The organism is Nocardioides sp. NPDC000445, assembly GCF_040300245.1.
Classification (GTDB): domain Bacteria; phylum Actinomycetota; class Actinomycetes; order Propionibacteriales; family Nocardioidaceae; genus Nocardioides.
In genome coordinates this window covers 200,976-258,423 of the sequence record NZ_JBEPDH010000006.1, presented here as the reverse complement: position 1 = coordinate 258,423, position 57,448 = coordinate 200,976, and the positions used below count along the sequence as shown (strand labels likewise).

The window sequence follows — 57,448 nt, the reverse complement described above, 5'->3', positions numbered from 1 at the left end:
CGCGCGGCACCGTCGCGATCGGCTTCATCGCGGCGCGTACGCGCAGGATCTCGCCGGTCGACATGCCGCCCTCGGTGCCGCCGGAGCGCCCGGAGGCGCGGCGGATGCCGTCGGCGGAGGGAACGATCTCGTCGTGGGCCTTGGAGCCCGGGGTCGCGGCGAGTTCGAAGCCGTCGCCGACCTCGACACCCTTGATCGCCTGGATGCCCATCAGCGCACCGGCCAGCCGGGCGTCGAGGCGCCGGTCCCAGTGCACGTGGGAGCCGAGGCCCGGCGGGAGGCCGTGGACGACGACCTCGACGACGCCGCCGAGGGTGTCACCGTCCTTGTGGGCCTCGTCGATCCGGGCGACCATCTGCTTGGAGCCGTCGGGGTCGAGCACCCGCACCGGGTCCTCGTCCAGGCGCGCCACGTCCTCGGGAGCGGGGACCTCGCGGCCGGGCGTACGGACCCCGCCGATCTCCAGGACGTGCGACACCAGGCGGACACCGAGGGCCTGCTCGAGGAAGGCCGAGGCGACCGCGCCGAGCGCGACGCGGGCCGCGGTCTCACGGGCCGAGGCACGCTCCAGGATCGGGCGGGCGTCGTCGAAGTCGTACTTCTGCATCCCGACCAGGTCGGCGTGGCCGGGCCGCGGACGGGTCAGCGGCGCATTGCGCGCCTGGCCGGCCAGCACGTCGGGGTCGACCGGGTCGGAGGCCATCACGGTCTCCCACTTGGGCCACTCGGTGTTGCCGACCTCGATCGCGACCGGACCGCCCTGGCTCTCCCCGTGGCGTACGCCGCCGGTGATCCGCACCTGGTCCTTCTCGAACTTCATCCGGGCACCGCGGCCATAGCCCAGCCGCCGCCGGGCCAGGGCATCAGAGATGTCGTCAGAGGTGATCCGGACGTGGGCGGGCAGACCCTCCATCACGGCCGTCAAGGACGGACCATGGGACTCGCCCGCAGTGAGCCAACGCAACATGACGCCAGTCTTTCATCCCGGCCGCGCAACCCCGTGCACCCGGCCTCAAAGCGAGACGGCGAGCACACCGACGAGCATGCCCAGAATCATGAACGGCCCGTACGCCAGGGGCTCGCGCATCGCCGTACGCGAGCGCTGCGCGACGGCGCGCCCGATGCCCCAGACGCCGAAGATCGCCAGACCGGCCCACAGCCCGACCGCCAGCTGCTCCCAGCCGAGCCGACCGAGGACCAGGCCGACGAGTGCCGCCAGCCGTACGTCGCCGAAGCCCATCGCGTGCGGCACCATCCGCCACAGCAGCCAGAACGCCGATCGCGCGATCACCAGGCCAGCAAGGGCGCCAAGTGCCGCCGCAGTGTCACGCGTCCAGAGCCACTCGGCACAGAGCAGGCCGAGCGCGACCGCAGTCGCCACCAGGATCGGCACCTTCGGCAGCCGCTGGACGCGCCAGTCGACATAGGCGAGCAGCACCCAGACAGGGGTGAGGGGCACCAGGGCCACCATCAGTCTCGACGGCTCCACCTGCCAGGCGAGCAGCCCGGCGAGCGCCGCGGAGACACCCACCGCGAGAGGAAGCAGCGGCGGCCATCCGGCCACGGTGGCATAGGAGACCGCCGGCGGATCGTCGACCGGCTCAGGGAGCCGGCGGAGCAGCGTCGGCACCCCGAGAGCGAGCAGACCGGCGACGGCCGCACTCACCAGCACGACCGCCCCGGGACTCATGCCGGTGTCGGCTCCATGATGCCAAGCGCCTTCTCCCCCGCCGCCCGCATCGCAGCGAGCGGCGCGGTCCGGCCGGTGAAGAGCTCGAACTGCAGCACCGCCTGGTGCACGAGCAGATCCAGGCCGCTCACCGCCACCCCAGGGGTCACCGACAGCAGGGGCGAGGGCCACGGGTCGTAGACGACGTCGAAGACGACCGGCGTCGAGGCCCAGCGGTCGATCAGCTCCGGGGTCTGCGCCTTCGCCGGAACAGTGGAGACGACCACGTCGACACCGTCGGCCGCCGAGTCGAGCGGCAGCACCGAGACGACGGGCTTGCTCCGGTGACGCGAGATCATCTCGATCGTCTCCCCTGCCGCCCCTGGGTTGCGCGCCAGCAGCGTGATCCGGGAGGCACCCAGCTCGGCCAGCGCGAGACCCGTGGAGGCCGCGGTCGCGCCGGCGCCCAGGATCGCACCGGACGTACAGGAGAACCCCTCGCCCGCGCGCTCCCGGATCGCCGCGACGGCGCCTGGCAGATCGGTGTTGTCCCCCACCCAGCCGTGCGAGGAGCGCACCAGCGTGTTGACCGCCCCCACGAGCCGCGCTCGCGGCGACATCGAGCGCGCCAGCTCGTACGCCTCCCGCTTGAGCGGCATCGTCACCGACAGCCCACGCCATCGGCTCGGCGGCCAGTCACCGCCGAGGTCCGCGACGTACTTGGCCAGGCCACCGGCCTGCACGCGCGTGGACGTGTAGGACCAGTCGGACATCTCCAGCTCGGCGTACGCCGCCTGGTGGAGGACCGGGGAGAGCGAGTGATCGATCGGATCACCCAGGACAGCACACTTCACTCAGGTCTTCTCCTCAGCAGCTCTTGGACTCGGTTGCGCAGTAGTCCTTGTACTCGGCCTTGAACTTCAGGAACTGGTCGTAGTTCTTGGCGAACTTCGTCTCACCGGTCTTCAGGTTGACGGTCACGTAGTAGTACCAGTCACCGTCCGCCGGATTGAGCGCGGCCTGGATCGCGTTGTCACCCGGGGCGCCGATCGGCCCCGGAGGCAGGCCCTTGTTGGTGTAGGTGTTGTAGGACGAGTCGACGGACTGCACGTCGACGCCACCGAGCTCGGTGCTTCCAGACTTCCCGAGCGCGTAGTTGACCGTCGCGTCGATCTGCAGGAAGCCCGCCTGGCCGGCCGTGCCGGGATTCTCGACTCGGTTGTAGATGACCCGGGCGATCTTGGCCATGTCATCGCCGCGACCCTCCGCCTCAACAAGCGATGCCACGGTCATGATCTGCTCGGGTGTACATGCCTTGCCGCCACCGCACTTGAGCTGTTTGGCGCGCGCCTCGATGTCGTTGTCGCCGAGCGCCTGCTCCCACCGGTCGACCATCATCGTGAGCATCTCGGTCGGCGTCGCGTCCGGCGGGAAGGCGTACGTCGCCGGGAACAGGTAACCCTCGACGTTGCCCTCGGCGTAGTCGGGCAGACCGATCGCCTCGGTGTCCTGGGCGGCCTTCTTGAACTCGGCCGGCTTCTTCCCGGTCTTCTCGGCGAGCACCTTGTAGATCGCCTTGGCTCGCGATCCCTCGGTGATGGTGACGTTGACCGTGTCGATGTTCTCCGGGTTGGCGAGGATCTCGACGGCGTCGGCGGCCTTCATCTGCTTCTTCAGCGGGTAGAAGCCGACCTGGACGGTCAGCCCCTCGGCGTTGGCCGCCTCGATGAAGGCGTCGACCGACTCCACCACGCCGACCTCCTTCAGGTTGCGGCCGACGGCTGAGACGGAGTCACCCTCGTGCACCTCGAAGGAGACGGGGTCGGTGCCGGGTCCCGGGTAGTCGGCCGGCGGCGCGACCATGTCCTTGACGTAGTCGATGGCCCGGTCGCCCACGAAGTAGAACCCACCGACGACCACCGCCATCGCCACCAGCACGGCCAGACAGCCACCGAAGCGTCGTTTGCGCTTGGGCGGCTCCTCGTCGAAGTAGGGATCGTGGTCGGCGGGACCGCCCTCGAAGAAGGCAGGCTGCTGCTGGTAGGTCGGACCGCCGTAGCCGCCCGGCCGCTGCGGCGGCTCCTGCCGGCCGTAGCCCGGCGGGGGCGTGCCGGCACCGGGCACCGGACGGGGCCCCGGGCGCCGGCCCGGCTGACCCTGCTGCGGAGGCATCTGCCCCGGCATCTGCGGCGGCATCCGGCGTGGGTCGCGGGGATCCTGCGGAGGCTGCTGCCGTGGCGGATGGCCACCGCGCGGATCGCGACCATATGACCCCTGGCCAGGGCGACGCGGGTCGCGCGGGTCCGGGGGGTAGTAGCGCTCACTCAATGACCGACCTCAACGATCTCTCCAGGCGCGGTCCCCGAAGCGCGCTCACTGTCCAATGCGTGTTGCAGGATCACAACCGCCGCGGCCATGTCCACCACGGCTCGGCGGTCCTGACCCTTGCGCCCCCGGTCTCGGAGCATAGCCTCCGCGGAAACTGTGGTGAGTCGTTCGTCGACGAGGCGAACCGGGACCGGGGCCACTCGTCGCGCCAAGGACGCGGCGAAGTCCCGGACCTTAGCAGTCGCCGGGTTCTCCCCTCCCTTGAGGGACCGGGGCAGCCCGACGACCACCTCGAGCATCGTCGACTCCTCAGCGATCTCGGCGACGATCGCCTGCAGACGGGCGAGGTCTCCGCGACCCTTCTTGACCGTCTCGAGCGGCGTCGCCAGGAACCCCGTGGGGTCACTCCTGGCGACGCCGATCCGGGCGTCGCCAGGATCGAGACCGAGGCGCACGCCGTGCCGCATCAGGCTTGCGCGACCAGCGTCGCGACCATTCCGAGCGCGGTGTCGATCTTGGAGACGTCGGTGCCGCCGCCCTGGGCGAAGTCCGGCTTGCCGCCGCCACGACCACCCACGACCGGCGCGAGCTCCTTGATCAGGTCACCCGCCTTGACGCCCTTGGCGATGCCGGCCGGGTTGACCGCGGCCACCACCGCGACCTTGTCGTCGGCGTCACCGATGAGCACCACAGCCGCCGGCGCGTCACCGAGCCGGGCGCGTACGTCCTGGGCGAGCGTGCGCGCGTCGCCGCCGCCGACCCCGGGGACCCGCTGGGCGACGAGCTGGACGCCGTTGACGTCGACCGCGGAGTCCGCGATCGAGCCACCGGAGGCGAGCAGCTGTGCCGTACGCGCCCGGGCGATCTCCTTCTCGGCGGCCTTGAGCCGCTCCATCAGATCGGAGACCCGGCCGACGACGTCGTCGGACTTCGTCTTGAGCAGCAGGTTGAGCTCGGAGACCACGTCACGCTCGCGGGCGAGGTAGTTGAAGCCCTCGACGCCCGTGTAGGCCTCGATGCGCCGGTTGCCGGAGCCGACCGAGGCCTCCGAGGTGACCACGACGGTGCCGATCTGGGCGGAGTGGTCCACGTGGGTGCCACCGCACAGCTCACGCGACCAGGGGCCGCCGATCTCGACGACGCGCACCTTGGAGTCGTCGTAGGTCTCGCCGAAGAGCGCGATCGCGCCCCACTCCTTGGCCTGCGGGAGCGTCATGTAGTCCCAGGAGACCGGCAGGTCCGCCCGCAGCGCGTTGTTGGAGACCTCCTCGATCTCGTGCATCTGCTCAGGCGTCAGACCCTTGGTCCAGCCGTAGTCGAGACGCAGGTAGCCCGGGCGGTTGTAGGAACCCGACTGCAGCGCGGTCGGGCCGAGCACCTCGCGCAGCGCCGCGTGCACCACGTGGGTGCCGGAGTGGGCCTGGCGGGCGCCGAGACGCCACTCGGGGTCGACCTGCGCGTGCACGAGGGACTCGCCGCCGTGGAACTCGCCGTCGACGACCCGGACCTGGTGCACCACGAGGCCCTTGACCGGCCGCTGCACGTCGACGACCTCGAGCCGGCCGCCGTCGAACTCGATGATGCCCGCGTCGGCGGACTGGCCACCGGACTCGGCGTAGAACGGGGTGCGGTCCAGGACGATCTCACCGATCTCCTCGGGACCGAGCACGTCGACCCGCTTGCCCTCCTTGAGGAGGGCGATCGGCTTCGACTCGGTGTCGAGGGTCGTGTACGCCTGCCAGTCGGTCGGCCCGTTGCTGTCGAGGATGCCGCGGTAGACCGACACGTCGGCGTGCTGGCCCTTCTTCGCGCGCGCGTCGGCCTTGGCCCGCTCGCGCTGCTCGGTCATCAGACCGCGGAAGCCCGGCTCGTCGACCTCGAGGCCCGCCTCGGCGGCCATCTCGAGGGTCAGGTCGATCGGGAAGCCGTACGTGTCGTGGAGCTGGAACGCCTTGGCCCCCGTGAACGTGGTGGATCCGCTCGACTTCACCTCGGTCGCGGCCAGGTCGAAGATCTGGGTGCCGGCCGCGAGGGTCTTGCGGAAGGCCTCCTCCTCGGCATCGGCGACCCGCTTGATCCGGTCCCAGCCGGTGTGCAGGTCGGTGTAGGTCTCCCCCATCTTGTCGCGGGAGATCGGCAGCAGCTCCGGCATCGCCGGGTCCTCGTAGCCAAGCAGGCGCATGTTGCGGATCGCGCGGCGCATGAGGCGGCGCAGGACGTAGCCGCGGCCCTCGTTGCCGGGGGTGACACCGTCGCCGATCAGCATCAGCGAGGAGCGCACGTGGTCGGCGACGACCCGGAAGCGGACGTCGTCCTCGTAGGAGGCGCCGTACTTCTTCCCGGTCAGCTCCATCGCCTTCTCGATGACCGGGAAGACGACGTCGGTCTCATACATGTTGGACTTGCCCTGCATGAGGTAGGCGACGCGCTCGAGACCGAGACCGGTGTCGATGCCGGTCTGCGCGAGCGGGCCGTCGATGTCGACGTCGTACTTGGACCGCGCCGCGACGACGTTGTCCTGCATGAAGACGAGGTTCCAGAACTCCAGGTAGCGGTCGCCGGCGTCCCAGTCACGGTCGGCGCCGAACTCCGGGCCACGGTCGATCAGGATCTCCGAGCACGGACCGCCCGGCCCGGGCACGCCCATGGACCAGTAGTTCTCGCTCGGGGGCAGCCGCACGATGCGGTCGTCGGGAAGGCCGGAGATCTTCTTCCAGAGCGCGACCGCCTCCTCGTCGCCGTTGAGCACCGAGGGGTAGAGGACCGCCTCGTCGAAGCCGAAGCCACCGTCGGCGACCGACTTGGTGACCAGCTCCCAGGCGAGCGTGATCGCGCCCTCCTTGAAGTAGTCACCGAAGGAGAAGTTGCCGCACATCTCGAAGAAGGTGCCGTGACGGGTGGTCTTGCCGACCTCCTCGATGTCGGGCGTACGGATGCACTTCTGCACCGAGGTCGCCCGGTCGTAGGGCGGGGTGGCCTGGCCCAGGAAGTAGGGCTTGAAGGGCACCATGCCTGCGTTGACGAAGAGCAGGTTGGGGTCGTCGAGCAGGAGCGATGCCGACGGCACCACCGTGTGCTCGCCGACACTCGTGTTCTCGGCGAAATGCGCCGTGAAACGGCGGCGGATCTCCGCCGTGCTCAACCACTCCATCAGGGGTTACTGCCTTCCGTGTTCTGCTGGGCCTCGTTCTCGGGCCCTGTGCTGTGCCCAATCTCTGGGGCAAGTCTCTGCTGACCGACACCCGCGGCGCCAATCTGTTTCGGCCCCGCAGTGCGGGCCTCGATCCACTCGCGCAGCTCGAGCTCCTTCTCGGCCTTGCCGGTGGCCAGCTCGTCGCGGAAGATCCGCGCGCCGACGCCGAGCGCCTGGGCCCGGTCGCGCAGGCCGTCGGCGGTGAAGGCCTCCGCGGCCCGTCGCCCCTTGACCATCGCGTACACGCCCGCGCCCGCACCGACCACGAACCAGATCGCGCCCCTCATCGGGAGTCCTCCATACGTATGTCCTCGTCAACTGCCGCGCGCTGGCGCGCACGGTATTCGCGCAGCGCCTCGCGCATCTCGCTCTTCCGGTCCTTGCGTGCCCGCTTGACCTCGCGGTGCATCTCGTAGCGGATCTTGAACCGCACCTCGGGCGAGAGCGCCCGGCGCACCCCGTGGACCAGCGCGGCACCGTGCACCACGGTCTCCCGGAACACGGCGTCCGCGAAGGCGGGTGCGGTCAACGTACGCTGCACCACCTGCTCCACCTCGGCAGGCTCGCCGTCCTCCCCGAGGGAGGTGATCACATACTCTCTCTCGGCAGCCTCCCGGCGCCGCCGCCGGCCGACCGGCTCGGCCGGGGTCAACCGCTTCTCCAGCGCCTCGAGCCGCTCGCGCAGCTCGGCCTCGCTGGCCTCGGCCTCCTCGAGCCGGCGCCGTGCGGCGCGGCGCGCCCGGAGCGCGAGCAGCACGGCCACCAGCGAGATGAGGACCAGGACCCCCACCGCGGTCAGCGTCGCCACCAGCGCCCACCCGGGCATGCTCGAGTTCGTCATCGTGCGCCTACCCTATCCATCCTGTCCGCGCACGATTTTCCGGACACGCTCCCAACGTTCCTTCACTCCGGCCTCGGCTCCGTGGGTGGTCGGCTGGTAGTACTCCGCGTCGGCCACGGCGTCGGGTGCGTACTGCTGTGTCGCGATGCCGAACGGCTCGTCGTGGGCGTACTTGTACGCCTCCCCGTGCCCGATCTTCTTCGCGCCCTCGTAGTGGGCATCGCGCAGATGTGGCGGGACATTGCCGATCTTCCCAGCCGTGACGTCGGCGCGCGCGGCGAAGATGGCGTTGGTGACCGCGTTGGACTTCGGTGCGACGGCGAGCGCGATCGTCGCGTGCGCCAAGGTGAGCTGGGCCTCGGGCATCCCGATCAGCTGCACCGTCTGGGCCGCGGCCACCGCGGTCTGCAGCGCCGTCGAGTCGGCCAGGCCGATGTCCTCGGAGGCGAGGATCATCAGCCGACGGGCGATGAACCGAGGGTCCTCCCCCGCCTCGATCATCCGCGCCAGGTAGTGCAGCGCCGCGTCGGCGTCCGAGCCGCGCACCGACTTGATGAAGGCACTGACCACGTCGTAGTGCTGGTCGCCCTGCCGGTCGTAGCGCACCGCCGCCTGGTCGACCGCCCGCTCGGCGGCCTCGAGGGTGATCTTCCCACCGGACGCAGCCCCCGCGGCGGCCTCCAGGTACGTCAGCGACCGCCGTGCGTCGCCGCCGGCGAGGCGTACGAGATGGTCGAGCGCCTCGTCCGTCAGCGTCACCGAGCCGCCGAGGCCGCGTTCGTCCTCGACCGCCTTCAGCAGTACGCCACGGATGTCGTCGTCGGTGAGCGACTCGAGCCGGAGCAGCAGCGAGCGCGACAGCAGCGGCGAGATCACCGAGAAGAAGGGGTTCTCCGTGGTGGCGGCGACCAGCGTGACCCAGCGGTTCTCCACGCCCGGCAGCAGCGCGTCCTGCTGCGCCTTGCTGAACCGGTGGACCTCGTCGACGAAGAGCACCGTCTCCTTGCCGGTCGCGACCAGCTCGGCCCGGGCCGCGTCGATCGCCGCGCGGACCTCCTTGACCCCGGCCGAGACCGCGGAGACCTCGACGAAGCGGCGGTCGGTGGAGCGGCTCACGATCGAGGCGATGGTCGTCTTCCCGGTCCCCGGCGGCCCCCACAGCAGCAGCGAGAGCGACTGTCCGCCCTCGACCACCTGGTGCAACGGTGACCCGGACGCCTTGAGCGAGCTCTGGCCCACGAGCTCCTCGAGCGTACGCGGCCGCATCCGAACCGCCAGCGGCGCGGCCGCATGGTCGCTGTGGCTCAGCGACCCGCCGCGCGAGGCGCCGGCAGCAGCCCCCATCTCAAACAACCCGTCCACACGCCAACCCTAGTGGTCGGCACCGACAGACCCAGCCGACAGGGGCGGGGGTCAGGTGAGCCGTACGCGTGGGTCGAGCACGCTGTAGAAGAGGTCGACCAGGAGGTTGGTGACCACGATGATGAAGGCGGAGATCAGCGTGGTCGCCTCGATGACCGGCAGGTCGCTCTGGCTGACCGCGTTGAGCGCCCGCAGACCGAGGCCGGGGATGCCGAAGATGAGCTCGGTGAAGATGGTGCCTGTCAGCAGCGATCCGAAGTCGATGCCGAAGATCGTCACGATCGGCACGACGGCCGCGCGCAGCGCGTGCTTGTTGACGATCCTGCGCTCCGGAAGGCCCTTGGCACGCGCCGTCCGGACGTAGTCCTGGTTGAAGGCCTCGATCATCGAGCCGCGGGTGAACCGGGCGTACTTGGAGGAGTTCACCAGGCCGAGCGCGAGCCAGGGCAGCATCAGGCCCCATGCCCACTTCAGCGGTGAGTCGGTCAGCGGGTGGTAGCCCTCCTGCGGGAAGATCCCGGCGCTGACCGCGAGATAGAGGAACGCGAGCAGGACAAACAGATAGTAGGGAATCGACTCGATCACCAGGGTCGCGCCGATCACGGCCTTGTCCGCCGAGGTCCCCCGACGCCCGGCCGCGAACATTCCGATGGGCACACCGATGAGCAGGATCGTGACGCCGGCGCCGACCGCCACCGAGACCGTCGGCCCGATCCGGTCCTTGATGTCGTCCCAGACATTGACCCGGTAGATGAAGCTGACCCCGAAGCACGGAGCCTCGCAGTCGTACGACTCGGAGCCGAACGCGATCTCGCGACCCTGGAAGATGCCGGTCATGTACTCGGTGTACTGAACATGGAGCGGCGCATCCAGGTTGAGCGCCTCCCGGATCGCGTCCTGACGCTCGGCGGTGCACTTGGGCTCGGGGCACATCGCGTCCGCCGGGTCGCTCGGGCCGTAGGTGAAGAGCGCGACGACCGCCACCGAGATCACGAACAGCACGAGCACTGCTGAGATCAACCGGCGTACGACAAAACCGATCATGGGACGGAGGTCTCGCTTCCTAGAAAGATTTCCACCGGGCGCTGGCCCGGAGCTGCTGTGTCCGACTTGCTGGGTCCGACGTGCTGGGTCCGACGTGCTGGGTCCGACGTGCTGGGTCCGGCCGGCGTGGGTCTCCCACGCCGGCCGGATCAGCTCACTTCAGGTACATGATGGAGAAGCTCGGCATGCCCTTGACCGGGTCGTTGACGACTCCGCCGACCTGCGAGCCCTTGATGAAGGCGTTCGCGTCGTATCCGGCGTTGATCTCGACCATGTAGGTCTCCTGCATCCACTTGTCGAACTCGCCCCAGGCCGCGGGAACCTCGTCGGCGTCCATCTTCAGGATCTCGGCCTGCTTCGCGTCAGCGTCGGCCTCCTTGAAGTTGGTCGGGTTCGGCATGCCCGCCTTGTTGGCGTTCGAGCCGATCCACTGCGCCGGGAACCACGAGCCGCCCGAGGGCCAGTCGGAGCACCAGCCGCCGTAGCGGAGGTTGACCGGAGCGTCGAGGTTGCTCTCGTCGTCGCGGTAGGTCTCGTCGGTCGAGGCCACCGGGGTCGCCTTGAAGCCGGCCGCCTCGAAGCCCTTGACCATCTGGTCCTTCTTGGCCACCGAGTTCTCGTCGTCACGCTGGTAGTGCCACTTCAGCTCGAAGCCCTCGGCCCCGGCTTCCTTCAGCAGCGCCTTGGCCTTCTCCGGGTCGGTGGTCTGACCGTCCTGGCCCTTCGGGTACTGGTACTCGACCCGGCCCGCGGTGCCCGGGGGCAGGAGCGAGGTGCCGGGCTGGATGGTGACGCCGACGATCTCGCCGGAGGCCTTCCAGGCAGCCTGGTAGGGGTAGGCCCAGCTGATGGCCTCGCGGATCTTCTTGTCCTTGATCTTGGTCTGGTCCGGACGGTACATGTAGGTGCACGGCGAGGTGCCCTCGATGAGGTTGTCCGGCGCGCTCTCCTTGATCGACTTGTAGGTCGGCGGCGTGACGTCGTCGTACGTCATCATCGTCTGCGCCGCACCCTTGTCGCCGAGGATCTGGTTCTCGAGCTTGGCGGTGTCCTGGGCGAACTTGAAGTCGAACGCGTCGGCGGCCTGGAAGCGGCCGGGGTCGGTGTCGGGGTCCCAGTGCTCGTTCTTGACCAGCATCAACGAGGTGCCGGGCTTGTAGGACTCGAACTTGTAGGGCCCGGTCGCCATCGGGTGGCTCTCGTAGGCCAGCGGGTCCTTGTCCTTGGCCTTGGGGATCGGGGAGAAGACCGGGAACGAGGCGTAGTAGTCGAGCTCGGGGAACGGCTGGGCCAGGTGGATGATCACCTTGTTGCCGTCGGCCTCGACGCCGTCGTAGTCCTCGCCGCCGTACCAGCCGGCGCTGGCGTCGTAGTCGGGGAGCTTCTTCAGCTCCGCGTCGGTGTCCGCGAACGGGCCCTTGTACTTGTCGCCGTCCTTGAAGAACGTCGTCTGGTACGTCGGACCGTCGGTCAGGGTGTCGATGGCGAAGGAGCGCTTGATGCCGTAGACGACGTCCTCGGCGGTGACGTCGGTGCCGTCCTCGTACTTGATCCCGTCCTTCAGCGTGAAGGTCCAGGTCAGGCCGTCCTCGGAGACCTGACCGAGGTCGGTGGCGAGGTCGGGGACGAGAACGGAGTCGCCGCTCTCCTCGTCGTAGACGTACTGCGTCAGCGAGCGGGTCACCAGGCCGGACATGATCGCACCGGAGTCGGTGTAGTAGGTCCGGGTCGGATCCAGGGTGTGGGGGGCGTTGTTGGACAGCACGGTGATCGTGCCGCCCTTCTTGGCGTCAGACGGGATCTCCAGCGGCCCCTCGGCCGTGGCGTCCTTGCCCGCGCCGGCGCCGCCGCCGGCCTTGAACTCGCCGGCCGGGTCCTCGCCGCCGCCGTCCCCGCCACCACACGCAGCGGTGAGCGTCAGCGCAGCGATCGCACTGGCGGCGATCACTGTTCTCTTCAATCGCATCGTAGGTCTCCACCTTCCATGGTTGATGCCTCTCTCCGACGACGTGCTCACCGGAAAGACTTGGGGTCGAAGGCGTCGCGAATGGCGTCTCCGAGCAGGTTGAGCGCGAAAACCAGGACCACGATCCCGACAATCGGCGCGTAGAGGTACAGGGGGTACTCGTCGAACCAGTTCTGCGCGCGCAGGATCGTCTGTCCCCAGGACGGGCGTCCGGTGACACCGACGCCGAGGTAGGCAAGCGTCGCCTCCGCGGCGATCGTGGCCGGCAGGCTCAGCGAGAACGAGACGACGATCGGAGCGATCAGGTTGGGGAGCAGCTCCTTGAACAGGATCCGATGGGTCGGCATCCCGAGGACGTGCGCGGCCTCGATGAACTCGCGCTCACGCAGCGAGATCACCTCGCCGCGGATCAGCCGGGCCAGGCCCATCCATCCGAAGATCGAGAGGATCACGATGAGCGCGATCAGCGAGGCGTTGTCGAGCATCGTCGGGTTCTCCCGCCAGCGCTCCACGAGCATCGGCGAGATCGCGATCGCGACCAGCAGGAACGGCAGCGTGAGGAAGAGGTCGATCACGAAGGTGATCACCCGGTCACCCCAGCCGCGGCTGTAGCCCGCGATCAGGCCGAGCACCACACCGACGACGGTCGAGACGACCGTGGCGATCGTGGCGACCAGCAGGGACGTACGCGCGCCGTAGAACCACTCCGCGAGCAGGTCGTTGCCGGAGTTGGGCTCCAGGCCGAGCGGCGCCTCCCAGGTGAACCCGTAGTTGGGCGGGCCGATGACGGGGTAGTTGAACGAGTCCGTGTCGGTGACCGGGTCCCCGGCTCGCACCTCGACGCCGAACAGCTTGCACAGCAGCGGCGCGAAGATCGCGATCAGGACGAAGAGCAGCACGATCCCGGCGCAGATCATCGCGACCCTGTCCGAGAGGAGGCGGTCCATGGCGATCCGCATCGGCGAACGGCCGGCGACATCGCCCGACCTCGGTTCCGGATCGATCTCGGGATCAGGACCCTGGATCAACACTTCGGACACAGTCATACGCTCGGATCTCCGTTCGATGCCAAGGCTCGGTACGCCCAAGAACAGACCACTTCGCGCCGTCCCGAGCCGGTGCGCTGCATCAAGGTATGCCAAGATCCAGCGGTTCGGTCGGGGCTACAGGTAACGGTTCGATACCGACAGTGACGTGTGACACATGCGTAACAAAGACGGCCCGCAGCCAAAGGCTGCGGACCGTCTTTCGTAATCTCGGCGATACGCCGGAGATTCTCAGGAGCGACCCCGCGAATTGTTCGCCAGGTCGTACCAGGTGTCGGCGTAGCCCGGACCGTCGCCCGGGACCTCCGCCGGGCTCGCGCCCGGGTCCGGCGCACCGAACTCGTCGACGCCCAGGAGCGGCGCGGTGACCGGCTTCTCCGGGTGCTGGTGGATCTCACCCGGGAAGTGGCAGGCGACCTTGTGCTTCTTGCCGATCTGCAGCAGCGGCGGCTCGACCACGGAGCAGATGTCCTTGGCGATGGAGCAGCGGGTGCGGAAGTGGCAGCCCGAGGGCGGGTTGATCGGCGAAGGTACGTCGCCCTCCAGCCGGATCCGCTCACGGCGGCCGCCGATCGCGGCCTGCTTCACGTCGGGCACGGCGGAGAGCAGCGCCTGGGTGTAGGGGTGGTGAGCGTGCTCGTAGATCGACTCGCGGTCACCGATCTCCACGATCTTGCCGAGGTACATCACCGCGACCTCGGGGCAGAAGTGACGGACGATGGCGAGGTCGTGCGCGATGAACAGGTAGGAGATGTCGAACTCCTTCTGCAGGTCCTGCAGAAGGTTGATCACCTGGGCCTGGATGGACACGTCCAGCGCGGAGACCGGCTCGTCGGCGACGAGCAGCTTCGGCTGCAGGGTCATGGCCCGGGCGATGCCGATGCGCTGGCGCTGGCCGCCGGAGAACTCGTGCGGGTAGCGGTTGTAGTGCTCGGGGTTGAGACCGACGAGCTCGAGCAGTTCCTGGACCCGGCTGAGCACCTTGTCCTTGGGCACCATGTTGTGGATCCGCAGCGGCGCGCCGATGATCGACCCGACCGTGTGACGCGGGTTCAGCGAGGTCGACGGGTCCTGGAAGATCATCTGGATCTCCCGGCGCATCGGGTGCAGCTTCCTACCCGAGTAGTTGGCGATGTCGGTGCCCTCGAAGTTGATCTTCCCCTCGGTGGGCTGGTAGAGCCGCGTCACCATCCGTCCGGTGGTGGACTTGCCACAGCCCGACTCGCCGACGAGGCCCAGGGCGCTGCCCTTGGCCACCTCGAAGGAGACCCCGTCGACGGCCTTGACGTGCCCGACCGTACGCCGGATCACGCCGCTGCCCTTGACCGGGAAGTGCATCTTCAAGTTCTCGACCGAGAGCACCGTCTCGGTGCTCGCCGGCGCGACCGAGGCCGCGGTGGTAGTCGTGGTGTCGCTCATCAGTCCTCCACCAGGTCAGGTGCGATCTCGGGCAGGATCTCTGCCTCGTAGACCTCGTCGGCGTTCTTGATGTGGCAACGCTTGGTGTGGTTGCCACCACTGCTGGCCGGGGTGAGGTCGGGAAGGGTCGTCCGGCACAGGTCGCCGCCCACCTTCGCAACGTGGTCACAGCGCGGTTCGAACGCGCATCCAGGCGGCGGGTTGAGCAGCGAGGGCGGGTTGCCCCGGATCGGGATCAGCTTGGCCTCGGTCGACGCGGTCAGATCCGGCACGCTGGAGAGCAGACCCCAGGTGTAGGGCATCTGCGGGTGGGTGAGGATCTCCTTGCACGGGCCGTACTCGACCGCGCGCCCGGCGTACATCACGAGTACGTCATCGGCCATCTCAGCCACGACACCCAGGTCGTGGGTGATGATGATGACCGCGGCGTCGAAGTCGCGCTGCAGGTCCTGGAGCAGGTCGAGGATCTGCGCCTGGACCGTCACGTCGAGAGCCGTGGTCGGCTCGTCGGCGATGAGCAGGCTCGGGTTGTTGATCAGCCCCATCGCGATCATCGCGCGCTGACGCATTCCGCCGGAGAACTGGTGCGGGTAGTCGTCCACGCGACGGTCGGGCTGCGGGATGCCGACACGGTCGAGCATCTCGATGGCGCGCTTGCGCGCCTCCCTCTTGGACACGTCGTTGTGAACCAGGTAGGCCTCCATGATCTGGTTGCCCACCGAGTAGTAGGGGTGCATCGCGGAGAGCGGGTCCTGGAAGATCATCGCCACGTCGCGGCCGCGACGCTTGCGCATTTCTTCGTTGCTCACCTTGAGCAGGTCGACGCCGTCGAGCATGATCTCGCCGCTCAGGATGGCGTTGGTGCCGCGGTGCAGCCCCATGATCGCCGAGCTGGAGACCGACTTGCCGGAGCCGGATTCGCCCACGATGCCGAGCGTCTTGCCGCGCTCGAGCTCGAAGGAGAGACCGTCGGTCGCCTTGACGATGCCGTCGGAGGTGGAGAAGTGAACCTTCAGGTCCCGCACCGAGAGGAACGCGCCATCGTTGGCCGGCCTCGTCTCGGGCGTGGTGGAAAGGTCAGTCATGAATCAGATCCTCCTCAGGCGACGCGCACGCGCGGGTCGATGAAGGCGTACAGGACGTCGACGATGATGTTGGCGAGGATCACCAGAGCCCCGAGGAGCAGCACCAGGCCCACGATGGTGGGAAGGTCGTAGGTCTCGTTCGCGGTCACCGCGAGCTTTCCGAGACCGTAGTAGTTGAAGACGTCCTCGGTGATGATCGCACCGCCGAGGACGGCTGCGAAGTCGAGACCGAACATGGTCACCAGCGGGGTCAGTGCCGCGCGCAGCGCGTGCTTGAAGAGCACCTTGTTGCTCTTGACGCCCTTGGACTTCGCGGTGCGGATGTAGTCCTCGCTCATCGACTCGAGTACGAACGCCCGGGTCATGCGTACGTAGCCCGCCATGTAGACCGCCGCTAGGGTGAACCCGGGGAGCATGAGCTGGACCAGCCATTGCCCGACACCACCCTCGGCGATCGGTACGTATCCCGGCGCGGGGAAGATCCCCCACTTGATGGCTACGAAGTTGATCAGCAAAGCGCCCACGAAGAACGTCGGAAAAGCGTAGAGGGACAGCGTGGCTCCGACGACCCCGCGGTCCACGAGGGTTCCCTTGAAGACCGCTGCGAGCACTCCGAACAGCACTCCGAAGACGACCCAGATGGTGACCGCGACCAGGGCGATCGAGATCGAGACCGGCGCTGCCTCCGCGATCTCATCGTTGACGGTCATCTGCAGCTGCTGGGAGTAGCCCAGGCAGGGCGCGGCGCACTCAGTCACCAGCTCGGGGTTCGCCTCGCGCATCGCCTCGTCGGCGGGATACTCGCGGCCGACGACGACGCCCTTCGCGAAGTTGCCCCACTGGACCAACAGCGGCTGGTCGTAGCCGAGGGCCTGACGGGTCTCCTCGATGCGCTCAGGGGGGCAGTTCTTGCCGCAGGAGAACTGTGCCGGGTCGACCGGGTTCTTCAAGAACAGTGCGAAGACGATGAAGCTCATCGCCACCAGCATGAGCAAGCCGACGATCACGCGCCGGATGATGTAGGCGACCATCGGTGGGTCTCACCTTCATTGGGATCGGCCGGACCACCGTCGTGGGGTGTCGTCCGGGGGGAATCGTGTCCAGGTACATGGGAGAGGCGGGGCTCTGGCGAGCCCCGCCTCCATGTTCGGATCAGCTCAGGGCCGTCCGAACGGTGTTGCGGAGCTGAAGGATCAGTCCTCGACGTCGATGGTCGCCAGGTCCGGGTAGGACGAGGAGGCATCGGTGGTGATGAAGTCCTTCACCTTGGAGCCGTGGACCCAGTTGAAGGTCGCGATCTCCAGCGGGATGTAGGCGACGTCCTCGCCCAGGGTCGCGTCGGCCTCCTGGAGGAACTTGTTCTGCTCCTCGATGGTCGCCGAGTTGGCGGCGTCGTCGAACAGCTTGTCGACGGCCGGGTTCTTGTAGTTACCGTAGTTCTGACCGTTGGTGGTCTTCTCGATCTGACGGCTGTCGAACAGCGCCGCGGTGACAGTCATCGCGGAGCCCCAGTCGGCGCCCCAACCGCCCCACATCACGTCAGCCTTGTTGGACGGCTTCTGGATGTTGGAGTAGTAGACGTCACCCAGCGGGTCGAGCGTGACCTTGAAGCCGGCGGCCTCCCAGCCTTCGACCAGCGCGGAGGCCTGCTTGTCAGCGGTGTCGCTCTGCGGGTAGGTGAAGGTGATCGGGTACGGCATCTCGACGCCGGCCTCGGTGAGGAGCTTCTTGGCTGCGGCCGGGTCACCCTTGAGGTTGCGGTCCTTGTAGGCCGGGTTGGGCACGTAGCCCGGAACGGCCGGGTTCACGATGGAGTCGGCCGGGGTGTAGGCCTTCTCGCCACCGCCGGCGGCGATCCACGACTCGACGTTGGTCGCGAGGGCCAGGGCCTTACGAACCTTCGGGTCCTTCATCTGGTTCTGGTTCGGAACCAGGTAGTCGACGTAGGGCGACTGGACCTGGACGTAGCGGTCCTTGACGCCGGCCTCGGTGAGGCGGGGGAAGAACTCCGGCGGGACGCGCGAACCGCTGACGATGGTCGTCTGCGAGTCGGGGCTGTCGGAGAAGAGCTTCTCGTAGGTCGTCGCGGCCTTCTCACCGAACTGCACGGTGATGGTGTCCGGCTTCGCCTCACGGAGCGACTTGTCGTCGGTCTCCGGGTCGTACTCGTCGTTACGCACCAGGGTGCCGCCCTTCTGGGCGTTCCAGGTGTCGACCTTGTACGGGCCGTTGGAGAAGATGACGTCGTCGTTCTTGGCGCCCTTGTCCTCGGACTTCTTGTACGGGTCCATCATGTGCAGCGACGAGATCGCCAGCGGGAAGTCCGGCCACGGGGACTTGAACTTGTAGGTGATGGTCTTGCCATCGCAAGTCACCGCCTGGTCGAAGTCAGCCTGCTGCTCCGGGGTCGCGGTGTACGGGCCCGGGTACTCGCCCTTGAGGGCCAGCTTGGCGGTCAGGTAGAAGCCCGGGCCACCGGTGAGCTCGTCGGCCGCGAAGTTGCGCGAGGCACCGTAGGCGAAGTCCTCACACGTGATCTCGGAGCCGTCTTCCCACTTCACGCCGTCCTTGATGGTGAACGACCAGGTCTTCGCGCCCTCGGTCGAGGTGCCCTCGTCGGTCGCCAGGTCCGGGATCGGCTTCTGCGAGACCTTGGGGTCGGTCGACGCCGGGTTCGAGAGCAGCTTGCGGTAGACCAGACGCGTCGTGTGGGAGATCGTCTCGCCCACGTAGATCCGCTGCGGGTCCAGGTGGTCCCACGGGTCCTCGGTGACGATGGTCAAGCCCTTGGCGCTCGAGTCACCGCCGCCGTCCCCGCCGCCACAGGCAGCCAGGCCCAGCGAAAGCCCGAGCACGCCAGCGGCACTCACCGCTACGTACTTAGCTCGCTTCTTGAGCATTCGTTTCTCCTTGGTGTGGTCGCCGTCAGCCTCTGACAACTGACGCCGTAACGGTGTCCCGGGCGGGTCACCTGTGTGTGTACGGAGCCCCGAGGCTCACCTGTCACCCTTGGGATCAAGGGCGTCTCGCAACCCGTCCCCGAGAAGGTTGAACGAGATCACGATCGTCGCGATGATGATCGCGGGCATGAAGAAGTAGAACGGATCGACCTGCGCGTACTTCAAGGAGTCCGCGAGGACGTTGCCGAGCGTGGGCGTCGGCGGCTTCACGCTGACCTGGAGGTAGCTCAGGGCCGCCTCGGCCGAGATGTAGGCCGGCATCATCAAGGTGACCAGCACCAGCAACGGCGCCCAGAGGTTGGGGAGGATCTCTTTGAAGTAGATCCTCGACCTGGAGGCACCCAGCACGATCGCGGCCTCGACGAACTCGCGTTGCTTGATCGACAAGACCTGTCCTCTGACCACACGGGCGGTGCTGGTCCAACCGAAGATCGCGAGCACCACGGTGCAGTAGATCCCCTGGGCCAATGGTCCGTTGGGCAGTCCCGTCACCTGCTGCACGAGCTCGAGGCCGAGGGCCGAGAGCGCCAGCAGCATCAGCGTCGACGGGAAGGACAGGGTCAGGTCGGTGAAGCGGCTCAGGCCCGCGTCCACCCAGCCGCCGCTGAACCCGGCGACGATCCCGATGATCGCCCCGATGACCACCGAGAGGATCGCCGCGGTCAGCGCGATCGCCAACGAGAAAGTGATGCCATACCAGAACCGGGACAGGGCGTCGCGGCCCGTTCCAGGCTCCACGCCGAGCGGGTGCGAGAGGCTCGCGCCGCTGAACCTGCCCTCGGGGATGGTGTTGGCGTCGAGCAGGTCCTGGTTGTAGCTGAACGGGTCCAGCACGCCCATCTTGACAAGAAGGGGGGCCAGGACGGCAGCCAGGACCACCAAGACGACCACGGTCAGCGACACCATCGTCAGCTTGTCCTTGCGAAGCCGCATCCACGCCAGCTTCATCGGTGACTTGCCGGCGAACTTCTTCGCCTCCTCAGGCGAAGACGAAGGTGTCGATCCACCCGAGAGTTCTTCACCTTCGAACACGGTGGCCGATTCGCTCATGGTTCCTCTGTCTAGTCGTATTTGTGGGTGCCGCCGTCGCACGGCAGCGTCCGACCCACGAGGTCGACGGATGGAACTCTATGTGATCCCTTTGCTCGGATGCGCCCCGTACCGGTAACGATCCGATTTCAACCAGTGATACGGCAGATCGGGAGGGATTCTTGCCATTCACCGCTGAACGACGAGAGTCTCCGGGACCGGCGGACCGGTCCCGGAGACTCTGTTGGCTCTGCGCGAAGGGCGCTCAGTTCGCCTATTCGCCCTCAGCGGGCGCCGCAGGAGCCGGCTTGGCGTCGACGCCGGCCTCCTTGCGCTGCTCGGGGGTGATCGGCGCCGGGGCCGCGGTGAGCGGGTCGTAACCGGCACCCGTCTTCGGGAAGGCGATGACGTCGCGGATCGAGTCGGTGCCGGCGAGCAGCGCGACGACGCGGTCCCAGCCGAAGGCGATGCCGCCGTGCGGCGGGGCACCGAACTTGAATGCCTCGAGCAGGAAGCCGAACTTCTCCTCGGCCGCCTCCTCGCCGATTCCCATCAGGTCGAAGACCCGCTTCTGCACGTCCTCGCGGTGAATACGGATCGAGCCACCGCCGATCTCGTTGCCGTTGCAGACGATGTCGTAGGCCCAGGCGATGGCGTTGCCTGGGTCCTTGTCGAAGCTCTCGACGTCCTGCGGGCTGGTGAAGGCGTGGTGGACCGCGGTCCACTCCCCCGCGCCGACCGCGACGTCACCGGACTCGACGGCCTCGGAGGCCGGCTCGAGCAGCGGCGCGTCGACGACCCACAGGAAGCTCCACTCGCCGTCCTTGCGGAGGTCGAGACGGTTGCCGATCTCGAGCCGGGCGGCACCCAGCAGGGAGCGGCTCGACTTGGGCGCACCGGCGGCGAAGAAGATGCAGTCGCCGGGGTTGGCGCCGACGTGAGCGGCCAGTCCGGCGGCCTCGGTCTCGGAGAGGTTCTTGGCGACCGGACCGGTCAGCGAGCCGTCCTCCTGGACCAGGACGTACGCCAGGCCCTTGGCGCCACGCTGCTTGGCCCAGTCCTGCCAGCCGTCGAGCTGACGCCGCGGCTGGCTCGCGCCGCCCGGCATCACCACGGCGCCGACGTAGGGCGCCTGGAAGACGCGGAACGTCGTCTCGGAGAAGTAGTCGGTGCACTCGGTGATCTCGATGCCGAAGCGCAGGTCGGGCTTGTCGGAGCCGTACTTGGCCATCGCGTCGGCGTAGGTCATCCGCGGCAGCGGGAGCGGCACGTCGTAGCCGATCAGCTTCCACAGCGCCGCCACGATCTCCTCGCCGAGGGCGATCACGTCGTCCTGCTCGACGAAGCTCATCTCGATGTCGAGCTGGGTGAACTCCGGCTGCCGGTCGGCGCGGAAGTCCTCGTCACGGTAGGCGCGGGCGAGCTGGTAGTAGCGCTCCATGCCGCCGACCATGAGCAGCTGCTTGAACAGCTGCGGGGACTGCGGCAGTGCGTACCACGAGCCCGGCTGCAGTCGGGCCGGGACCAGGAAGTCACGGGCGCCCTCGGGAGTGCTGCGGGTCAGCGTCGGGGTCTCGATCTCGACGAAGTCGTGGCCGGCCAGCACGTCGCGGGCGGCCTTGTTGGCCTTCGAGCGCAGGCGGATGGCGTTGCCGGGCGCGGTGCGGCGCAGGTCGAGGTAGCGGTGCTTGAAACGTACGTCCTCGCCGACCTCGACGTGGTCGTCGATCGGGAACGGGAGGGCCGCGGCGGCGCTGAGGACCTCGAGGTCCTTGGCGACGACCTCGATCTCACCGGTGGCGAGGTTGGGGTTGCGGTTCTCGTCGGTGCGCGCGACGACCTCGCCGGTGACCTTGATGCAGTATTCGTTGCGCAGGTGGTGGGCGATCTCCTCGTCGCGGACGACGACCTGGACCACGCCGCTTGACTCACGCAGATCGAGGAACGCGACCCCGCCGTGATCGCGCCGACGGCCTACCCAGCCGGCGAGGGTCACGGTCTGGCCGACGTGCTCGGCACGCAGGGTGCCGGCGTCGTGGGTGCGGATCACTTCTTCTCCTCGTTGTTCGCGACGACCTGGGGCTTCAGGTCGCTCTCGTTCTGCGGCGTCCAGGTGGCCGGGTCGGCCGGGACCTGGTCGCCGGTGCGGATGTCCTTGATCTCGTAGCCGCCTTCGGTGGCGAAGAGGACGTACGGGATGCCGCGGCGCTCCGCGAAGCGGATCTGCTTGCCGAACTTGGCGGCGTTGGGCGAGACCTCGCAGGCAACATTGTGAGCGCGCAGCTGCTGGGCCGCCGAATCGGCCTCGGCCCTGCTCTCCTCGTCGGAGACGGCGACCAGCACGGTGCTCGGGACCTTGCGGTCGCCGTCGAGCACACCCTTCTGCACGAGGGGCACCAGGACGCGGCTCACGCCGAGCGAGATCCCGACGCCCGGGTAGGTGGTCTTGCCGTCGCTGGCGAGCGCGTCGTAGCGGCCACCGGAGCAGATGCTGCCCAGCGACTCGTAGCCGTCCAGGCGGGTCTCGAAGACGGTGCCGGTGTAGTAGTCCAGGCCCCTGGCGATGCTCAGGTCGGCCACGACGCGTACGGAATCGGTGTTGAGCGGCGCGGTGGCGGTGATCAGCGTGGCCAGCTCGGTCAGGCCCTCCTCGAGCAGCTCGCTCTCGACCCCGAGCGCACGGACCTTCTCCACGAAGGAGTCGTCGGTGGCGGTGATCGTGGCGAGCTCGAGGCACTTGGCCGCCTGCTCGTCACTCAGCCCCGCCTCGGAGACCAGCAGCTTGCCGACCTCCTCGGCCGGCATCTTGTCGAGCTTGTCGATGAGCCGCATGGTCTCCTCGACGTCGGGGGCGCCGAGACCGGCGTAGAAGCCCTGGATCAGCTTGCGGTTGTTGACCTGCAGCGTGAAGCCGGGCAGGAAGGTCAGCTTGCCGAGGGCCTCGAGCATGACCCGGGCGACCTCGACGTCGTGGTGGAACGGCAGCGTGTCGCGTCCGACGATGTCGATGTCGGCCTGCGCGAACTCGCGGAAGCGGCCCTCCTGCGGGCGCTCACCTCGCCAGACCTTCTGGATCTGGTAGCGGCGGAAGGGGAACTCCAGCTTGCCGGCGTTCTCGAGCACGTAGCGCGCGAAGGGGACGGTGAGGTCGAAGTGGAGCCCCATCCCCTTGTCCCTGGCGTTGTCTTCCTCCTGCAACCGGCGCAGGACGTAGACCTCCTTGGAGGTGTCGCCCTTGCGCAGCAGTTGGTCCATCGGCTCGACGGCGCGGGTCTCGATGTTGCCGAAACCGTGGAGCTCGAAGGTGCGGCTCAGGGTCGCGATGACCTCGCGCTCGACGGTGCGTTGGCTCGGCAGGAACTCCGGGAAGCCGGAGAGCGGTGTTGGCTTGTTCATGGTGTGGTGATCAGGTCCTGAAGAAACGGGTTGGTGGCGCGCTCGCGCCCGATCGAGGTCTGTTCGCCATGGCCGGGGAGCACCACGATGTCGTCGGCGAGGGGCAGCACCTTGGTGGTCAGGGACTGCAGCATCGTGGCGTGGTCACCGCCGGGGAGATCCGTACGCCCGATGCTGCCCGCGAAGAGCAGGTCGCCGGAGAACATCACGTCACTGACCTCGGCGTGGTCGGGATAGGGAGTCCGGAAGGTGACCGACCCCTCGGTATGCCCGGGCGTATGGTCGATCAGGAAGCTCATCCCGGCCAGGTCGATGGCCTGGCCGTCAGCGAGCTCGCGGACGTTGTCGGGCTCCACGAAGTCGTAGGTCCCCTGCGGCATGCCGAGCAGCATCTGCGCCGACTCCGGCGAGATGCCCTGGAGCGGGTCGGCCAGGAGGTGACGGTCGTTGGGATGGATCCAGGCCGTCGAGTCGTACGTCCTGCTCACCGGGGTCACGGACCACATGTGGTCGACGTGGCCGTGGGTGAGGAGCACGGCGACCGGCTTGAGGCGCTGCTCCCGGACGATCTCCTCGATGCCCTTGGCGGCGTCCTTCCCGGGGTCGATCACGACACACTCGGTGCCCGGCCCGGTGGCGGCGACGTAGCAGTTGGTGCCCCACGGACCGGCGGGAAAGCCTGCGATCAACACGAGAAACACCCTATCCAGCGGTACAGTGCAGCGCCGCATCGTGGCGTCTGACTACGATGGGCATCCCGAGGTGTGCCGGGACACCACGGGGACCTGCAAGTTGAGCCGACCGGGACTGTGACGAGCACGGTGTCCGGCGGGGGAGATTTCATAAGAGGTTAGCGCCTCATGCGAAGAGTAGGGACATTGTGACCAGCGAGCAGTGGGGTCGGGTCGAGGAAGACGGAACGGTCTACGTGAAGACCGCTGAGGGCGAGCGTTCCGTGGGGCAATACCCGGAAGGCACGCCAGAGGAGGCACTTGCCTTCTTCACCAACCGGTTCGACCAGCTCGCCTTCGAGGTCGAGCAGCTCGAGCGGCGCGTGCATGCCGGCAAGACGTCGCCCGACGAGGCGACCGCGGCGGTCAAGACCGTCGTGGAGAAGGTGACCGACGCCAACGCGGTCGGTGATCTGGCCTCGCTGGTGGCCCGGCTGGAGGCACTCGCTCCGGTCATCGCCACCCAGCGCGAGGCCCGCAAGGCCGAGCGGGCCGCGAAGGCGGCCGAGGCGAAGGTCGCCAAGGAGGCTCTTGTCGACGAGGCCGAGAAGCTGGCCCAGAGCAACGACTGGCGCAACGGTGCCAACCGGCTGCGTGAGCTGCTCGACCAGTGGAAGGCGCTCCCCCGCATCGACCGCGGGTCCGACGATGCACTGTGGCGGCGCTTCTCGACGGCGCGCACCGCTTACACGCGTCGCCGCAAGGCCCACTTCGCCGAGCTCAACGCTCGGCGCGAGGACGCCAAGGTGATCAAGGAGCGGATCATCGTCGAGGCCGAGCAGCTCTCCACCTCCACCGACTGGGGCCCCACCGCCGGGCGCTACCGCGACCTGATGCGCGACTGGAAGGCCGCCGGGCCGGCTCCGAAGGACGTCGACGACAAGCTCTGGAAGCAGTTCCGGGCCGCCCAGGACGTCTTCTTCGGTGCCCGTGACGCTGCCAACGCGGCGCTCGACGCCGAGTTCGCACAGAACGCCGTGGTCAAGGAGGGTCTGCTCGCCGAGGCGCAGGAGCTCCTCCCGCTGCTGGAGAAGGGCGACGACCTCGACGCGGTCAAGCGCTCCTTCCGCGACATCGCCGACCGCTGGGACGAGGCCGGAAAGGTCCCGCGCGACCGCATCAAGGAGCTCGAGGGAGCGATGCGCAAGGTCGAGCAGGCCATCAAGTCCGCCGAGGACGACCAGTGGCGGAAGTCCGACCCGGAGAAGTCCGCTCGAGCCGACGACATGATCGCGAAGCTCGAGGAGGCCATCGCCCAGGTCGAGAGCGACCTCGCCAAGGCCCAGGCCTCGGGGGACGCCCGCAAGATCAAGAGCCTCGAGGAGAACCTCGAGTCGCGTCGTCAGTTCCTCGAGATGGCCAAGCGCGCCAGCGCCGACTTCTCCTGACCCACCCCTCGACTCGGCGCGTCTGTCCCACTCAGGCGTGCCGAGTCGGCCCGTTCTGACCAGGAATCCGGCCGAGTCGGCTCGTCGTGACGCGCCGACTCGGCGTCCGGTCACATGCCGGCGCCGCCGTAGTAGTCGCCCTTCCCGGCGTTGCGGATCTTCGCGTGGCGCACGTCAGCGTGGTCGACGGGCTTCCCGCCCTTGCCCAGGGCGGTCCAGACGATGCCTGCGAGGAGAAGTACGCCGCCGATGATGAGGATCCAGGTGAACATGCCGTGCTCCCTCTGTCGTGCGCCCGAGTCGACGCATCTTTCCAGGACAACGATCCAGTCGGCACGAACGTCCCGTTGCCTGGAGTGTCAGTAGCGACGACTCGCCGACTCGGCGATGGTCACAGGACGCCGGAGATCCCACCGTCAGAGCCGCCGTGGTGCGGGCGGCCCTGATACTCGGCCTCTCCCAGGGCCTGGCCCCGGTTCCGGTTCGCCACGGACTCGTCGATGCCTCCCGACGGCTTTCTCAGCACCAGCCACACGATCGCGCCGATGAAGACGACGCCTGCGGCGATCAGAAACCAGGTGAAAGGATCCACGAGATACTCACTTTCATTGGGTGACGCGGTAGGCGTCGAAGACGCCGGGGACGGTGCGTACCTGCTTCAAGACGGTGTCCAGGTGTTTGGAGTCGGCCATCTCGAAGGAGAATCGGGACTTCGCGACGCGGTCGCGAGTGGTGGTCAGCTGGGCCGAGAGGATGTTCACGTGGGCGTCGGAGAGAGCCATCGTGATGTCGGAAAGCAGTCGGGCCCGGTCGAGCGCCTCGACCTGAATGTTGACCAGGAAGACCGAGTTGGAGGTGGAGCCCCACTCGACCTCGAGCAGGCGCTCGGGGTGGGAGCGGAGCTCGGCGGCGTTGGTGCAGTCGGTGCGGTGGACCGAGACTCCCCCACCCTTGGTGACGAAGCCGAGGATCTCGTCGCCAGGCACCGGCGTGCAGCACTTGGCGAGCTTGACCCAGACGTCCGGGGAACCCTTGACGGTCACACCGGCGTCGGAGTTGGCGGTGGAGACCTTGCCGTGGCGCCTGCGGCCGACGTTGATGGCCTCGGCGAGGTCCTCGGCGGCCCCGTCGTCGCCGCCGTGATCCTCGATGACGCGGCGTACGACCGCCTGGGCGGAGAGGTGGCTCTCGCCGACCGCGGCGTAGAGCGCCTCGACGTCGGCGAGGTCGAAGTGGTCGGCGGCGAGCATGAGCGACTCGCGCGACATCAGCCGCTTGAGGGGCAGGCCCTCCTTGCGCATCAGCCGGGCGATCGCGTCCTGGCCCTTCTCGATGGCCTCGTCGCGGCGCTCACGGGTGTGCCACTGCCGGATCTTCGCCTTGGCGCGGTTGGACTTGACGAAGGAGGTCCAGTCCCGCGACGGACCGGCGTTGGGCGACTTGGAGGTGAAGACCTCGACGACGTCGCCGCTCTCCAGGGTCGACTCCAACGGCACCAGACGGCCGTTGACTCGGGCGCCGATGGTCTTGTTGCCGACCTCGGTGTGGACGGCGTAGGCGAAGTCGACCGGGGTCGCGTCGGCGGGCAGGGCGATCACGTCGCCCTTGGGCGTGAAGACGTAGACCTCGGTGCGCTTCATCTCGAAGCGCAGTGACTCCAGGAACTCGCCGGGGTCGTTGACCTCCGACTGCCAGTCCATGAGCTGCTTGACCCAGCTCATGTCGTTGTCCATCGGCCGGTCGGTGTCGACACCGGCGCGGCCGTCCTCCTTGTACTTCCAGTGCGCGGCGACACCGAACTCGGCGCGGCGGTGCATCGCGAAGGTGCGGATCTGCAGCTCGACCGGCTTGCCCTGCGGGCCGATGACGGTGGTGTGCAGCGACTGGTACATGTTGAACTTCGGCATCGCGATGTAGTCCTTGAAGCGCCCCAGGACGGGGTTCCACCGCGAGTGCAGGATGCCGAGGACGGAGTAGCAGTCGCGCTCGTCCTCGACCAGGATCCGGATGCCGACCAGGTCGTTGATGTCGGAGAAGTCCTTACCGCCGACGATCATCTTCTGGTAGATCGAGTAGTAGTGCTTCGGCCGGCCGGTGACCGTCGCCTTGATCCGGGCCTCGTGCAGGTCGCGCTCGACCTGGTCGATGACCTGGGCCAGGAACTTCTCCCGTGACGGGTTGCGGTCGGCGACGAGGCGGACGAGCTCGTCGTACATCTTCGGGTAGAGGGTCGCGAAGGCGAGGTCCTCGAGCTCGAACTTGATGGTGTTCATACCGAGCCGGTGGGCCAGCGGCGCGTAGATGTCGAGGGTCTCGCGCGCGCTGCGCTCCTGGCTCTTCTGCGGGACGTAGCGCAGCGTACGCATGTTGTGCAGGCGGTCGGCGAGCTTGATCACCAGCACCCGGATGTCCCGCGACATCGCCACGACCATCTTGCGGATCGTCTCGGCCTGCGCGGAGTCGCCGTAGGTGACCTTGTCGAGCTTGGTGACGCCGTCGACGAGGTGGGCGACCTCCTCACCGAAGTCCCGGGTCAGCTCCTTGAGCGTGTAGGGCGTGTCCTCGACGGTGTCGTGCAGCAGCGCGGCCACCAGGGTCGGCTCGGTCATGCCGAGCTCGGCGAGGATCGTGGTCACCGCGAGCGGGTGGGTGATGTAGGGATCGCCGCTCTTGCGCATCTGCGTGCCGTGGAGGCGCTCGGCGGTGACGTACGCCCGCTCGAGCAGGGCCAGGTCGGCCTTGGGGTGGTTGGACCTCACCGCCCGGAACAGCGGCTCCAGCACAGGATTGCCCGGCGTGCCACGTCCGCCGATCCGGGCCAGGCGCGCACGGACGCTGCGACCCGAGGGCGCCGGGCCACTGCTCTCTCGCGCCTCGATGTTGTGCGCACGAGGCTGCGCGACGATGCGATCCTCTGCCATATCCCGAGTCTACCGGCCGCACCCGGAACGTTGGCTAGGACGACACCTGCAGAATGGACCTGTCAACTGACCAGCAGTGCGTGCACGGGCGTGGCCGGCAGCTTGCTGCGCGGGTCGAGAAAGCCGAGCTCGAGCAGCACCGAGACGCCCGCGACGACACCGCCGCAGCGCTCGACCAGCTCGATCGTGGCGGCTGCGGTGCCGCCGGTCGCGAGGACGTCGTCGATGACCAGCACCCGCTCCCCCGGCGCGACCGCGTCGGTGTGGATCTCCAGGGTGGCCTCGCCGTACTCCAGCGAGTAGGAGACCGCGTGGGTCTCGCGGGGCAGCTTGCCGGCCTTGCGGACGGGCACGAAGCCGACGCCGAGGTGCAGGGCCGCGGGGGCGCCGAGGATGAATCCTCGCGACTCCATGCCGAGCACCTTGGTGACGGTCACGTTGCCGTCGGCGTCGCGCGCCGGAGCTGCCAGCGCCTCGACCACCTGGGTGAAGCCGGCGTGGTCGGCCAGCAGCGGGGTGATGTCCTTGAAGCCGACACCCGGCTCCGGGAAGTCGGGAACGTCGGCGACCAGCCGCTCGAGGGTTTCCTCGAGCGACCGGCCACCAGCGGCCGTCTCGGAGACAGTCACTTCCGCTTCGACCTCGACTCGCGCTTGGGCTGCGGACGCCCGGCGGCGCCGCTGTCGGAGACCGCACGGTGCTGGTCGGGTACGTTGCGGCCCCGGCCGGTCGCGGAGCGGTTGGGGCTGGTGCCCCGGCTCACGCCGGCCTCGTGAAGGTCCTCGGAGGGAGTGTCCCGGAGCTCGTCCGGCTCCTCGTCCTCCGCCACCGGCATGCCCTCGTCGAAGACCGGCACCGCGGCGTACTTGTCGGCTTCCTTCATCCGCGCGGCGGCACGCTTCTCGGCGTCGACGACGTCCTTCTCCTTCGACTTCAGGTGCACCAGCAGCGGGGTGGCGATGAAGATCGAGGAGTAGGTGCCGACGGCCATACCGACGAAGAGCACCAGGGAGATGTCCTTCAGCGAGGAGGTGCCGAGCTGGACGGTGCTGACGTAGAGGATCGCGACGACCGGCAGCAGACCGATGATCGAGGTGTTCACCGAACGGACCAGGGTCTGGTTGATCGCCAGGTTGGCCGCGGCGGCGTAGGTCTGCTTCTTCTGCGACAGGTTGCGGGTGTTCTCCTTGACCTTGTCGAAGACCACCACGGTGTCGTAGAGCGAATAGCCGAGAATCGTCAGGAAGCCGGTGACCGTTGCCGGGGTCACCTCGAACCCGACGATCGCGTAGACGCCGACCGTGATCACCACGTCGTGAAGCAGCGCGACGACGGCCGCGACCGACATCTTCCACTCACGGAAGTAGATCCAGATGAACAGGACCACACCGACGAGGAAGATGCCCAGCGCGAGGGCCGCCTTCGAGGCGACCCGCTGGCCCCAGCTGGGACCGATGCCGGTGCGGCTGACGTCGTCCTCGGCCACGTCGGCGGTCTTGGTGATCGCCTCCATGATCGAGTCGTCGGCCTCGGAGCCGTCGGGGATCGCCTTGGTCTCGATGACGATCGACTTGCCACCGGCCGTGCGCACCGTGGCGCCGTCGGCGGCCTCGACCGCCGTGTCACCGACCGCCGTACGCAGGTCGTCGGCGAGCTCCTGGTCGGCCTGGGCGACGGTCACCGTGTAGCGCGTGCCGCCGGTGAAGTCGATGCCGAGGTTGATGCCCTGGAGCCAGACACCGAGGACGACCGCGACGAGCACGACCGCAGAGGCGGCGTACCAGACCATCCGGCGGCCGACGAAGTCGAAGGACTTCTCGCCGGTGTAGAGCTCCTTGCCGAGCCGCGAGAAGGAGAACTTGCTCATCAGGCCTTGCCTCCGACCAGAGTGGTGCCCGTGGGGGCGTCGACGGTGCCGATAGCGCGCTTGTCCATGCCGGAGAGCACGTGGCCCTTGTTGAAGAAGCCCCAACCGGCCATCAGCTTCGTCATCGGGTGGGTGAACCAGAAGAACACCAGCACGTCGATGATCGTGGTCAGGCCGAGCATGAAGGCGAAGCCCTTGACCTCGTTGGTCGCGAAGACGTAGAGCACGAACGCCGCCAGGAACGAGACGCCGTCGGAGGCCAGGCAGGTGTTGCGGGCCCGGACCCAGGCGGTGTCGACGGCCACCCGCATCGAGCGGCCATCACGCATGTCATCACGCATCCTCTCGTAGAGGATGATGAAGGAGTCGGCGGTGATGCCGATACCGACGATCAGACCGGCCACGCCCGGAAGGTCCAGGGTGACGCCGGCGGTCTCGCTGAGCAGCAGGATCATGCCGTACGTCAGCGCACCCGCCACGAGCAGAGACCCGATCACCACGATGCTCATCGCGCGGTAGTAGAGGATCGAGAAGATCACCACGAGGATCAGGCCGACCAGACCGGCCCAGAGTCCGGCGGTGAGCTGGTTACCGGCCAGGGTCGGGCCGATGACCCGGGTCTGGATGCCGTCCTCGGGGAAGTCGAGCGGCAGCGAGCCGTACTTCAGGTTGTTGGCCAGCGCGGCGGCGGACTCCTGGGTGAAGTCGCCGCTGATCTGGGCGCCTCCGCTGATCCGCGAGTCGGCGGTCGGGGCGGAGATCACCTTGCCGTCCAGGACGATCGCGAACTGCTCACCGGTGCCGGCGATGGCGCCGGTGGTGTCGGCGAAGACCTTGTTGCCCTCGGACTTGAAGTCCAGGGTCACCACGTAGTTGGCCTGCTGCTGCGGGATGCCGTAGGAGGCCTCGCTGATCTCGGTGCCCTCGATGACGGCAGGCGTCAGCAGGTAGGGGACGCCGTCCTCGTCACAGGTCAGCAGCGGCTTTCCGGGGATGTCCTCGACCGGATCGGCGCCCGGGGCGGGGCAGGTGAAGGAGTTGTAGGCGGTCGCCCACTCCTGCGGCACGGTGCGCATGAACTTGACCGCGTCGTCGACCTTGACGACCTCGTTCTCGTTCTGCTTCTCGGGCTTGGCACCCGCCGAGGCCGAGGGGCTGGCGCTCGGGTCGGCGCTCTCGGAGGCCTTCTCGGAAGCCTTGTCCGAGGCGGTCGCCTTCTCGGAGGCGCTGGCGGTCTCGCCACCGAACGCCGCGCGCGGCGAGGTGCCCGGCACGGTGCCGGCCGAGGGGTCCTCGACCATCGAGCCGCTGGGGTCCGCGGCACCACACGTCTTCTGCGGGCTGCAGGCGACCAGGCGGAAGCGGAGCTTCGCGGTCTGTCGGACGCGCTCGGCGGTCTCCTGCTGCACCTTGCCGGTGCCGGGGATGGAGACCTTGATGACGTCGTTGCCCTCGGTGGTCACCCGGCCGCCGGTGATGCCGGAGCCATTGACGCGCTGGTCGATGATGGCCTTGGCCTCGTCGAGGCTCTCCTTCGGGACCGATCCGCCCTCGGAGTTCTCCGCGGTCATCGAGATCTCGGTGCCGCCTCGCAGGTCGAGGCCCAGCTCGGGCTTCCAGGTGCCGGCGAACGCGATGCCGCCGAACATGATCGCAATGGCCAAGAAGAGCAGTGCGAGTGTCCGGCCGGGGCGCGCTGTCTTGCGTGCCATGTGTTGGTCAGTCCTTCTTGTCGAGGTCCACGATGACGTTCTCGGCGTCGGCGGAGGTCTCGTCGGCCGCAGCCTCGACCTCGCGCTCCTCGCCGGTCTCCTCGTCGGACTCCTCCGCAGGCGCCTCGGTGACCTTCTGGGCCACGGCCTGGCGCACGACCTGGATGACGACGCCGTCGGCGATCTCGACCTTGATGTTCGTCGTGGTCTCCTCGACCTCCGTCACCGTGCCGAAGAGCCCGGCGGTCAGCATCACCCGGTCACCCGGCTGGAGGTTGAGCTGGAGCTCACGAGCCTGCTTCGCACGCTTCTGCTGCGGCCTGATCAACAGGAAGTAGAACAGGACGATGATGACGATAAAAGGAAGGAATTCCACGGGGGTTCGGCTCCGACAGTCTGAGTGGTCACCGGCAGGCGCACGGCGACGTGCAAGTCTAACCAGGCACCTGGTTGAGACTGTGAATCAGGCCTCATCCCAGAGCGTTTCCTTGGACCAGGCCGCAGCCTCGGCGTTGGCCGGCACCGGCAGGCCGAGGTGCTCCCACGCTGCCGGGGTCGCGACCCGGCCCCGCGGCGTACGTGCCAGGAAGCCGGTACGCACCAGGAACGGCTCGGCCACCTCCTCGACCGTCTCGCGCTCCTCCCCCACCGCGACGGCGAGGGTGGAGATGCCCACCGGGCCGCCGCCGAACCTCCGGCACAGGGCGTCGAGCACGGCCAGGTCGAGGCGGTCCAGGCCGAGCGGGTCGACCTCGTAGAGATCGAGCGCCTTCTCGGCGATCTGCTGGGTGACCGTGCCGTCGGCCTTGACCTGGGCATAGTCGCGTACGCGGCGCAGCAGCCGGTTGGCGATCCGCGGGGTGCCTCGGGAGCGGCCGGCGATCTCGGCGGCGCCGTCGTCCTTGAGGGTGACGTCGAGCAGCCCCGCGGAGCGGCGCACGATCAGCTCGAGGTCGGCCGGGTCGTAGAGCTCGAGATGTCCGGTGAAGCCGAACCTGTCGCGGAGCGGGCCGGGAAGGAGGCCGGCGCGCGTGGTCGCGCCGACGAGCGTGAACGGCGGCAGGTCGATCGGGATCGCGGTCGCGCCCGGGCCCTTGCCGATCACCACGTCGACCCGGAAGTCCTCCATCGCCAGGTAGAGCATCTCCTCGGCGGGTCGGCTCATCCGGTGGATCTCGTCGACGAAGAGCACCTCGCCCTCGTTGAGCCCGCTCAGGATCGCGGCCAGGTCGCCGGCATGGGTGATCGCCGGACCGCTCGTGATCCGAAGCGGCGCCGACATCTCGGCCGCGATGATCATGGCGAGGGTGGTCTTGCCGAGGCCCGGCGGCCCGGAGAGGAGTACGTGGTCGGGGGCCCGCTCACGCTGCCGCGCCGCCTCCAGGACGAGGCCGAGCTGCTCGCGGACGCGTTGCTGGCCGATGAGCTCGTCGAGGGTCTTCGGGCGCAGCGCGGCCTCGACGGCCCGGTCGTCACCGTCGGCCTCGGCGATGGTGAGCGAGGAGAAGTAGTCCTCCTCGGCTCGGTCCAGGTCGTCCTCGTGCATGGGTTCCTATGCCTTCGAAAGGGTGCGTAGAGCTGCCCGGAGCAGCAACGAGATGTTGGCCTGGTCGCCGGCCTCGGGCTCGATCGCGGTCACCGCCTTGTCGGCGTCCCGGGCGTTGTAGCCCAGGCCGACGAGGGCCTCGGTGACCTGGTCGCGCCACGGCGCCGCTGTCGTGGCGCGCGCAGGGGCGGAGGCGGTGCCGGTCGGGGCGCCGATCCTGTCCTTGAGCTCCAGGATGATCCGCTGGGCACCCTTCTGCCCGATGCCGGGGACCTTGGTGAGGGTCTTGGCGTCCTCGCCCGCGATGGCCAGCCGGATGCCGTCGGGCGAGAGGACCGCGAGCATCGCCTGGGCGAGCTTCGGGCCGACACCGGAGGCGGTCTGGAGGAGCTCGAAGAGCGTGCGCTCGTCGGTGTCGGTGAAGCCGAAGAGGGTCAGCGAGTCCTCGCGCACGACCAGGCTGGTCGGCAGGTGCGCCTCCTCGCCGGTGCGGAGCGTGGCCAGGGTGTTGGGCGTGCAGAGCAGCTCGATGCCGATCCCGCCGACCTCGACGACGGCGGTGGAGAGACTGACGGCGGCGACCTTGCCGCGTACGGACGCGATCACTTCTTTGTCCTTCCGGCCGCGGCGAGCGCGGCCTCGATGCGGTTCTGGGCGCCTCCGCGCCACTGGTGGGTGATGGCCAGCGCCAGCGCGTCGGCGGCGTCGGCGGGCTTGGGCGGGGTCGAGAGCCGCAGGATGCGGGTCACCATGGCGGTCACCTGGGCCTTGTCGGCGCGGCCGTTGCCGGAGACGGCCGCCTTGACCTCCGAGGGCGTGTGCAGGGCGACCGGGAGACCGCGCCGCGCGGCGCAGACCATCGCCAGGCCGCTGGCCTGGGCCGTACCCATGATCGTGGAGACGTCGGACCGCGCGAAGATCCGCTCGATCGCGACCGCGTCGGGCCGGTGCTCCTCGATCCAGGCGTCGATCCCCTTCTCGATGGTCACCAGCCGCTCCCAGACGGGGAGATCGGAGGACGTACGGATCACGCCGACGTCCACCATCGACAGCGGCCGGCCGAGGGAGCCGTCGACCACGCCCATCCCGCACCGGGTCAGGCCGGGGTCGATCCCAAGCACGCGCACTGAAGCACCTCTTCCACAACGACCGGGCCGGCCGGGTGTCGAACGTCTGTTCGTAGACTACCTGCCGGCCGCTGCCTCCGGCGCTACGACACCCTCATTCAGGATGACGCAACGCGCCTCGGAGGTCACCAGTCGCTGTAGAGGCCTCCTGCGCTCACAGGCTATCGGTCCGCCGCTCCTCGACGGTCTCCGTACCGTCTGCATGCCTCCGCCTCGCGACCGTGCGTGAGCGACCGCCGGTGTTCAGCGTCACAGCGGTCAGGATCAGCACCAACGCTCCGACGGCGGCCAGGATCCAGCCGATCATCGTCAGATCGACCCCGCTGACCGAGACGTGCACAGCCAGCGCCAGGATCAGCCCGACCACGAGCAGAATCGCTCCTACGCCGTATCCCATCGTGTCCTCCTTCCAGCGGGAACGCGCCCTGGTGGCGGTTCGCGACCTTCCGGGTACCCAGCATCCACCCCGGGCATGAGGCGGTTCGCAAGGGGACGACAGCGCGCTCGGCGCCGCAGGTCAGGCGTCGACGGTCTCCATGACCTCGTCGGGGACGTCGGCGTTGGAGAAGACGTTCTGTACGTCGTCGAGGTCGTCGACGGCGTCGATGAGCTTGAAGACCTTCTCGGCCGACGAGGCGTCGGCGACCGGGATGTCCATGCTCGCGACGAACTGGACCTCGGCGGAGTCGTAGTCGATGTCGGCGTCCTGCAGCGCGGTGCGGACCGCGACGACGTCGGACGGGTCGGAGACGATCTCGAAGGACTCACCGAGGTCGTTCACGTCCTCGGCACCGGCGTCGAGGGTGGCCTCGAGGAGGTCGTCCTCGGAGATCTCCTTGCCCTCCTGCGCCTTGGCCACGACGACGACGCCCTTGCGGTCGAAGAGCCGGCTCACCGAGCCGGGGTCGGCCATGGTGCCGCCGTTGCGGGTGACCGCGGTGCGCACCTCCATGGCCGCCCGGTTGCGGTTGTCGGTCAGACACTCGATGAGGAGCGCGACGCCCTGGGGGCCGTAGACCTCGTACATGATCGTGTCGTAGCTGACCCCGCCGCCGTCGAGCCCACCGCCGCGCTTGACCGCGCGGTCGATGTTGTCGTTGGGCACCGACTGCTTCTTGGCCTTCTGGATCGCGTCATAGAGGGTCGGGTTGCCCGACGGGTCGGGACCGCCGGTCTTGGCTGCGATCTCGATCGTCTTGATGAGCTTGGCGAAGAGCTTGCCGCGCTTGGCGTCGATCGCCGCCTTCTTGTGCTTCGTCGTTGCCCACTTGGAGTGGCCGCTCATCTGGAAACCGTCCTTTGCCCCGCGTCGTCGCTGATGCTTGTCGAGCCGCCTCCGGAGTCAACACAGGGCAGCATGCCCCCATCTTAACTACGTGCGGTACGTCACCGTCAGCAGCAGGTGTCGACGAAGAGCTGGTGCAGCCGGTCGTCGGCGTTGACCTCGGGGTGGAACGAGGTCGCCATGAGCTGGTTCTGACGTACGGCGACGGGGTGCTCCCCCACGCTCGCCAGCACCTCGACACCTGGGCCGATCTCCTCGACCCACGGCGCCCGGATGAAGACGGCGTGGACCGTCTCATCCAGCCCAGTGACCTCCAGGTCGGTCTCGAACGACTCCGTCTGCCGCCCGAAGGCGTTGCGCCGGACCGTGATGTCGAGCCCGCCGATGGTCTCCTGGCCCTGGGCCGCGTCGAGCAGCCGGTCTGCCAGGAGCACCATCCCGGCGCAGGTGCCGAGCGCCGGCATCCCGCCCCGGACCCGCTCCCGAAGCGGGTCGAGCAGGTCGAACGTACGCGCCAGGCGCCACATCGCCGTCGACTCACCGCCGGGGATGACGAGCGCGTCGCACGCGTCGAGCTCCTCGCGACGACGTACGGACGTTCCCTTCACCCCCAGGCGGTCGAGGGCGGCGAGGTGCTCGCGGACGTCGCCCTGGAGGGCGAGTACGCCGAGGGTGGTCACCAGCCGCGCTCCGCGAACTGGATCGACCTGGCCGGCTCGTCGACGTTGATACCGACCATGGCCTCACCGAGGCCGCGGGAGACCTTGGCGACGACGTCGGGGTCGTCGTGGAAGGTGGTCGCCTTGACGATCGCCTCGGCGCGCTGGACCGGGTTGCCGGACTTGAAGATGCCGGAGCCGACGAAGACGCCCTCGGCGCCGAGCTGCATCATCATCGCGGCGTCGGCCGGGGTCGCGATGCCGCCGGCGGTGAACAGGACGACCGGGAGCTTGCCGTTCTCGGCGACCTCCTTGACCAGCTCGTAGGGAGCCTGGAGCTCCTTGGCGGCCACGTAGAGCTCGTCTTCGGCGAGGGCACCGAGGCGGCGGATCTCGCGGCGGATCGTACGCATGTGGGTGACCGCGTTGGACACGTCGCCGGTGCCGGCCTCGCCCTTGGAGCGGATCATCGCCGCGCCCTCGGTGATACGGCGCAGGGCCTCGCCGAGGTTGGTCGCGCCGCACACGAACGGCACGGTGAAGGCCCACTTGTCGATGTGGTTCTCGTAGTCGGCCGGGGTCAGCACCTCGGACTCGTCGATGTAGTCCACCCCGAGGCTCTGGAGCACCTGGGCCTCGGCGAAGTGGCCGATCCGGGCCTTGGCCATGACCGGGATGGAGACGGCCTCGATGATGCCGTCGATCATGTCGGGGTCGGACATGCGGCTCACACCGCCCTGGGCGCGGATGTCGGCGGGGACGCGCTCGAGCGCCATCACCGCCACCGCCCCGGCGTCCTCGGCGATCTTCGCCTGCTCGGCGGTGACCACGTCCATGATCACGCCGCCCTTGAGCATCTCCGCCATCCCGCGCTTGACTCGCGAGGTTCCCGTCTCGTTCATGCTTGTTGCCATGGGGCGATCGTAGGTCGGGACAAGGCGTACGCCACCCTCGGAAAGGCCTGGTCAGGCCACTGTTCCCAAAGTGGACTGCTCCAAGTGGACTGCTACCCGGTCAACGCCTCGGCAGCCTCGGCCAACGCGCTGGGGGTGCCGGCCAGCGACCAGGTGACACCACCGGCCTCCACCTGGGTCGTGGCTCCGCCGGCGCCCAGGACGAGGGCGGCGCCGGGAAGGCGGTCCCAGTCGGGGACGGAGTGCTGACAGAAGAGGTGGAGCTTTCCCTGGGCGATGGCGGTGAGGTCCATCGAGCCGGAGCCGAGGATCCGGATGGAGGCGGCCTGGCTGGCGACGCGGACGTACGCCTCGCCGACCGGGTGCTTCAGCTTCGAGGGGTGGAGGTAGGTGGTGAGGCAGGCGAGGGCGAGCGGCGTATCCGGCATCGCGTCGAGCCGGACACCGTTGCGGGTCGTGGGCAGCTCGGGGCCGCCGACGTAGACCGCGTCCTCGGTGGGCGAGTAGATCGCACCCAAGACGATGTCGTCGCCGTCGGTCAGCGCCAGCGCCGAGCACCACCAGTCGAGGCCGCGTACGAAGTTGTACGTGCCGTCGACCGGGTCGATCGTCCACACCCGGCCGGTGGTCGACTCGCGGGCCGAGCCCTCCTCGCCGAGGATGCCGTCACCTGGGTGCTCGGCCGCCAGTCGTTCGACGATCGCCTTCTCGGCGGCCTTGTCGGCGGCGGTGACCAGGTCGGAGACCGAGGTCTTGGTCTCGATCGAGTCGCCGATGCCCTCGATGCGCATCTTCGCGGCGAGCGAGCCGGCGCCGCGGACGAGCTCCGCGGCCAGACGTACGTCTGCCTCGGTCGGCGCGGTCACGACGCGGCTTCCTCGGCGAGGGCCTGCTTGCGGACGGTCCAGACGCGCTGGCCGACAGTGACGGTCGAGGCGACGGCGAGGATCCACAGCGCGATGTAGATGAGCAGGTCGAGGGAGAAGATGCCGGCGAAGCCGGTCATCACCAGGACCAGGACCAGACGGTCGGCGCGCTCGGCGATGCCGACGTTGGCGGTGAACCCCAGCGACTCGGCGCGGGCGCGGGCGTAGGAGGTGACTGCGCCCATCACGACGCACCACAGGGTCAGCGCGAGGTAGAGGTCGGAGTCGCCCGGTCCGGCGAAGTAGAGGGCGAGGCCGCCGAAGACCGCGCCGTCGCCGATCCGGTCGAGGGTGGAGTCCCAGAAGGCACCGAACTTGCTCGTGCGGCCGACGGCACGCGCCATCGCACCGTCGATCAGGTCGCTGAAGACGAAGCAGGTGATGAAGATCGTGCCGGCCAGCAGCTCGCCGCGCGGGTAGAAGGCCAGCGCGCCGACCGCAACTCCGATGGTGCCGACGAGCGTCACGAGGTCGGGGCTGATCTTCAGCGCCACGAACAGCCGGACGATGGGCGCGAGGACGACTCCCTGAACGAAGCCTTTGATGTGATCCAACATGGCGCGGCCACGCTATCGGATCCCGCCGAGGCGTCACCTGCGCGCGCCGAAACGTCACTCACATTCTGCCGAGGCGTCACCCGCGTCGGCCGAGGCGTCACTCGCGTCGACCGAGAGGTCAGCGGGTGACATCTCGGCCGACGTACGTGACGTCTCGGCCGACCGGGGCGACGTCTCGGCCGACCGGGGTGACGCCTCGGCTATACGCCTTCGGTCAGGTCGCGGACCTCGGCGTAGCGGGCGCGTACGGCGGGGTCGGGGTCGGCCTCGTAGGTCTCGGTGCCGGCGAGCTCCCAGGTCGGAGGCTCCTCGCCGCCGGTGAGGAGCCAGGCGGCCTGACGGGCGGCGCCGTCGGCGACGTACTCCCCCGGCTCGGGGACGAGGACGGGGTGGCCGAGGACGACGGGGGCGAGACGGCGTACGGCCTCGGAGCGGGCGCCGCCGCCGACGAGGAGGACGCGGTCGACCGCGACGCCCTGGGACTTCAGCGCGTCGATGCCGTCGGCGAGGCCGCAGAGCAGTCCCTCGACGGCGGCGCGCGCGAGGTAAGCGGGCTCGGCGGTGGCCAGGGTCAGCCCGTGGATCACACCACGAGCCGACGGGCGGTCGGGGGTGCGCTCACCCTCCAGGTAAGGGACGAGGACCAGGCCGCCGGAGCCCGAGGGGGCCTCGAGCGCCATCCGGGAGAGCTGCTCGTGGCTCACCCCGAGCAGCCGGGTGGTGGCGTCGAGGACGCGCGCGGCGTTGAGGGTGGCGACCAGCGGCAGGTAGCGGCCGGTGGCGTCGGCGAAGCCCGCCACGGTGCCGGACGCGTCCGAGGTGGGTGTCTCCGAGACCGCGCAGGCGACGCCGGAGGTGCCGATGGAGACGACCACGTCGCCGGGCCGGGCACCCACGCCCAGGGCCGCGCCGGCGTTGTCGCCGCAGCCGGGGCCGAGCAGCACCCCGGCCGGCGTACGTCCCGCCGAGGCCGAGGGCGCGAGCACCTCCGGCAGCACGACGTCGTCGCGCCCGAGCGCGCGTTTGAGCAGGTCCCGACGGTATTCGCCGGTCACCGCCGAGTAGTAGCCGGTGCCGCTGGCGTCGCTCCGGTCCGTACGCAGCGCCTCCAGCCCCGGCGCACCCGCGAGCTTCCAGGTCAGCCAGTCGTGGGGCAGGCACACCGCCGCGACCCGCGCCGCCGAATCCGGCTCGTGCTCGGCGAGCCAGCGCAGCTTGGTGGCGGTGAAGCTGGCGACCTGCACCGAACCGACGGCATCGGCCCAGGCCGCGGCACCCAGCTCGGTGTTGAGCGCGGCGGCCGCGCCGGCCGAGCGGGTGTCGTTCCACAGCAGTGCGGGGCGTACGACCTCTCCGGCCTCGTCCAGGCACACCATCCCGTGCTGCTGCCCGCCGACGGAGACGGCGGCGACATCATCGAGTCCACCGGCGGCCTCGGCGGCGAACTCGAGCGCGGTCCACCACGCCGCCGGGTCCACCTCCGTGCCTTCGGGGTGCGGCGCGGAGCCGGAGCGCACCAGCGCCCCGGTCTCCGCGTCACGGACGACGACCTTGCAGGACTGGGTCGAGGAGTCGACCCCGGCGACGAGCGGCATGCCCGGCAACCTAGCGAAGCCCGAGGAGGTGGTCCATGGCCAGCTGGTCGAGGTGCTCGAACGCGTAGCCGTGGTCCAGCTTCTCGATGTCGTAGGTCGCCGTGCGGATGTCCGCGAGCGTCTCGCCCTCGGCCAGGGTCGGCACGGAAAGCTCCTCGACCTGCGAGGCCTCGAGCGCAGCCTTGACCTCCGGGTCCGCCCGGAAGGCCTTGGCCCGCTCACGCAGCACCAGGTAGTTGCGCATGCAGCCCGCAGCCGACGCCCACACGCCGTCCTCGTCCTCGGTGCGCGGCGGCTTGAAGTCGAAGTGGCGCGGGCCGTCGTAGCCCTTGGACTCCAGCAGGTCGACCAGGTTGAACGCACCGCGCAGGTTGCCCGCGCCGAAGCGGAGGTCCTGGTCGAAGCGCGGGCCGTGCTGGCCGTTGAGGTCGATGTGGAAGAGCTTGCCGTGCCACAGCGCCTGGGCGACGCCGGAGGCGAAGTTGAGCCCGGCCATCTCCTCGTGACCGACCTCCGGGTTGAGGCCGACCAACTCGGGGCGGTCGAGGGTGTTGATGAAGGCGAGCGCGTGGCCGATGGTCGGCAGCAGGATGTCGCCGCGGGGCTCGTTGGGCTTCGGCTCGATAGCGAACCGGATGTCGTAGCCCTGCTCGGTCACGTAGTCGCCGAGCAGGTTGACCGCCTCGCGGTAGCGGTCCAGCGCCGCCGCGATGTCCTTGGAAGCGTGGGACTCAGCGCCCTCACGGCCACCCCACATGACGTACGTCGTGGCGCCGAGCTCGGCGGCGAGGTCGATGTTGCGCGCGACCTTGGCGATCGAGTAGCGGCGCACCTCGCGGTCGTTCGAGGTGAAGCCACCGTCACGGAAGACCGGGTGGCCGAAGAGGTTGGTGGTGGCCATCGGCACCTTGAGACCGGTCTCGTCCAGAGCGGCCTTGAGCTTGTCGATCTCCGCCTGGCGCTCGGCGTCGCTCGCGTCGATCGCGAAGACGTCGTTGTCGTGGAACGTGATGCCGTAGGCGCCGAGCTCGGCCAGCTTGTGCACCGAGTGGGCGACGTCGAGGTGAGGCCGGCTCGCCGAGCCGAACACGTCTTGCCCGTTCCAGCCCACGGTCCACAGCCCGAAGGTGAACTTGTCCTCGGAGGTGGGGGTGTAATCGGTCATAGCCTTGCTTCCTCACATTAGTTCATGACTCGGACTATATAAGGATCATGAAACGCGACGACCGTCACATTGTCAACCCTTCGGACACCTGTAAGCGGGTCGCTTGACCTAAAGTTCAGAACTTGGTCTAATCCCGTGCATGACCGTGAGAACCGAGCCTGCCCAGCATGCCGGGATGCGGGCGAGCAATCTCGCGCTCGTGCTCGGCGAGGTCGCCCGCACCAGCCCGGTCTCCCGGGCGCAGGTCGCTGCGCGCACCGGCCTGACGAAGTCGTCGGTATCCGGGCTGGTGTCCGATCTGATCTCCGCCGGCCTGATCCGGGAGAGCGCTCCGGCCGCGACCGAGCGTGGCAGGCCCGCCACGGCGCTCAACCTCGCTCCCGGAGGCGTCGCCGGCCTCGGCCTGGAGGTCAACGTCGACTACCTGGCTGCCGTGGTGACCGACCTGACCGGCGTGCCGCGCTACCACCACGTCGTACGCCGGGACAACCGCGGCCGCGAGGTCGAGGAGGTGGTCGCCGACCTCGTCGATCTGGCCCGCACCGCCGCCCGCAGCGCCGCCTCCCAGGGCCTGCCGCTGTCCGGAGCCTGCGTGGCGGTGCCCGGGCTGACGGTCGAGGGAGCCGTCGTACGCACCCCCAACCTGGGCTGGGCCCGGGTCGACCTCGCCGACGCCGTCGGTGAGGGCACCGGGCTCGAGGTCGACGTCGAGAACGAGGCCAACCTGGCGGCTCTCGGCGAGATGTGGTTCGGCGGTCACGAGCACGACGGCGCTCCCCTGCGCGACTTCGTGCACGTCTCCGGCGAGATCGGCATCGGTGGCGGCATCGTGATCGACGGCGAGGTCTTCCGCGGCGCGCACGCGGGCGCCGGCGAGCTGGGTCACGTCGTGGTGGCCCCCGACGGCCCGCGGTGCGGCTGCGGCGGCCACGGCTGCCTGGAGCGGATGGCCGGGCAGCAGGAGATCCTCGCCCGCGCGCAGGTGGCGACGATGGCCGACCTCACGCGGGCCTGCGAGGCCGGCGATCAGGCGGCGCTCGATGCCGTCGCCGACGCCGGACGGCACCTCGGAGTCGCGCTCGCCTCGGTGATCACCCTCCTCGACCCCACCGCGATCGTGCTCGGTGGCGCGTTCGCCACGCTCGCACCCTGGCTGACCGCGGCGACCGCGGCCTCGATCAGCCACCACACCGGTGCCGTCGAACCGCCCCGGCTGCTGGTCTCCGGGCTCGGCAGCGACGCCGCCGTGCGCGGAGCGGCCGGGACCGTCGTACGCCGCGTCATCGCCGATCCCGCCGCCCATCTCGCCCGGCAAGCCGCCCAGCGCTCCTAGCGCGAGACCGTCACCGTCGTGATCCGCCGGTCAGCGGTGCTGACCCGGTGGACGTCACCGGTGACCGTGACCAGCGCCTTGTCGATGCCTGACACGCCGGCGGCCGAAGCGGCTTCGACGTCAGAGAGCTCCGCGATGCCCTCGGCCACGGCGGTGGCGACCTTCTCCCCTGCCGAGGCGGCGACCCAGACCTCGACATCACCGGGCTCGACGACGCGGTCGTAGCTGCGGTCGGCGAAGGCCAACCGGGTCGTCGGCACGTCAAAGCGTACGGTCGCCGACTCGCCCGGCTGCAGCGCCACCCGCTGGTAGCCGAGCAGCTGCGTGACCGGGCGGACCACCGAAGCGATCAGATCGCGTCCGTAGAGCTGGATCACGTCCACACCGGCGACGTCACCGAGGTTGGTGACGGTCACCTCGACACCAAAGGCGCCACCCGCCTCGACCGAGCGGTCGGCCGAGAGCCCGCTGTAACCGAAGGTGGTGTAGGAGAGCCCGAAGCCGAACGGGCGGGCCGGCGTCGGGTCGGTGCTGGTGACCTCGGACGGACCGCCCAGCAGCGGCTGGAGGTAGCTGTAGGGCTGGGTCCCGGAGACTCGCGGCAGCGAGACCGGGAGCCGGCCCGACGGGTTGACCGCGCCGGAGATGACGCGCGCCAGCGCCGCACCGCCCTCCTCGCCGGGGAAGAACGCCTGCAGCACCGCGGCGGGGCGGGTCTCGTCGTCGAGCGCCCACCCGATGGCGTACGGGCGGCCGGTGACGACCACGAGCACGACGGGCGTACCGGTCGCGACAACCGCGGACACCAGCTCGCGCTGGACGCCGGGGAGCTCGAGCGACTCGGAGTCGTTGCCCTCCCCCACCGTGCCGCGGCCGAAGAGGCCGGTCTGGTCGCCGACGACGACCACGGCCACGTCGGCTTCCTCGGCGGCGGAGACCGCGGCAGGGAAGCCGGAGCGGTCCGTGCCCTCGACGTCACACCCGGCGACGACCTCGCAGGAGGAGGCGCCGAGCTCGGCCCGGACCGCCTCGGCGATCGTCGGCAGCTCGATGCCCAGAGGCTTCTCGGGGTAGCTCACCATCACGTGGTTGACGAAGGAGTAGCAGCCCATCAGCGCCTCGGAGCGGTCGGCGTTCGGTCCGATGATCGCCACCTTGCCGAGGTCGCCTCTGAGCGGGAGGACCCCGTCGTTGCTGAGCAGCACGACCGACTCCTCGGCGAGCCGCCGGGCCAGCGAGCGGTGGGCCGGGGAGTCCAGGTCGATCGACTCCGGCGCCCCCTCCTCCAGACCGGCCGCGAAGGACTCGTCGAGAAGACCGAGCTCCTCCTTCTGCTTCAGCGCGCGCAGCACGGCCCGGTCGACGATCGCCTCGGAGACCTTGCCGGAACGGATCAGCGCCGCGAGCGGCTCGAGGTAGGCATCCCCGCTCGGCAGCTCGATGTCGACACCTGCCTCGAGGGCGTACGCAGCTGCCCTACCGCGGTCGGCGGCGATCGCGTGCATCACTGCCAGGAACGCGACACCGAAGTAGTCGGCGACCACGACCCCGTCGAAGCCCCAGGTCTCGCGCAGCAGCGTGGTGAGGTGCTCGACCGAGGCATGCTGCGGCACACCGTCGATGTCGTTGTAGGACGCCATCACCGAGCGCACCCCACCGTCGAGGACCGCCATCTCGAACGGCGGCAGGAAGATGTCGGCTATCTCGCGCGGACCCGCCGAGAGCGGCGCGTGGTTGCGCCCGGCCCGCGAGCCCGAGTAGCCCACGAAGTGCTTCAGCGTGGCATGCACACCGGCCGACTGCAGCCCGCGGACGTACGCGGTGCCGACCGTCCCCACGAGGTAGGGGTCCTCGCCGATGGCCTCCTCGCACCTGCCCCAGCGCGCGTCCCGGATCACGTCCAGCACGGGCGCCAGGCCCTGGTGGATGCCGAGGTCGCGCATGTCGGACCCGATCATCGCCGCCATCTCCTCGACCGCCTCGGGGTCGAAGGTGGCTCCCCAGGCCAGGGGGGTGGGAAACGTCGCCGCCTCCCAGGTCGCGAGTCCGGTCAGGCACTCCTCGTGGACCAGCGCGGGGATCCCCAGCCGGGTCTCCTCGACCAGGCGCTTCTGCTCGGCCCACAGCCAGGCGGCCCGCTCGGCGGGCTCGACCGGCCGGGTGCCGTAGACCCGGGTGTAGTGGCCCAGGCCGTGGGCGGTGATCTCCGAGAGTCGGCGGTCGCCTCCCGAGATGTTGCTGCTCATCTCGTTGGCCATCGGCGCGACGACGTCGCCGCCGCGATCGAGCCAGTAGCCCACGATCTGGGCGAGCTTCTCCTCCAAGGTCATCTGGGCATGCAGGTCACGCACGCGGTCGGAGACGTGCGGCCAGGCGGGGAGGGGGGCGTTTTCAGTCACAGTTGTCCCTACTAGCCCTTCACCGCGCCCTGCAGGCCGCTGACGAGCCGGCGCTGGAAGGCGAGGAAGAGCACGAGAGCCGGGATCATCGCGAGCGTGGTGAACGCGAGGACACCGGCGGTGTCGGCGGAGTGTTCGGTGGAGAAGTCGGCGACGCCGAGCGGAAGTGTGCGCATCTTGTCCTGCAGCAGCAGGAGCGGCAGCAGGTAGGCGTTCCAGGAGGTCACGAAGGCCAGTACCCCGACGGTGATCATCCCTGGTGCGGACAGCGGCATCAGGACCCGCCAGAAGATGCCGATCCGGCTGGCACCATCGATCAGGGCGGCCTCCTCCAGCTCCTTGGGCAGCGCCATCAGGAAGGGCCGGAGGATGACCACCGTCATCGGCAGCGCGAACGCCGCCTGCGGCAGGGCCACGCCCCACCACGTGTTCGCCATCTGCAGGTTGCGGGTGATGATGATGAACAGCGGGATGATCGCCACCGCGGCCGGGAAGAGCAGGCCGAGCACGAAGACCATGAACAGCGCCTCGCGCCCTCGGAACTGGTAGCGGGCCAGCGGGTACGCCGCCATCAGCCCGAAGACGACGGTCACCACCGTGGTGATGATCGCGATCATCGTCGAGTTGAGTGCGTACTGCCAGAACGAGGGGTTGTTCAGCACTCCCGCGTAGTTCGTCCAGACCCAGGGGTCGGGCAGCCCGGCGGGCTTGTCGGCGAGCTGGGCGTTGGTGCGGAAGCCTCCCATCGCGCCGTAGAGGACCGGGCCGACGGTGATCGCGACCACGACGAGCGCGATCAGGTAGACCCACAGGTTGCCGCCGTCGGAGCCGGCGCGGCGGCGCCGGCGGGGTGCTCCGCCGGAGTCGCCGGGGGCCTCCGCGATCGGGTCGAGGGTAACGCTGGCCATCACGCCACCTTTCGCTTCTTACGGGGAGCGTCGTCGGAGACGTCACGACGCAGGATGAGGACCTGGTAGGCGAGGGCCATCGCGAAGGCGATCACGAACAGGATCACCGACGCGGCACCGGCGATGCCGTAGTTGTGCCGCTTGGTGCCCTCGTCGATGAGGTACGTCGCCATGGTGTTCGTGGCGTTGGCGGGACCGCCCTGGGTGAGCACCCAGATCATGTCGAAGCACTGGATCGACCCGATCATCGACAGGAAGGCCCAGGTGCGCATGGTCGGGCCGAGCAGCGGGATCGTGATCTGCCACTGCGTCTGCCACCAGGAGGCGCCATCGAGCTGGGCAGCCTCGTAGAGGTCCTCGGGGACCCCCTGCATGCCGGCCAGGAAGAGGAGCACGGCCAAGCCGAGGTACTTCCAGGTCAGCACCAGGAGCACGATCCACAGGGCGTACTCCGGGGTGCCGAGCCAGCCCTGGTCGGGCGGGGTCAGCCCGACCTGTGCCGTCAACGCGTCGACGAAGCCGTACTGCGGCTGCAGCAGCTGCAGCCAGACCACCGCGGCGATGACCTCGGCGAGGACGTACGGCACGAAGATGATGGTCCGGAGCAGGCCCTGACCCCGCATCTTCCGGTTGAGCAGCAGCGCGATCGCCACTCCGAGCGGCAACTGGAGCAGGATCGAGCCCACGACGATCACCGCGTTGTGGGCGATCGCGCTGTGGAAGACCTCGTCGCCGAGGACCTCGGCGTAGTTCTCCAGGCCGACGAAGTCGGTCAGGTCGCCGAAGCCCTTCCAGTCGTAGACCGAGAAGCGCACCGCGGTGATGATCGGCCAGGCGACGAAGAGCGCCATGAGCGCCAGTGCGGGGGTGACGAAGACAAGGATCTCGAGGCGCTTGCGCCAGGCGTCACCACTGGGTCCGGCACCCTTCGTACCGCCGGGGGCCCGGCGTACAGGTGCTGTACGCCGGGTTCCCGATGTGGCGTGTCCTGGCACCGCCCGAGCGGGGTCGGTCACGTCGTGTGTCACAGGTTCGACTCACTTTTCCTTGTCCGCCGCGGCCTGGGTGGCCGTGACGATGTCAGCGGCCGAGCCCTTGCCCGCGAAGACGTTGACGATGGCGTCGTTCATGGCGCCGCCGACGGACTGGCCGAACGCGGTGTCGAAGTAGAGCTGGACGTACGGAGCGCTGTTCCGGACCTGGATCAGGTCGGCCAGAGCGGGGTCCGTCAGCGAGCCGACCGCTTCGGGGTTGGTCGGCAGGCCCATCCCGTTCTCGGCGAAGCCCTTCTGCACGTCGGTGGAGAGCAGGTACTTGGCGAAGTCGACCGATGCGTCGGGAGCGCCCTCGGAAACAGCCCAGGCGTCACCGCCGCCCATCTGCGCGGCCGGGTCGCCCTGGCCACCGTCGATGGTCGGGAAGGAGAACCAGCCGGTCTTCTCGCCCAGGCCCTTCTTGTCCTCGGTGATGCCCTGCATCACGCCGGGCTCCCAGTGGCCGGCGAGCTCCATGGCGACCTTCTCGGTCGCGAGGAGGCCGGAGGCCGAGGTCGGGCCCTCCTGGGCGCCGGTGGAGAGGAAGCCCTTGTTGAACGGCTCCTTCGCCACGATGTCGACGACGTCCTCACCGGCCTTCTCGAAGCAGGGGTCGGAGAAGTCGAGGCTCTTGACCGCCGAGGTCAGCACGTCCTGCGAGCACTCCCGGACCGCGGTCCAGTAGTAGTAGTGCGCGGCCGGCCAGGCGTCCTTGGCACCGACCGAGACCGGTGCGATGTTCGCGGCCTTGAGCTTGTCGACGGCGGCGTAGAACTCATCCATCGTCTTCGGCGCGGAACTGATGCCGGCCTTGACGAAGAGGTCCTTGTTGTACCAGAAGCCGACGACTCCGATGGAGAACGGCAGGGCGTACGTCTTGTCCTCGACCTGCCAGCCGGCGACCGAGCCGCCGATCATCTCGATCTCGTCGGCCGCGTCCTCGCTCAGGTCCTTGGTCAGCCCCGCCTCGACGTGGTCGGCGAGCTCGCCGCCGCCACGCTCCATGTAGACGTCGGGGATCTGCTCGGGGTCACCGCTCTGGAACGCAGCGTCCAGCTTGGTGAGCATGTCCTCGTGGGCGAACGCCTGCACCTTGACGTCGACGCCGGGGTTCTCCTTCTCGAAGTCCTTGGCGACCTGCTCGTAGTAGCCCTTCCCGGGATCGTTGTTGGAGTTGTGCCACCAGATGATGGTGTTGTCGTCGCCGCCACCGGAGTCGTCCGAGCCACCACAACCGGTGGCGGCAATCATCAATCCGGCGCACAGCGCGGCGAGCGCTTGTGTCTTCCTCGACATCTTGGGACCTCTTCGTCACAGCTCTGGATGTATGGGTATGTGACTGCCGCCACATCGTCGGGGTTGAGCATGGCGCTTGTCGGGGCCGATGTCAATCGTTGTCGATAACGTTTTCGTAGATGGTTATCGAACTTGGCCCGAGTGGGCTACTGTCGGGCCATGAGCACGCTCGATCAGCCACGCCCGCGCCGGGTGACCATCACTGACGTTGCCCGCGAGGCCGGCGTCTCGGTGGCCACCGTCTCCAAGGTGATCAACGAGCGCTACGGCGTCAGCGAGGCGACGGCCGAGAAGGTGCTCGCGGTCATCGACGAGCTCGGCTACCAGTCCTCACTGATCGCCTCGAGCCTGCGCCGCAAGTCCACCGGCGTGATCGGCGTGCTCGTGGCCGAGTTCGAGCCCTACTCCGCCGAGCTCCTCAAGGGCATCTCGGCAGCCCTGGACGGCACCGGCTACGAGCTGCTGGCCCACGCCGGACGCACCGGCGCCCACAACCACACCGGCTGGGAGCGCCGCTCGCTCTCCCGTCTCGGACACACCCTGATCGACGGCGCGATCGTGGTCACGCCGTCGATGATCATCACCGACGAGACCACCATCCCGGTCGTCGCGATCGACCCCCACACTGGCCCGGACGGCCCGATGACCGTCGACGCCGACAACATCACCGGCGCCCGGCTCGCCGTCGACCATCTGATCGGGCTCGGCCACCGGCGCATCGGGTTCCTCGGCGGGCGCCCCGACCTCCGCTCCGCAGGCCTGCGCGAGCAGGGCTACCGCGAGGCTCTCCACGACGCCGGTCTCAGCGTCTCCCCCGACCTCATCCGGGTGGGCGGCTACCACCCCGAGCTCGCCGAGGCGCCGGCTCGCGAGCTGCTCTCGCTCCCGGCCGGCGAGCGCCCGACCGCCATCTTCGCCGCCAACGACATCTCCGCGATCAAGGTCATCGAGGTCGCCGGCTCGCTGGGCCTGCGCGTGCCCGAGGACCTCTCGGTGATCGGCTTCGACAACGTACCCGAGGCCCGCGACGCCACTCCCCCGCTCACCACCGTCGCCCAGCCGCTCCACGAGATGGGCCGGGCCGCTCTCGAGCTCCTGCTCGAGCTGCTCGAGGGCAAGCAGACCGAGCGCCACCTGCGGCTGCCCGCCGAGCTGGTCGAGCGCAGCAGCACCGCTCCGCCCGCCTGAGCCTGCGTCAGGGTATGCAGCGAAAGGCGCACATCCCGTGCGGAGCTCCGCTGGGGATGTGCGCCTTCGCCTGCATACCTTGACGGCGGAACGAGCCCGCTACACGTGCCCTGTCGCCGATGCTCTCCGCCGCGAGATCGCGTCGACGCTGGCCGCGACCAGGAGAACCAGGCCGGTGACCATCCAGACGGTGCCCTGGGGCTGGTCGAGCAGGCCCATCCCGTTGTCGATGACGGCCACGACCGTGCCGCCGATGACAGCATCGATGACCCGGCCCTTGCCGCCGAAGAGCGAGGTGCCGCCGATGACGGCGGCGCCCACGGCGTACAGCAGGGTCGTCTCGCCACCCGTGTTCGGGTTCACCGAGTTGGTGCGGCTGGCGATCATGATGCCGGCCACCGCGGCCATGGTGGAACAGAGGACGAAGCACGACAGGCGCACCCGGAACACGTTGATCCCGGCCCTCCGTGCCGCCTCGGCGTTGCCGCCGACCGCGTAGACGTGCCGGCCCCAGGAGGTGCGGGTCAGCGTGAAGGTGAGCAGGATCAGCAGACCGACGATCACAACCAGCGCGACCGGCACCCCCTTGAGCGAGGTCAGCGCCGGATTGCGGCTGCGCTCGACGGAGAGGTAGCCGACCACCGCGAGCACCACGACCGTCAACAGCCCGGTCTTCAGCGCCCACAGCAGGATCGGCTGCACCGTGAGGTTCTTGGCGCGGCGGCGCGCATCGGTGATGTACGTCGAGCCCGCATAGCCCACGATGCAGAGGATGCCGAGCACCCAGCCGAGCCAGACCGGCAGGTTGGCGTTGTTGAGGCCGTTGATGAAGTCGTTGCGGATGGGGATCGTCCCACCCTCGCCGATCATCGTCAGCAGTACGCCCTGCAGCCCGAGGAACGCGGCCAGCGTGACCACGAACGACGGGATCCCGAGCCGGGCCACCAGCAGCCCGATGGTCAGGCCGATCACCGCTCCGGTGAGCAGAGCCGCCAGCAGCGCCGGGATCAGTGGCCACTCCTGCCGGGTCAGGCACACCCCGAGCACGCCGGCACACGTGCCGCCCGCGAACCCCGCCGACAGGTCGATCTCGCCCAGCAGCAGCACGAAGACCAGGCCCATCGCGAGCACGGTCACGCCTGCCGACTGGCCGATCAGGTTGGCGAAGTTGAACGAGTTGGTGAACTGCTCGGGACGCAGCGCGGAGAAGACCACGACCAGCGCGATCAGACCCAGCACCGCGGGCAGCGAGCCGACCTCACCACCCCGGAGCTTGGCCATGTAGGCCCGGAAGATCCCGCCCAGCGAGTTGTCGGGCTCCGGGTCCGGTGCCGCCGCGATCGTCGGGTCATCGGTGTCGGTACTCATGCCACACCTCCGTGGCGCAAGCGCCAGAATACGGAGGCGGTGGCATGCAAGGCCCGATCGCTCGCTCGCTTGCGCTCGCTCATGCCGCACCTCCCTCAGGGACGACGCCGGTGGTGATCGCCTGCACGACCCGTTCGCGGGTCGTGGAGGAGGCCTCGATCTGCCCGACCATGCCGCCCAGATACAGGACCGCGATGTCGTCGGCGACCTCGAAGACGTCGTTGAGGTTGTGGCTGATCAGCAGGACGCCGAGACCCCGGTCGGCCAGGCGCCGCACCAGCCGGAGCACCTGCTCGGTCTGCGCCACGCCGAGAGCCGCGGTCGGCTCGTCGAGGATGACCAGCTTCGAGTTCCACAGCACGGCGCGGGCGATCGCCACGGTCTGCCGCTGGCCACCGGAGAGGGAGGCCACCGGCGTACGCACCGATTTCAGCGTACGCACCGAGAGACCGTCCAGCGTCTCACGGGCACGCTGCTCCATGCTGTCCTCGTCGACCAGCCGGAGCCGCTTCATCTCCCGGCCGAGGAACATGTTGTGGACCACGTCGAGGTTGTCGCACAGCGCGAGGTCCTGGTAGACCACCTCGATCCCGAGCGCGGCGGCGTCCTTGGGGTTGGTCACCTTCACCGGCTCTCCCTCGAAGAGGTAGTCACCGGCGTCGAAGAGATGGATCCCGGCCATCCCCTTGACCAGCGTGCTCTTGCCGGCACCGTTGTCGCCGACGAGCGCGGTGACCCGGCCCGCCTGCACCGTGAGGTCCACTCCGCGCAGGACCTGCACGGCGCCGAAGGACTTCTCGACGCCGTGCAGCTCCAGCAGCGAACTCACTGAGGCACGCCGTTCTCGGTGCACAGGTCGGCGATCGCGCCGGCGCACACCTCGGCGGCGTCGGCCTGGCCGTCCTCGATGACCGTCTTGACGCTCTCCTTGGTGACCCAGACGGGCTCGGCGAGCACCGAGGGCACGTCCGTGCCGGCCTCGGTGTCCTCGACGCTGCCGGTGGCCAGCGCCTCGGCAGCCTCCTCGTCGCCCTCGATCAGCGCGATCGCCAGGTCCGCGGCGGCCTTGGCCTCGAGCGCGGTGTTCTTGTAGACGGTGCCGCACTGGAAGCCCTGCAGGATGTTCTGCAGGCCCTCGACCGAGGCGTCCTGGCCGGTCACCGGGATCTTGCCCTGGGCGTTGTTGGCCTTCAGCCGGGCGATGATGCCGCCGGCCATGGTGTCGTTGGCCGAGACCACGCCGTCGATCTTTCCGCCGTTGGCGGTGTACATCTGGTCGAAGACCTTGCCGGCCTTGGTGGCGTCCCACTCCCCCGACTGGTCGCCGACGAGCTTGTAGGTGCCGTCGGCGATCTTCGGCTCGAGCGCCTTCTCGTAGCCCGACTTGAACAGGGCCGCGTTGTTGTCGGTGGCCGCGCCGTTGACGTAGACGATGTTGCCGCCCTTCTTGCCCGCGGCGGTGATGCACTCGTCGAGGCCCGTGCCCATCAGCTCGCCGACCTTCACGTTGTCGAAGGAGACGTAGTAGGAGGCGCCGCCGTTGAGCGTCAGCCGGTCGTAGTCGATGCTCGTCACGCCCGCGTCGGCGGCCTTCTTCAGACAGGCCGCGCCCGACTCGGAGTCGAGGTTGGTGATGATGATGACCTTGACGTTCTCGTTGATCATGCTGTCGCACAGCTGACCGAACTTGGCGGTGTCGCCCTGGGCGTTCTGGATCGTGGCCTCGAGGCCCGCGTCGGCGAACGCCTTCTCGAGGTTGGGCCGGTCCTGGGACTCCCATCGGGGAGACGTGGTCGCGTCGGGGAGGATCACTCCGACGTCGGTGCCGCCCGAGTCACCCGAGTCGCCACCGTCATCCGAGCCTCCACATGCCACGAGCGATGCGGTCGACAGGGTCGCCACCGCTGCGACCGCCATCAGGCGGCCGATCTTGTGCGTGTTCATCGTCGAACTCCTCAGTCCTGGGTGTGATCTAAGTCACGTCGGGGTGCAACCTATCTCCTTCAGCGGCGATATGAAGCGGTTCTGAGGAGATCTCGACGGCGGATTGATAACGGCCGTACGCCTTCACGTCATCACTGCTCGTTACGGTGCGACGGCTCCCACCCGCCAACGTCGACTAGAACAGCGATCACGTGACCGCCATCTCGGATTTCCGCACGCCCACGACCAGCCGGGCCGACAGCGATCCCAACAGCCCCAAATCTGGGCACACCGTCGAGCGCACCTCTGGACATGTCAGCGAGATCCACGGCCTGCGCGGCATCGCCCTGGCGCTCGTGGTCGCCTTCCATCTCTTCGGCAACGGCCGGGTCTCGGGCGGGATCGACGTCTTCCTGGTGATCTCCGGTTTCCTCGCCACCCGGTCACTGGTGGGCAGGGCGGAGCGCGGCCGGGTGAGACTGGGCGAGCACTACGGACGTACGTTCGCGCGGCTCGCCGCGCCGGCGCTGATCGTGCTGGCAGCCACGGCCGCGCTGATGGTGGTCTTCATCCCGCAGACGCTGTGGACGCAGACGACCCGCGAGCTGATCGCGGCGGCGACCTACACGCTCAACTGGGAGCTCATCGCCAGCCAGCTATCCTATGGCGCCGCGGGACCGTCCTCGACGCCGGTGCAGCACTTCTGGTCGCTCGCGGTGCAGGGGCAGTTCTTCCTGCTGTGGCCGCTGGTGGTCGTCGGGCTGGCTCTGGCGCTTCGCGTCGTCGCGCGCGGCCGGCTGGGGCGGCTCAGCCTCGCCCGGGTGCTGTTCGTGCTGACCGCGGCCGCGTTCGCACTCTCCTTCGCCTATGCGATCAAGGTCTCCGGAGCCGACCAGGCGGCTGCGTACTTCAACTCCATCACGCGCTTCTGGGAGATCGCCGCCGGCGCCCTCACCGCGCTCGCCCTGCGCCGCCTGAGCCTGCCCGAGAAGATCAAGCCGTACGCCGCGTGGACCGGCCTCGGCCTAGTCGTGACCTGCGGTTTCGTGATGGACGGCGCGGACCACTTCCCGGGACCGCTGGCCCTGTGGCCGGTCACCGGGGCGCTGCTGGTGATGGTCGGCTCCACCCCGTCGCCACGTGGACCGCGGCGCCTCCTGGAGACCCGCCCGCTGCGGTTCGTCGCCGACATCTCCTACGAGCTCTACCTGTGGCACTGGCCGCTGCTGATCGCGTGGCTCTACTACACCGGCGGGGAGCGGCTCACCGTCGCCTCGGCCGCGGGCGTGCTGGTCGTCTCGACGCTGCTCGCCTGGGCGACCAACCGCCTCGTCACCCGCCAGGTCCAGACGTACGTCATCAGGCCCGGCGGCCCGCGAGCCCTGGTCGCCACGCTGGCTGCTCTCGTGATCGCCGTCGGCGCCGGGTGGAGCGGCCTGGTCGCGATCGAGCACTCCGAGGACAGGGCGATCGCGGCGGCGGCCCGGCTCGCCACCGCCGACCCGTTCACGACCGAGTGCCTCGGTGCGTCCGCGCTGGCGGTGAGCTCCACGGAGGGCTCGTGCCGCAACCCCGACCTTCGAGGCGAGCTGATCCCGGCGGTGGCCGCGATCGGCGCGGACGACGAAAACCGGGGCGAGTGCTGGTCCTTCGAGGAGCGTCCGGTGCGCTTCAGCGCCTGCCCCAACGGGGCGGTCGAGGGCTACCGCAAGCGGCTGCTGATGGTCGGCGACTCGCACGCCGTCGCCCCGGTCGGCGCCCTCGACCTGATCGGCGACCAGCGCAGCTGGCGCATCGACGTCGCCGCCCGTGCCGCCTGCCACTGGAACACCCGGCCGCTGGGCCGGAGCATCGCCGATAACCGCCCCGCCTGTGCGGAGTGGAACCGGCAGCTCGAGGCCTACCTGCGCGCTCCCGAGCAGCAGGACCTCGACGCGATCATCGTCACCCACTCGGCCCGCAAGACGACCCAGCCGCTGGGCGGCGAGACGCCGTACGAGTCGACGGTCAACGGTCTGGTGGAGGCCTGGAGTCACCGGCCCTCGAAGAAGGTCCCGGTGATCGCGCTCGTCGACAACCCGATGTTCGAGCCCGACAACGCCGCCTATCTGCGCACCACGCTCGGCTGCATCCAGCGACATTCCCCCGAGACCGCCGGCGAGGCGTGCGGGCGGCCGCGCACCGACGTACTCGTCAAGGATCCGCACCGCGACGCGGTCGCCCGCGACCCCAACGCGCACCTGGTCGACCTGACCCACCTGTTCTGCGGGGACGAGGTCTGCCCGGCGGTGATCGGCAACGTCATCGTCTACCGCGACGGCAACCACATCACCTCGCGCTACGCCCGCACCCTGGCGCCCTACCTCAGCCGGGAGCTCGCCCGGGTCGTCGACTAACGGGCGACGGCGAGCGCGTCGATCTCGACGAGCATCTCCTCGCGCGGCAGGCCGGTCATCACGGTCGTGCGACACGGGAGGATGCCGCCCTCGGCGACGCGTGAGCCGATGAACTCGCCGTAGGCGTCGTTCATCGCGGCGAAGTCGTCCCGGGTGGTGAGGTAGACCCGGAGCATCAGCACGTCCTCGAAGCCCGCACCGGCGGCGGCCAGGATCGCCTCCACGTTCTGCAGAGTGCGTACGGTCTGGGCCTTCACGTCGCCGGGGAACAGGTACTCGTTCGTGGCGGGGTCGACCGGGCCCTGACCGGAGACCTGGATCAGGCCGCCGCGGACCACGCCCTGGGAGAAGGTGTGCGCGGGGGCCGGGGCCTGGTCGGTGGAGATGCGGATGTCGGACATGGGATGGGTTTCCTCTCGGGGTGTTCTCATGAGCTCCGGCCGGCCCAGTCGGCGGAGATCGCTTCGGTGGCCGCGAGGAGCTGCGGCACCAGGGCTCGCACTCCGTCGCGGGGCAGGATGACGTCGGGCACGGAGACGGAGACCGCGGCGACGACGCGCCCGGCCTCGTCGCGTACGGGCGCCCCGACGCAGTTGATGAAGTCCTCGTGCTCGGCGGCGTCCTCGGCCCAGCCCTGCTCGCGGGTCCGGGCGAGCACCTCGCGGTAGCTGGCCGCGTCGGGGATGGTGCGGCTGGTGAACGGCCGGAAGTCGATGCCGGCGACCACCGCCTCCTGCTCCCCCGGAGGCAGCCCCGCGACCAGCACCTTGCCGACGGCTGTCGCGTGCAGCGCCGCGGGCAGACCCACCCGGGAGTACATCCGCACCGAGTGGGTGCTCTCCACCTTGGCGAGGTAGATGGCCGTGCCGTTCTCGTACGCAGCCAGGTGGACGGCCTGGCCGCCCGTCTCGGCCGCGAGGCGGGTCAGGTGGGGCTGGGCCACGTCGCGGATCGCGTGCTGGGAGAGCGCCGCGGTGCCGAGGGCGAACAACCGGGAGCCGAGGTGGTAGCGCTGGCGGTCGTCGCGGCGTACGAAGCGGTCCGCCTCCAAGGTGTGCAGCAGACGCATCGCGGTGGTCTTGTGGACGCCGAGACTGGCGGCCACCTGGTCGAGGGAACGCTCGCCCTCACCGAGCTCGATGAGGATCTGCAGCGCGCGGGACAGGCTCTGGCTCATCGGGCCGCCTCCCGGATCGCCGGGGAGTCGATGCCGGCGGCGCTCACCCGGGTCGCGGCCCAGTCGTCCTCGGAGCAGTCGAGCAGCCGGGCGCGTACGTCGGCGGCCGGAGGCCGCGCGTGGTCGCCGGTCGCGGCCAGCACCCCCGCCGCGACCAGGTGGCCCTGACGCAGCCGGCCGACCGGGCCGGTCCCGTCGACAAGTGCGGCGAGATAGCCCGCCGCGAAGCCGTCGCCCGCGCCCACCGGCTCCACGACGTCGACCCGGAGCGCGGGCACCTCGGTGGCGCTTCCGTCCGCGTCGTACTCCCCGGCGGCGTGGGAGTCGGCCTTGATCACCAGCCGAGGACGCCCGCCCAGGAGGTCGCGGAGGTCCTGCGGAGCATGCGCGCCGAGCGCTGCGCGTGCCTCGTCGGCCCCGAGCAGAACGATGTCGGCCGCGCGCAGCAGGTCGATCAGCTGCGCGGTGCTGCGCCCGGCCCACAGCGCCGGTCGCCAGTTGAGGTCGACGCTGAGCCGGAAGCCGAGCTCGTCGCGCAGCGCCAGCAGGCGGGTGACCAGCGTCGATCCCTCCTCGAGGATGCCGAGGGTGATCCCGGAGGTGTGCACCACCTCGGCCGAGGCCAGTGCCTCCATGACGCCGGGCCGGTCCAGCAGGGCGGCGTCCATCGCGGCCGCCGCGGATCCGGCTCGGTA

General features: G+C 69.0%; 52 protein-coding genes (2 of these 52 only partly in view). 4 read left to right on the top strand and 48 right to left on the bottom strand.

Annotated elements, in window-relative coordinates; translation table 11 throughout:
- The 20 genes from aroC to ABT304_RS10510 all read right to left on the bottom strand — a co-directional run.
- On the bottom strand, nt 1-967 hold the 5' portion of the coding sequence (gene aroC, locus ABT304_RS10605; RefSeq protein WP_350715021.1) for a chorismate synthase. 212 nt of this gene lie to the left of the window's left edge; the window shows 967 of its 1,179 coding nt (coding positions 1-967); it begins with the start codon at nt 965-967; its stop codon lies beyond the left edge, outside the window.
- Nucleotides 968-1,012: 45 nt separating this feature from the next.
- Nucleotides 1,013-1,690, bottom strand: a complete 678-nt coding sequence (locus ABT304_RS10600) for a prepilin peptidase (protein WP_350715019.1) — start codon at nt 1,688-1,690, stop codon at nt 1,013-1,015.
- A complete protein-coding gene (locus ABT304_RS10595) occupies nt 1,687-2,523 on the bottom strand; it encodes a shikimate dehydrogenase (protein ID WP_350715017.1) in 837 nt (278 codons plus the stop codon). Before ABT304_RS10595 ends, ABT304_RS10600 begins: the two co-directional genes overlap by 4 nt.
- Before the next feature lie 13 nt (nt 2,524-2,536).
- Nucleotides 2,537-3,865 carry an endolytic transglycosylase MltG gene (gene mltG, locus ABT304_RS10590; RefSeq protein WP_350715016.1) on the bottom strand — a complete coding sequence of 443 codons (1,329 nt, stop codon included), beginning with the start codon at nt 3,863-3,865 and terminating at the stop codon, nt 2,537-2,539.
- 128 nt (nt 3,866-3,993) lie between these two features.
- Entirely contained in the window at nt 3,994-4,464 is a 471-nt protein-coding gene (gene ruvX / locus ABT304_RS10585) for a Holliday junction resolvase RuvX (RefSeq protein ID WP_160022920.1), read from the bottom strand.
- Nucleotides 4,464-7,139 (bottom strand): alanine--tRNA ligase, encoded by a 2,676-nt coding sequence (gene alaS / locus ABT304_RS10580; protein ID WP_350715102.1) that lies wholly within the window; start codon nt 7,137-7,139, stop codon nt 4,464-4,466. The genes ruvX and alaS overlap by 1 nt, the downstream gene beginning before the upstream one ends.
- Before the next feature lie 8 nt (nt 7,140-7,147).
- Nucleotides 7,148-7,477, bottom strand: coding sequence for a DUF6167 family protein (locus ABT304_RS10575; RefSeq protein ID WP_350715014.1), 330 nt, complete (start codon nt 7,475-7,477; stop codon nt 7,148-7,150).
- The gene (locus ABT304_RS10570; RefSeq protein ID WP_350715012.1) at nt 7,474-8,031 is read right to left on the bottom strand and encodes a hypothetical protein; all 558 of its coding nucleotides are present in this window, start codon (nt 8,029-8,031) and stop codon (nt 7,474-7,476) included. Before ABT304_RS10570 ends, ABT304_RS10575 begins: the two co-directional genes overlap by 4 nt.
- Before the next feature lie 12 nt (nt 8,032-8,043).
- Nucleotides 8,044-9,375 carry a replication-associated recombination protein A gene (locus ABT304_RS10565; protein WP_350715101.1) on the bottom strand — a complete coding sequence of 444 codons (1,332 nt, stop codon included), beginning with the start codon at nt 9,373-9,375 and terminating at the stop codon, nt 8,044-8,046.
- 69 nt (nt 9,376-9,444) lie between these two features.
- Nucleotides 9,445-10,437 (bottom strand): ABC transporter permease, encoded by a 993-nt coding sequence (locus ABT304_RS10560; RefSeq protein WP_350715011.1) that lies wholly within the window; start codon nt 10,435-10,437, stop codon nt 9,445-9,447.
- A gap of 154 nt (nt 10,438-10,591) precedes the next feature.
- Nucleotides 10,592-12,403 (bottom strand): ABC transporter substrate-binding protein, encoded by a 1,812-nt coding sequence (locus ABT304_RS10555; RefSeq protein ID WP_350715009.1) that lies wholly within the window; start codon nt 12,401-12,403, stop codon nt 10,592-10,594.
- A gap of 47 nt (nt 12,404-12,450) precedes the next feature.
- Entirely contained in the window at nt 12,451-13,449 is a 999-nt protein-coding gene (locus tag ABT304_RS10550) for an ABC transporter permease (RefSeq protein ID WP_350715007.1), read from the bottom strand.
- 231 nt (nt 13,450-13,680) lie between these two features.
- A complete protein-coding gene (locus ABT304_RS10545; RefSeq protein ID WP_350715005.1) occupies nt 13,681-14,868 on the bottom strand; it encodes an ABC transporter ATP-binding protein in 1,188 nt (395 codons plus the stop codon).
- Complete coding sequence (locus tag ABT304_RS10540; RefSeq protein WP_350715004.1) at nt 14,868-15,953, bottom strand: ABC transporter ATP-binding protein; 1,086 nt, start codon at nt 15,951-15,953, stop codon at nt 14,868-14,870. Before ABT304_RS10540 ends, ABT304_RS10545 begins: the two co-directional genes overlap by 1 nt.
- Before the next feature lie 14 nt (nt 15,954-15,967).
- The gene (locus ABT304_RS10535) at nt 15,968-16,984 is read right to left on the bottom strand and encodes an ABC transporter permease (RefSeq protein ID WP_350715002.1); all 1,017 of its coding nucleotides are present in this window, start codon (nt 16,982-16,984) and stop codon (nt 15,968-15,970) included.
- Nucleotides 16,985-17,146: 162 nt separating this feature from the next.
- A complete protein-coding gene (locus ABT304_RS10530) occupies nt 17,147-18,853 on the bottom strand; it encodes an ABC transporter substrate-binding protein (RefSeq protein ID WP_350715001.1) in 1,707 nt (568 codons plus the stop codon).
- Nucleotides 18,854-18,949: 96 nt separating this feature from the next.
- The gene (locus ABT304_RS10525) at nt 18,950-19,963 is read right to left on the bottom strand and encodes an ABC transporter permease (protein ID WP_350714999.1); all 1,014 of its coding nucleotides are present in this window, start codon (nt 19,961-19,963) and stop codon (nt 18,950-18,952) included.
- A 253-nt stretch (nt 19,964-20,216) separates the two neighbouring features.
- On the bottom strand, nt 20,217-21,992 hold the full coding sequence (gene aspS / locus ABT304_RS10520) for an aspartate--tRNA ligase (RefSeq protein ID WP_350714997.1): 1,776 nt from the start codon (nt 21,990-21,992) through the stop codon (nt 20,217-20,219).
- The gene (gene hisS / locus ABT304_RS10515; RefSeq protein WP_350714995.1) at nt 21,989-23,338 is read right to left on the bottom strand and encodes a histidine--tRNA ligase; all 1,350 of its coding nucleotides are present in this window, start codon (nt 23,336-23,338) and stop codon (nt 21,989-21,991) included. The genes aspS and hisS overlap by 4 nt, the downstream gene beginning before the upstream one ends.
- Nucleotides 23,335-24,030, bottom strand: a complete 696-nt coding sequence (locus ABT304_RS10510; protein ID WP_350714993.1) for an MBL fold metallo-hydrolase — start codon at nt 24,028-24,030, stop codon at nt 23,335-23,337. Before ABT304_RS10510 ends, hisS begins: the two co-directional genes overlap by 4 nt.
- 188 nt (nt 24,031-24,218) lie before the next feature.
- Between ABT304_RS10510 and ABT304_RS10505 the strand changes: the two genes are divergently transcribed.
- Entirely contained in the window at nt 24,219-25,457 is a 1,239-nt protein-coding gene (locus ABT304_RS10505; RefSeq protein ID WP_160022890.1) for a DUF349 domain-containing protein, read from the top strand.
- 110 nt (nt 25,458-25,567) lie between these two features.
- On the opposite strand, the gene ABT304_RS10500 is transcribed toward ABT304_RS10505, so the two are convergent.
- The 18 genes from ABT304_RS10500 to xylA all read right to left on the bottom strand — a co-directional run bounded on the left by ABT304_RS10500 (nt 25,568) and on the right by xylA (nt 41,731).
- Nucleotides 25,568-25,729 (bottom strand): hypothetical protein, encoded by a 162-nt coding sequence (locus tag ABT304_RS10500; protein WP_350714991.1) that lies wholly within the window; start codon nt 25,727-25,729, stop codon nt 25,568-25,570.
- Nucleotides 25,730-25,848: 119 nt separating this feature from the next.
- Nucleotides 25,849-26,049 carry a hypothetical protein gene (locus ABT304_RS10495; protein ID WP_160022886.1) on the bottom strand — a complete coding sequence of 67 codons (201 nt, stop codon included), beginning with the start codon at nt 26,047-26,049 and terminating at the stop codon, nt 25,849-25,851.
- Nucleotides 26,050-26,062: 13 nt separating this feature from the next.
- Nucleotides 26,063-28,378 carry a RelA/SpoT family protein gene (locus ABT304_RS10490; RefSeq protein ID WP_350714990.1) on the bottom strand — a complete coding sequence of 772 codons (2,316 nt, stop codon included), beginning with the start codon at nt 28,376-28,378 and terminating at the stop codon, nt 26,063-26,065.
- Nucleotides 28,379-28,440: 62 nt separating this feature from the next.
- The gene (locus tag ABT304_RS10485; protein WP_350714988.1) at nt 28,441-29,007 is read right to left on the bottom strand and encodes an adenine phosphoribosyltransferase; all 567 of its coding nucleotides are present in this window, start codon (nt 29,005-29,007) and stop codon (nt 28,441-28,443) included.
- Nucleotides 29,004-30,245 (bottom strand): protein translocase subunit SecF, encoded by a 1,242-nt coding sequence (gene secF / locus ABT304_RS10480; RefSeq protein ID WP_350714987.1) that lies wholly within the window; start codon nt 30,243-30,245, stop codon nt 29,004-29,006. The genes ABT304_RS10485 and secF overlap by 4 nt, the downstream gene beginning before the upstream one ends.
- On the bottom strand, nt 30,245-31,957 hold the full coding sequence (gene secD, locus ABT304_RS10475; protein ID WP_350714985.1) for a protein translocase subunit SecD: 1,713 nt from the start codon (nt 31,955-31,957) through the stop codon (nt 30,245-30,247). The genes secF and secD overlap by 1 nt, the downstream gene beginning before the upstream one ends.
- Before the next feature lie 7 nt (nt 31,958-31,964).
- A complete protein-coding gene (yajC, locus tag ABT304_RS10470; protein WP_350714983.1) occupies nt 31,965-32,333 on the bottom strand; it encodes a preprotein translocase subunit YajC in 369 nt (122 codons plus the stop codon).
- A gap of 87 nt (nt 32,334-32,420) precedes the next feature.
- A complete protein-coding gene (ruvB, locus tag ABT304_RS10465; RefSeq protein WP_160022874.1) occupies nt 32,421-33,503 on the bottom strand; it encodes a Holliday junction branch migration DNA helicase RuvB in 1,083 nt (360 codons plus the stop codon).
- Between the two features lie 6 nt (nt 33,504-33,509).
- Nucleotides 33,510-34,109 (bottom strand): Holliday junction branch migration protein RuvA, encoded by a 600-nt coding sequence (gene ruvA, locus ABT304_RS10460; RefSeq protein WP_350714981.1) that lies wholly within the window; start codon nt 34,107-34,109, stop codon nt 33,510-33,512.
- Complete coding sequence (gene ruvC / locus ABT304_RS10455; RefSeq protein ID WP_502890315.1) at nt 34,106-34,588, bottom strand: crossover junction endodeoxyribonuclease RuvC; 483 nt, start codon at nt 34,586-34,588, stop codon at nt 34,106-34,108. The genes ruvA and ruvC overlap by 4 nt, the downstream gene beginning before the upstream one ends.
- Before the next feature lie 196 nt (nt 34,589-34,784).
- The gene (locus tag ABT304_RS10450) at nt 34,785-35,027 is read right to left on the bottom strand and encodes a DUF6458 family protein (protein WP_350714978.1); all 243 of its coding nucleotides are present in this window, start codon (nt 35,025-35,027) and stop codon (nt 34,785-34,787) included.
- Between the two features lie 120 nt (nt 35,028-35,147).
- On the bottom strand, nt 35,148-35,915 hold the full coding sequence (locus ABT304_RS10445; RefSeq protein ID WP_350714976.1) for a YebC/PmpR family DNA-binding transcriptional regulator: 768 nt from the start codon (nt 35,913-35,915) through the stop codon (nt 35,148-35,150).
- 107 nt (nt 35,916-36,022) lie between these two features.
- Entirely contained in the window at nt 36,023-36,595 is a 573-nt protein-coding gene (pdxT, locus tag ABT304_RS10440; RefSeq protein ID WP_350714975.1) for a pyridoxal 5'-phosphate synthase glutaminase subunit PdxT, read from the bottom strand.
- Nucleotides 36,592-37,488: a pyridoxal 5'-phosphate synthase lyase subunit PdxS gene (pdxS, locus tag ABT304_RS10435; RefSeq protein WP_160022862.1), complete on the bottom strand. Its 897-nt coding sequence runs from the start codon at nt 37,486-37,488 to the stop codon at nt 36,592-36,594. The genes pdxT and pdxS overlap by 4 nt, the downstream gene beginning before the upstream one ends.
- A 92-nt stretch (nt 37,489-37,580) precedes the next feature.
- A complete protein-coding gene (locus tag ABT304_RS10430) occupies nt 37,581-38,354 on the bottom strand; it encodes an inositol monophosphatase family protein (protein WP_350714973.1) in 774 nt (257 codons plus the stop codon).
- Nucleotides 38,351-38,971, bottom strand: coding sequence for a phosphatidylinositol phosphate synthase (gene pgsA / locus ABT304_RS10425; protein WP_160022858.1), 621 nt, complete (start codon nt 38,969-38,971; stop codon nt 38,351-38,353). Before pgsA ends, ABT304_RS10430 begins: the two co-directional genes overlap by 4 nt.
- Before the next feature lie 200 nt (nt 38,972-39,171).
- Nucleotides 39,172-40,566, bottom strand: a complete 1,395-nt coding sequence (gene xylB, locus ABT304_RS10420; RefSeq protein WP_350714971.1) for a xylulokinase — start codon at nt 40,564-40,566, stop codon at nt 39,172-39,174.
- Nucleotides 40,567-40,576: 10 nt separating this feature from the next.
- Complete coding sequence (xylA, locus tag ABT304_RS10415; RefSeq protein WP_350714969.1) at nt 40,577-41,731, bottom strand: xylose isomerase; 1,155 nt, start codon at nt 41,729-41,731, stop codon at nt 40,577-40,579.
- A gap of 139 nt (nt 41,732-41,870) precedes the next feature.
- Between xylA and ABT304_RS10410 the strand changes: the two genes are divergently transcribed.
- On the top strand, nt 41,871-43,064 hold the full coding sequence (locus ABT304_RS10410) for an ROK family transcriptional regulator (protein ID WP_350714968.1): 1,194 nt from the start codon (nt 41,871-41,873) through the stop codon (nt 43,062-43,064).
- Here ABT304_RS10410 and ABT304_RS10405 read toward each other — a convergent pair.
- Genes ABT304_RS10405 through ABT304_RS10390 form a run of 4 tightly spaced genes read right to left on the bottom strand, consistent with a single transcriptional unit; the run spans nt 43,061 to nt 48,701 of the window.
- Nucleotides 43,061-45,463, bottom strand: a complete 2,403-nt coding sequence (locus tag ABT304_RS10405; protein ID WP_350714966.1) for a beta-xylosidase/alpha-l-arabinosidase — start codon at nt 45,461-45,463, stop codon at nt 43,061-43,063. The genes ABT304_RS10410 and ABT304_RS10405 overlap by 4 nt on opposite strands.
- 11 nt (nt 45,464-45,474) lie before the next feature.
- Nucleotides 45,475-46,371 (bottom strand): carbohydrate ABC transporter permease, encoded by an 897-nt coding sequence (locus ABT304_RS10400; RefSeq protein ID WP_350714965.1) that lies wholly within the window; start codon nt 46,369-46,371, stop codon nt 45,475-45,477.
- Nucleotides 46,371-47,399 (bottom strand): carbohydrate ABC transporter permease, encoded by a 1,029-nt coding sequence (locus ABT304_RS10395; protein ID WP_350714963.1) that lies wholly within the window; start codon nt 47,397-47,399, stop codon nt 46,371-46,373. Before ABT304_RS10395 ends, ABT304_RS10400 begins: the two co-directional genes overlap by 1 nt.
- Before the next feature lie 9 nt (nt 47,400-47,408).
- Nucleotides 47,409-48,701, bottom strand: a complete 1,293-nt coding sequence (locus ABT304_RS10390) for an ABC transporter substrate-binding protein (RefSeq protein WP_350714961.1) — start codon at nt 48,699-48,701, stop codon at nt 47,409-47,411.
- Between the two features lie 159 nt (nt 48,702-48,860).
- Between ABT304_RS10390 and ABT304_RS10385 the strand changes: the two genes are divergently transcribed.
- Nucleotides 48,861-49,889, top strand: coding sequence for a LacI family DNA-binding transcriptional regulator (locus ABT304_RS10385; RefSeq protein ID WP_350714959.1), 1,029 nt, complete (start codon nt 48,861-48,863; stop codon nt 49,887-49,889).
- A gap of 99 nt (nt 49,890-49,988) precedes the next feature.
- Here the strand turns inward: ABT304_RS10385 and ABT304_RS10380 are convergent, their stop codons facing one another.
- The 3 genes from ABT304_RS10380 to ABT304_RS10370 all read right to left on the bottom strand — a co-directional run bounded on the left by ABT304_RS10380 (nt 49,989) and on the right by ABT304_RS10370 (nt 53,201).
- The gene (locus tag ABT304_RS10380) at nt 49,989-51,257 is read right to left on the bottom strand and encodes a sugar ABC transporter permease (protein WP_350714958.1); all 1,269 of its coding nucleotides are present in this window, start codon (nt 51,255-51,257) and stop codon (nt 49,989-49,991) included.
- 79 nt (nt 51,258-51,336) lie between these two features.
- Nucleotides 51,337-52,086, bottom strand: a complete 750-nt coding sequence (locus tag ABT304_RS10375; RefSeq protein ID WP_160022840.1) for an ATP-binding cassette domain-containing protein — start codon at nt 52,084-52,086, stop codon at nt 51,337-51,339.
- Nucleotides 52,083-53,201, bottom strand: coding sequence for a sugar ABC transporter substrate-binding protein (locus tag ABT304_RS10370; RefSeq protein WP_160022838.1), 1,119 nt, complete (start codon nt 53,199-53,201; stop codon nt 52,083-52,085). The genes ABT304_RS10375 and ABT304_RS10370 overlap by 4 nt, the downstream gene beginning before the upstream one ends.
- Before the next feature lie 191 nt (nt 53,202-53,392).
- Here ABT304_RS10370 and ABT304_RS10365 point away from each other — a divergent pair, with 191 nt between their 5' ends.
- Complete coding sequence (locus ABT304_RS10365) at nt 53,393-55,576, top strand: acyltransferase family protein (RefSeq protein ID WP_350714956.1); 2,184 nt, start codon at nt 53,393-53,395, stop codon at nt 55,574-55,576.
- Here the strand turns inward: ABT304_RS10365 and ABT304_RS10360 are convergent.
- The 3 genes in view from ABT304_RS10360 to ABT304_RS10350 are tightly spaced (at most 26 nt apart) and all read right to left on the bottom strand, a layout consistent with a single transcriptional unit that may run on beyond the window.
- Nucleotides 55,573-55,977 (bottom strand): RidA family protein, encoded by a 405-nt coding sequence (locus tag ABT304_RS10360; protein WP_160022834.1) that lies wholly within the window; start codon nt 55,975-55,977, stop codon nt 55,573-55,575. The genes ABT304_RS10365 and ABT304_RS10360 overlap by 4 nt on opposite strands.
- A 26-nt stretch (nt 55,978-56,003) precedes the next feature.
- Entirely contained in the window at nt 56,004-56,753 is a 750-nt protein-coding gene (locus tag ABT304_RS10355) for an IclR family transcriptional regulator (RefSeq protein ID WP_350714954.1), read from the bottom strand.
- On the bottom strand, nt 56,750-57,448 hold the 3' portion of the coding sequence (locus ABT304_RS10350) for a sugar kinase (RefSeq protein WP_350714952.1). Its footprint extends 321 nt past the window's final position; only the last 699 of its 1,020 coding nucleotides appear in the window; its start codon lies off the right edge, out of view; the stop codon is at nt 56,750-56,752. The genes ABT304_RS10355 and ABT304_RS10350 overlap by 4 nt, the downstream gene beginning before the upstream one ends.

Coding starts and splice junctions, on each gene's coding strand:
- ABT304_RS10600 (WP_350715019.1), bottom strand. CDS start 1,690: ATGAGTCCCGGGGCGGTCGTGCTGGTGAGTGCGGCCGTCGCCGGTCTG.
- mltG (WP_350715016.1), bottom strand. CDS start 3,865: ATGCCGCCGCAGATGCCGGGGCAGATGCCTCCGCAGCAGGGTCAGCCG.
- ruvX (WP_160022920.1), bottom strand. CDS start 4,464: ATGCGGCACGGCGTGCGCCTCGGTCTCGATCCTGGCGACGCCCGGATC.
- ABT304_RS10575 (WP_350715014.1), bottom strand. CDS start 7,477: ATGAGGGGCGCGATCTGGTTCGTGGTCGGTGCGGGCGCGGGCGTGTAC.
- ABT304_RS10570 (WP_350715012.1), bottom strand. CDS start 8,031: ATGACGAACTCGAGCATGCCCGGGTGGGCGCTGGTGGCGACGCTGACC.
- ABT304_RS10565 (WP_350715101.1), bottom strand. CDS start 9,375: ATGGGGGCTGCTGCCGGCGCCTCGCGCGGCGGGTCGCTGAGCCACAGC.
- ABT304_RS10560 (WP_350715011.1), bottom strand. CDS start 10,437: ATGATCGGTTTTGTCGTACGCCGGTTGATCTCAGCAGTGCTCGTGCTG.
- ABT304_RS10555 (WP_350715009.1), bottom strand. CDS start 12,403: ATGCGATTGAAGAGAACAGTGATCGCCGCCAGTGCGATCGCTGCGCTG.
- ABT304_RS10550 (WP_350715007.1), bottom strand. CDS start 13,449: ATGACTGTGTCCGAAGTGTTGATCCAGGGTCCTGATCCCGAGATCGAT.
- ABT304_RS10545 (WP_350715005.1), bottom strand. CDS start 14,868: ATGAGCGACACCACGACTACCACCGCGGCCTCGGTCGCGCCGGCGAGC.
- ABT304_RS10540 (WP_350715004.1), bottom strand. CDS start 15,953: ATGACTGACCTTTCCACCACGCCCGAGACGAGGCCGGCCAACGATGGC.
- ABT304_RS10535 (WP_350715002.1), bottom strand. CDS start 16,984: ATGGTCGCCTACATCATCCGGCGCGTGATCGTCGGCTTGCTCATGCTG.
- ABT304_RS10530 (WP_350715001.1), bottom strand. CDS start 18,853: ATGCTCAAGAAGCGAGCTAAGTACGTAGCGGTGAGTGCCGCTGGCGTG.
- ABT304_RS10525 (WP_350714999.1), bottom strand. CDS start 19,963: ATGAGCGAATCGGCCACCGTGTTCGAAGGTGAAGAACTCTCGGGTGGA.
- hisS (WP_350714995.1), bottom strand. CDS start 23,338: ATGAACAAGCCAACACCGCTCTCCGGCTTCCCGGAGTTCCTGCCGAGC.
- ABT304_RS10500 (WP_350714991.1), bottom strand. CDS start 25,729: ATGTTCACCTGGATCCTCATCATCGGCGGCGTACTTCTCCTCGCAGGC.
- ABT304_RS10490 (WP_350714990.1), bottom strand. CDS start 28,378: ATGGCAGAGGATCGCATCGTCGCGCAGCCTCGTGCGCACAACATCGAG.
- secF (WP_350714987.1), bottom strand. CDS start 30,245: ATGAGCAAGTTCTCCTTCTCGCGGCTCGGCAAGGAGCTCTACACCGGC.
- secD (WP_350714985.1), bottom strand. CDS start 31,957: ATGGCACGCAAGACAGCGCGCCCCGGCCGGACACTCGCACTGCTCTTC.
- ruvB (WP_160022874.1), bottom strand. CDS start 33,503: ATGCACGAGGACGACCTGGACCGAGCCGAGGAGGACTACTTCTCCTCG.
- ruvC (WP_502890315.1), bottom strand. CDS start 34,588: ATGGGCGTGGTCGACGGCTCCCTCGGCCGGCCGCTGTCGATGGTGGAC.
- ABT304_RS10450 (WP_350714978.1), bottom strand. CDS start 35,027: ATGGGATACGGCGTAGGAGCGATTCTGCTCGTGGTCGGGCTGATCCTG.
- ABT304_RS10445 (WP_350714976.1), bottom strand. CDS start 35,915: ATGAGCGGCCACTCCAAGTGGGCAACGACGAAGCACAAGAAGGCGGCG.
- pdxS (WP_160022862.1), bottom strand. CDS start 37,488: ATGGCAACAAGCATGAACGAGACGGGAACCTCGCGAGTCAAGCGCGGG.
- pgsA (WP_160022858.1), bottom strand. CDS start 38,971: ATGTTGGATCACATCAAAGGCTTCGTTCAGGGAGTCGTCCTCGCGCCC.
- xylB (WP_350714971.1), bottom strand. CDS start 40,566: ATGCCGCTCGTCGCCGGGGTCGACTCCTCGACCCAGTCCTGCAAGGTC.
- xylA (WP_350714969.1), bottom strand. CDS start 41,731: ATGACCGATTACACCCCCACCTCCGAGGACAAGTTCACCTTCGGGCTG.
- ABT304_RS10410 (WP_350714968.1), top strand. CDS start 41,871: ATGACCGTGAGAACCGAGCCTGCCCAGCATGCCGGGATGCGGGCGAGC.
- ABT304_RS10400 (WP_350714965.1), bottom strand. CDS start 46,371: ATGGCCAGCGTTACCCTCGACCCGATCGCGGAGGCCCCCGGCGACTCC.
- ABT304_RS10390 (WP_350714961.1), bottom strand. CDS start 48,701: ATGTCGAGGAAGACACAAGCGCTCGCCGCGCTGTGCGCCGGATTGATG.
- ABT304_RS10385 (WP_350714959.1), top strand. CDS start 48,861: ATGAGCACGCTCGATCAGCCACGCCCGCGCCGGGTGACCATCACTGAC.
- ABT304_RS10380 (WP_350714958.1), bottom strand. CDS start 51,257: ATGAGTACCGACACCGATGACCCGACGATCGCGGCGGCACCGGACCCG.
- ABT304_RS10370 (WP_160022838.1), bottom strand. CDS start 53,201: ATGAACACGCACAAGATCGGCCGCCTGATGGCGGTCGCAGCGGTGGCG.
- ABT304_RS10360 (WP_160022834.1), bottom strand. CDS start 55,977: ATGTCCGACATCCGCATCTCCACCGACCAGGCCCCGGCCCCCGCGCAC.
- ABT304_RS10355 (WP_350714954.1), bottom strand. CDS start 56,753: ATGAGCCAGAGCCTGTCCCGCGCGCTGCAGATCCTCATCGAGCTCGGT.